The organism is Streptomyces sp. NPDC001851 (genome assembly GCF_040297165.1).
In the GTDB taxonomy this organism is placed as follows: Bacteria; Actinomycetota; Actinomycetes; order Streptomycetales; family Streptomycetaceae; genus Streptomyces.
This window is the reverse complement of sequence record NZ_JBEOYR010000017.1, coordinates 138,369-194,792: the sequence shown is the minus strand read 5'-3', so window position 1 is coordinate 194,792 and position 56,424 is coordinate 138,369. Positions and strand designations below refer to the sequence as shown.

The window sequence follows — 56,424 nt, the reverse complement described above, 5'->3', positions numbered from 1 at the left end:
CGCTGGCCGCGCGGGGCTGGGATCTGGTGCTGGACGCCCGCGGCGCCGAGGCGCTCAAGGAAGCCGCGGAGAGCGCCGCCGCGCACGGCACGCGGGTGGAGACGCTGCCCGGGGATGTGACGGACGCGGGGCACCGGGCGGAGCTGGTGGCGGCGGCCCGTGCGCTCGGCGGTGTCGATCTGGTGGTGAACAACGCGGGGGTCCTGGGCACGAACCCCCTGGTGCCGCTCGGTGCCCAGCCGCTGGACGGCTTCCGGGCCGCACTGGAGGCGAATGCGGTGGCTCCGCTGGGACTGCTGCAGGAGGCGCTGCCGCTGCTGCGCGAGGCACCGGCGGGTGCGGTGATCAATGTGAGCTCCGACGCGGCGGTGGAGGCCTACCGCACATGGGGTGCGTACGGGGCGACGAAGGCGGCGCTGGACCAGCTCTCGGCGGTGCTGGCGGTGGAGGAGCCGGGGCTGCGGGTGTGGTGGGTCGATCCGGGCGGCATGCGGACGGACATGCTGGCCGCCGCCGAGCCCGGTGCGGATCTGTCGGGGACGCCGACGCCGGAGGAGATCGCTCCCGCCTTCCTGCGGCTGCTGGACCGCCGCCTGGCGAGCGGCCGGTACACGGCGGCGGCACTGCTGCAGGCGTGGTGACCGTCGCCATGGGGTGCCCCCGGGGCGGTCCGGTTCGAGCGTGGCGGGGGGTTCCGCCGGAGCTGTCCGCGCGGGTGCCCGCCGAGCAGCGCGGTCCCGGGCTGGACAGGGACGCCGTACGGCTGCTGGTGTCGCGGGGTACGGAGGTGACGCATCACGCGTTCGCCGAGTTGCCGCTGCTCCTGCGGGCCGGGGACCTGCTGGTGGTGAACACCTCTCCCACGCTCGCCGCGGCGGTGGACGGGCGGATCGGGCACGCGCGCGTGGTGGTGCACTTCTCCACGCGCGGGGATGACGGCCGATGGGCGGTCGAGGTGCGGGAGCCGGACGGGCAGGGCACTACCCGCGCGCGTGCGGGCACGCACGCGGGTACGGAGGTGGTGCTGCCGGGGGCGGGGCGGCTGGTACTGGAGGAGCCGCTGAGTCCGCGGGGGGAGCGGCTGTGGTGGGCCCGGCCGGGCGGTGACGTCCTTGAGGTGCTGCGCACCCGCGGGCGGCCCATTCGCTACTCGTATACGGAACGGGACCAGCCGCTGCCGGCGTACCAGACGGTGTTCGCGCTGCCGTCGCCGGACGGGGCGGGCAGTGCGGAGATGCCGAGTGCGGCGCGGCCCTTCACCGCGCGCCTGGTGGCCGAGCTGGTGAGCCGGGGTGTGCTGTTCGCGCCGGTCACGCTGCACACGGGGGTGGCGTCGGCGGAGGCGCACGAGCCGCCGTACCCGGAGCGGTTCACGGTGCCGGGGGCGTCGGCGCGGCTGGTCAACGCCGTGCGGGCGGGCGAGGGGAGGGTGATCGCGGTGGGTACGACGGCCGTGCGGGCCGTGGAGTCGGCGGCCGGGCCGGACGGGGCGGTACGGGCGGCCGGGGGATGGACGGACCTGGTCGTGACGCCGGAGCGCGGGGTGCGGGTGGTGGACGGGCTGCTGACCGGGCTGCACGAGCCGGAGGCCTCGCATCTGCTGATGCTGGAGGCGGTCGCGGGCAGGACGGCCCTCGCCCGTGCTTACCAGGAGGCGCTACGGGGGCTCTACCTGTGGCACGAGTTCGGCGACGTCCATCTCATCCTCCCGGCGGAGAGCCCTCACGCAGCGCGTTGCGGCGGCAACTCCTGGTGAGACCGTTACGTCCCCGATGTGAGCCCGCGCATAGGGCCCACATCACGTACGAACGGGCATAGGAGATAAAACCCCCAGGGTGAACGGGAAAGACCGTCCAATCTGTCCGGTTTTGCCCCTCCCTGATCCACTATCGAGGATCGTACGTCACACCTTTGCCTGGGCATTTTGCGCCCGCTAAGAATTGCTCCCGTCGCTCAGCGCCGCGGCTACCAGCCCGCGGCGTTCGTGCGGGAGGAGCCGATTCCCCCGGCGGACGCAGGAGCGACCTCCGCGCCAACGAAGAGGTCCATCAGCCATGCCCAAGAACATCCTCAGCCGTGCTCATAGTCGCGCCCTGACCAAGCAGCGCAAGATCGCCGTCGCCGGTGTCGCCGCTCTCGGCACCGCCGCCATCGCGCTCTCGGCCGTCCCCGGCAACGCGGACACCGTCACCACCGGCGCCCCGGCCGCCACCGCCCAGGTCGCCTCCGCCACCACGCTGAAGAACGTCAAGGGCACGGTCACCGACCAGCTCGCCACCGAGACGGTCAAGCTCGACACGTTCGCCGCGCAGAAGAAGGCCGCCGACGAGGCCGCCGCCAAGCAGCGCGCCGAGGCCGCGGCGAAGCAGGCCGCCGCCGACGCCGCCGCGAAGAAGGCCGCGCAGGACCGCGCCGCCGGCGCGGCCGCGAGCCGCTCCGCGCAGCGCGTCCCGATGCAGCCGGTCGCCGCGAAGACCTACGCGAACAACCTCGACGGCTGGATCCGGCAGTCGCTGGACATCATGAAGCAGCACAACATCCCGGGCTCCTACAGCGGCCTGCACCGCAACATCATGCGCGAGTCCTCGGGCAACCCGATGGCCATCAACAACTGGGACATCAACGCCGTCAACGGCATCCCGTCCAAGGGCCTGCTGCAGGTGATCCAGCCCACGTTCAACACCTACCACGTGCCCGGCACGTCGTGGAACATCTACGACCCGGTCGCCAACATCACCGCCGCCGCCAACTACGCGGCCCATCGGTACGGCTCCATGGACAACGTCAACAGCGCGTACTGAGGTCGGCGCGGACCTCTCACAGACGCGAAAGGGCGGCACCCCGTGCGGGGTGCCGCCCTTCGGCGTCTGCGCGGTTACTTCCGCATGACCTCCGGCTCGTGCCGGCGCAGGAAGCGGGCCACGAAGAAGCCGCAGATCACGCCGAGCACGATCAGCAGGATCATGTCCCCGGTCCAGGCCGCCGCCGTGTGGTTCCACAGCGGGTCGTTGTCGCCGGCGGTCTCCGGCGGGCTGATCCGGTTGAAGTCCAGCGTGGCGCCGGCCGCGGCGACCGCCCAGCGGGACGGCATCAGATACGAGAACTCGTTGACACCGACCGTGCCGTGCAGGGCGAACAGGCAGCCGGTGAAGACGACCTGGATGATCGCGAACATGACCAGCAGCGGCATGGTCTTCTCGGCCGTCTTCACCAGCGAGGAGATGATCAGGCCGAACATCATCGCGGCGAAGCCGAGCCCCATGATCGGCAGGGACAGCTCCAGCAGTGTGGCGTGCCCGAGGATGAGGCCCTGGTCCGGGATCTCGCGCCTGCCGAAGCCGATGACGCCGACCAGCAGCCCCTGGAGCCCGGTGATCACGCCGAGCACGAACACCTTCGACATCAGGTACGCCGACCGGGACAGACCGGTCGCGCGCTCCCGCTCGTAGATCACCCGTTCCTTGATCAGCTCGCGGACGGAGTTGGCGGCACCGGCGAAGCAGGCGCCGACGGCGAGGATCAGCAGCACGGTGGTGGCCGTGCCGTTGGGCACGATCTGCCCGGTCCGCGGATTGGCGCCGTTGGGCAGCAGGCCGCGGTCGGGGTGGATCAGGAGGCTGACCGAGCCGATGACGGCCGGCAGCAGCACCATCAGGGCCAGGAAGCCGCGGTCGGAGGCGATGACCGACACATAGCGCCGCACCAGGGTGACGAACTGGGAGAACCAGCCCTGCGGCTTGGGCGGCCTGATCGCCTGCATCGGCGGCATCTGGACCGCCTGCGGGGCGACCGAGTCGACGTCCGCGGCGTACAGCTGGTAGTGCTGCGAGCCCTTCCAGCGGCCCGCCCAGTCGTAGTCGCGGTAGCTCTCGAAGGCGGAGAAGACATCGGCCCAGCTGTCGTAGCCGAAGAAGTTCAGCGCCTCCTCCGGCGGGCCGAAGTAGGCGACCGCCCCGCCCGGCGCCATCACCAGCAGCTTGTCGCACAGGGCCAGCTCGGCCACCGAGTGGGTGACCACGAGGACCGTACGGCCGTCGTCGGCGAGGGCGCGCAGCAGCTGCATGACATCGCGGTCCATGCCCGGGTCGAGACCGGAGGTCGGCTCGTCCAGGAAGATCAGCGAGGGCTTGGTGAGCAGCTCCAGGGCGACGGACACGCGCTTGCGCTGGCCGCCGGAGAGCGAGGTGACCTTCTTGTCCTTGTGGATGTCCAGCTTGAGCTCGCGCAGCACCTCGTCGATGCGGGCGTCCCGCTCCTGCGCGGTGGTGTCGGCGGGGAAGCGCAGCTTGGCCGCGTACTTCAGGGCCTTCTTGACGGTCAGCTCCTTGTGCAGGATGTCGTCCTGCGGGACCAGACCGATGCGCTGGCGCAGCTCGGCGAACTGCTTGTACAGGTTCCGGTTGTCGTACAGCACCTCGCCCTGGTTGGCGGGCCGGTAGCCGGTGAGCGCCTTGAGCAGCGTCGACTTGCCGGAGCCGGACGGACCGATGACCGCGACCAGGGACTTCTCCGGGACGCCGAAGGAGACGTCCCGCAGGATCTGCTTGCCCCCGTCGACCGTGACGGTCAGGTGGCGCGCCGAGAAGGAGACCTCGCCGGTGTCGACGAACTCCTCCAGGCGGTCGCCGACGATCCGGAAGGTGGAGTGGCCGACGCCGACGATGTCGGCGGGGCCCAGCTGCACCGAGCCGCCCTTGGGGATCGGCTGGCCGTTGACGTAGGTGCCGTTGTGCGAGCCGAGGTCACGGATCTCCAGACGGCCGTCGGGCGTGGCGTGGAACTCGGCGTGGTGCCGGGAGACCTGCAGGTCGGATACGACCAGGTCGTTCTCCAGGGCACGGCCGATGCGCATCACGCGGTCGAGCGAGAACTGGTGGAACGTGGTCGGGCTGCGGTCGCCGTGGGCCGGCGGCGCCCCCGCGCCACCGCCGGGTGCCTGCTGCGCGTACGAGTCGGCGGAAGCCGCCTGCTGCTGCGGGAAAGCGGGCGCCTGCTGCTGCCAGCCGGGCTGCGGCGCCTGCGGCTGAGCGGACGCCTGGTGCGGTACGGCCTGCTGGGCCGGTGCCTGCGGCTGTGCGGCGGCCTGCGGCGGGGTCGGCTGGGCCCAGCCCGGCGCGCCGGCGCCCTGTGCGGCGTACGGCGCCGACTGCTGCTGGCCGGCCGCGGCGCCGGACAGGTTCAGCCGCGGTCCGTCGGTCGCGTTGCCGAGGTGCAGTGACACACCCGGCCCGATCTCCGTCTGCTGGATCCGCCGGCCCTGCACGAATGTGCCGTTGGTGCTGCCATGGTCCTCGATGACCCAACTGCTGCCGTTGAAGCTGACCGTGGCGTGCCGCCAGGAGACCCTGGCGTCGTCGAAGACTATGTCACCCTGCGGATCGCGGCCGAGGGTGTAGGGCCTGGACGGGTCCAACGTCCAGGTCCGTCCGTTTGATTCCAGTACGAGTTCCGGCACTCCATGCCCCACTGAGTTGTCCCCCGAGTTACCCCCGTCGCAGGGAGTCTAGGGATGTCGAACATCGTGGGGAACTATTTCAGGCTCGGCCCCGTGACCGAAACTCGGGCCTTGTCACGAGTGCCCGCACGCGCTCCGAGCTCGCCGCGGTGTCCGGGTTGACCGGGTGGAAACCGGGCCGGAAAGTGGTAATCCCGGCAACCGGGGCCGAGTTGCCGTGGCCACCGCCGAACTCCTCGCCCGCGCGGGCCTGGTGGCGGTGTGTCCCCGTGTACCGGAGTCCCCGTGTACCAGCGGGCGCGGGCAGGCGTACTGCCGGTCCTGCCGATCGCCCTGCCCGCCGCCCGGCACGGCCGTCGGCCCCGCCGCGACCAGCCACCACCCGTCATGCGTGGCCCCGCGGGCTATGCCACGCTCCGGGTGGGTATGCGGGGCCGGGAAGGGGGAAGTGATGACGCTGAGCAATGGGAGGCAGTGATGGCGAACTTTCTCGACCGGGCCAAAGAGCAGGCGCAGAGCGCTCTGAACCAGGGCAAGCAGAAGGTGGACGAGCTCCAGCAGCAGCGGGCCGGAAACGAGCTGCTGAAGCAGCTCGGGGCGGCGTACTACGCCGAGCGGCGCGGTTCCGGGTCGGCGGAGGCGACTCAGCAGGCCCTGTCCGCTCTGGAAGCCCACATCTCCGCGCACGGGGACGGCTTCCTGCGCGGAACCTGAGCCGGCGGGCCCCGGACCTGCCCGGCCGGGCATCTCGTGGCACAGTCGAGGTGGAGCCGGGGCTGCCGTGTGCGGGGACAAGGTGTCTCCCGGTGGCAAGATCCCTGACACCGGCGCGTCATCCATTGTTCCGTGTCCGTCAGGCGGACCTCGGCGGCGGACGGCACTGGGTGCCGGATACGGTGGTGACACCATGAGCGCTTCGCAGACCTCCGCTTCGCAGACCCCCGAGGTCCCCACTCTCCTTGTCAAGATCTTCGGCAAGGACAGGCCGGGCATCACGGCCGGCCTCTTCGACACCCTGGCCGCCTACCTCGTCGACGTGGTCGACATCGAGCAGGTCGTCACCCGGGGCCGCCTGGTGCTGTGCGCGCTGGTCACCCAGCCGCCGGCCGGCCTGGAGGGCGACCTGAGGGCCACCGTGCACAGCTGGGCCGAGTCGATGAAGATGCAGGCGGAGATCATCTCGGGGCGCGGCGACAACCGGCCGCGCGGCCTCGGACGTTCCCTGGTGACCGTCCTCGGCCATCCGCTGACCGCGGAGTCGACGGCCGCCATCGCCGCCCGGATCGCGAAGTCCGGCGGCAACATCGACCGTATCTTCCGGCTCGCCAAGTACCCGGTGACGGCTGTGGAGTTCGCCGTCTCCGGGGTGGAGACCGAGCCGCTGCGCACGGCCCTGGCCTCCGACGCGGCGGCACTGGGTGTCGACGTCGCGGTCGTCTCGGCGGGTCTGCACCGGCGCGCCCAGCGTCTGGTGGTCATGGACGTGGACTCCACGCTGATCCAGGACGAGGTCATCGAGCTGTTCGCCGCGCACGCCGGCTGCGAGGACAAGGTCGCCGAGGTGACGGCGGCGGCGATGCGCGGGGAGCTGGACTTCGAGCAGTCGCTGCACGCGCGGGTGGCGCTGCTGGAGGGGCTGGACGCCTCCGTGGTGGAGAAGGTGCGCAACGAGGTCCGGCTGACGCCGGGGGCGCGCACCCTGATCCGCACGCTGAAGCGGCTCGGTTACCAGGTCGGTGTGGTCTCCGGGGGCTTCACGCAGGTCACGGACGATCTGCGGGAACGGTTGGGCCTGGACTTCGCGCAGGCCAACACGCTGGAGATCGTCGACGGCAAGCTCACCGGCCGGGTCACCGGCGAGATCGTGGACCGCGCCGGCAAGGCGCGGCTGCTGCGCCGGTTCGCCGCGGAGGCCGGGGTGCCGCTGTCGCAGACGGTGGCGATCGGCGACGGCGCCAACGACCTGGACATGCTGAACGCGGCCGGTCTGGGCGTCGCCTTCAATGCCAAGCCGGTGGTCCGCGAGGCGGCGCACACGGCGGTGAACTTCCCCTTCCTCGACACGGTGCTCTATCTGCTGGGCGTCACCCGTGAAGAGGTCGAGGCGGCCGACACGCACGACGAGGACTGAGCCGGTCCGTCCGGCCCGGACACGGCAGGGCCCGGCAGCGTGCGGCTGCCGGGCCCGCGCGTCCGCGTGAGGTCACTCGGCGGGCGCCCAGTAGTCCATGAGCGTGGCCACGCCCGGCTCCAGGGTCTTCCAGGGGCCGTCGAAGGACAGCACCGCGAAGGCGGCCGCCGGGAAGCCTCGGCGGTTCATCCGCTCGCGGGCGTCGCCCTCGGCCGCGCCGGACAGGATGTCGGCCAGACCGTGGACACCCGGGTTGTGGCCGATCAGGATCACGTTCCGCACGTCATCCGGAGTCTCGTTGAGCACGGCGATCAGTTCGCCGGGCGAGGCCTCGTAGACCCGCTCCTCGTAGACGGTCCTCGGCCGGTGTGCCAGCTCGTGGACGGCGAGCTTCCAGGTCTCGCGGGTCCGGGTCGCGGTGGAGCACAGGGCCAGGTCGAAGGTGATACCCGTGTCGGCCAGCTTGCGTCCGGCGACCGCGGCGTCCTTGCGGCCCCGCTCGGCGAGCGGGCGCTCATGGTCGGACACCTGTGGCCAGTCGGCTTTCGCATGCCGGAGGAGGACGATCCTGCGAGGTTCTGCGGCGCTCATGGAACCCAGCTTCGCATGAAACACGCCAGGGGGCGCAGGGAGTTGACATGCGGATTCACCGCGCGCGGAGGCTCCGGGTCAGCGCGTGAGGAGCTGCTGGGCGCGCTCGAAGAGGTGCGTGATCGCCGGGTCGCCGCTCGCCGCGTGCGCGTCCGACGGGTTGAGTATCAGGGCGAGGAGCGCGATGAAGGCGAGCGCGGGCAGGGCGAGGGCCCACCAGGGCAGCCGGATGTCGACGCCGCCCGTGGTCGCCGGGTGGGGCCGGGAAGAGGTGCGGGCCGGCATGATCGCCTCCGTGGTCTTCGAGCGGGTCCTGACCGTGTCGTGCGGTCACCTCTCGAAGCTACGGAATCCGGGGCCGTCAACCCATCCGGGCTACCACCCAGTTGACCCTGACCCTTGCCCCCTAGGGGATGGGGGGCTACCCCCACCTTCCGTCGTCGGGCGCGGGCCGGGACGCCGCCCGGCCGCGCCGTCAGGGGGAGGCGAGGGTCTCGCCCGTCAGGGGGAGGCGAGGGTCTCGCCCGTCAGGGGGAGGCGAGGGTCTCGCCCGTCAGGGGGAGGCGAGGGTCGCGATGACGGCGATGACGGCGAAGATGGCGAAGAACGCGCCGAAGACGAGCAGCATCTTCTTCTGGCCGTTCTGCGGGTTCGGGTCGAGCACAGGCTGCATGTGCCCAGTCTCGCACCCTCCGCTCCGCGGGGACCGGCCGGGTCGGGTGCCGCCGCGCACGAACAGCCGAACGGCGGACGCGGCCGGCCCGGCCTGCCGACGGCCGGCAGCACCCGGGCCGCTCGGCCCGCGGGGCGGCTCTGCTGCCCCGCTCCCGCCGACCGACGCGGCCCGGGCGTGCCGCGAGCCCACGGGACCGGGAGGCGCCGATGCACCCGCCGCACGCCCGTGCCCCGACGGGCGGCGTCCGCCCCGTCGCGACGCCCGGCGCGCTCCCGGACTTCTGGCCGGCGCTCCCAGCCCTCGGCCGGGGACGCCCGGAGCACGCACCGGACTCCGCTCCTCGACGGGCGTACGTCGCCTGCCGGGGGCCAGGGGGTTTGGTTTGGGTCAGCCCGGGTCCTGATCCGAACGAAACCCCCTAGCGGACCGCCTCGTCCTCGACCGTGCGGTCGCGGCCCGCCAGGAAGCCCACCACCATCTGCGGCACCATCAGGCCCGCCATGAGGGCGATCGGCAGTCCCCAGCCGCCGCTGTGCTGGTAGAGCACGCCGACCAGCAGCGGGCCGGGAATCGAGATCAGATAGCCGGTGCTCTGCGCGAACGCGGACAGCTGGACCACGCCCTGGCCGCTCCTGGCCCGCATGCCGACCATCGTGAGTGCCAGGGGGAAGGCGCAGTTGGAGATGCCGAGCAGCAGCGCCCAGGCCCAGGCCCCGGCGGCCGGCGCGAAGTACAGGCCGGCGTATCCGGCGAGCCCGCACACGCCCAGGACCAGCGCGATCGGTCCCTGGTGGGGCAGCCGGGTGGCGACCCGCGGGATGACGAAGGCCAGCGGCACACCCATCACCATGGTGACGGCGAGCAGCACGCCCGCGGTGCCGGCCGGGACGCCGGCGTCCCGGAAGATCTGCGCCATCCAGCCCATGGTGATGTAGGCGGCGGTGGCCTGCAGGCCGAAGAAGACGGCGAGTGCCCAGGCGGTGCGGCTGCGGGTGATGCGCAGCGGCGCGTGCCGTTCCGCCGCCGCACGCTCCTGCTCCGGCCCCTGCGGCTGGGCGGGCGCGGTGCCGCGGTCCCGTACGAGCGGCAGCCAGGGCAGGACGGCGGCGCCGGCGACGGCGGCCCACACGGCGAGGCCGGACCGCCAGCTGCCGCCCATGGCGTGCGTGAGGGGGACGGTCACCGCGGCGGCCAGGGAGGTGCCGAGCGCGAGGGCCATCGAGTACAGGCCGGTCATGGAGCCGACCCGGTCGGGGAACCAGCGCTTGACGATGACCGGCATGAGCACGTTGCTGACGGCGATGCCCATCAGGGCGAGCGCGCTGGCGGCCAGGAAGCCGGCCGTGCTGCCGAGATACGGCCGTATCAGCAGGCCCGCGGTGATGGCGGCCATCCCGGCGCACACCACCGCGGCCGGTCCGAAGCGGCGGGCCAGGCGGGGGGCGGTGACACCGAAGACCGCGAAGCACAGCGGGGGCACGGAGGTGAGCAGGCCGGCCACGCTGCCGCTCATGCCGAGCCCGTCGCGGACCTCCTCCAGGAGCGCGCCGAGGCTCGTGATGGCCGGGCGGAGGTTCAGCGCGGACAGCACGATGCCGACCACGACCAGGCGGGTCGCCCACGCGCGCGTGCGGCCCGCTGCGGGGGGCGTTTCGGGGGTGCTCAGGGCGGCGGCCGTACCGCGTTCGGTCGGTGACATCGCCGTACGGGTCTCCACTGTCCGGGTTTCCTCACGTGCCATGAGAGTCATCATAGAATCATGGGATGATTGGTTGTCCACTCCCGGGATGTCCGAGCCCGGGACCGTCCTGCGAAGGTGGGCCATGCCCCTGAGCCACCCGCGTCGTTCGGCGCTGTCCGAGCAGGTCATCGCAGCGCTGCGCCACCAGATCACCTCCGGTGAGTGGCCGGTCGGCTCGCGCATCCCGACGGAGCCGGAACTGGTCGAGCAGCTCGGCGTCGCCCGCAACACGGTCCGCGAGGCCGTCCGCGCGCTCGCCCACAACGGCCTGCTGGACATCCGGCAGGGCTCGGGCACCTATGTGGTGGCGACGAGCGAGCTGGCCGGCGTGATGCACCGCCGGTTCGCCGGTGCCGACCCCCGGCACATCGCGGAGCTGCGCGCCGCGCTGGAGTCGGCGGCGGCGCGGCTGGCCGCCGAGCGGCGCACCGAGAAGGACCTCAAGCAGCTGGACACGCTGTTGGAACGGCGCGAGGTGGCCTGGGAGACGGGCGAGACGGAGGCCTTCGTCACCGCCGACGCCACCTTCCACCTGGCCGTGGTGGCCGCCTCGCACAACGACGCGATGACGGCGATGTACGCCGACCTGGGCGAGGTGCTGCGGGACTGGCTGCGCGCGGACGTGGGGGCGGAGCTGACACCGGAGACGCACATGGAGCACACGCGCCTGGTGGACGCGATCCGCGCCGGGGACGCGGATGCGGCGGCGGCCGAGGCCGCGAGCTATCCGTTCCTGTGCCGCCCGGGCCGGTTCAGCGCTCCCTCTGGTGGCTGATCCAGACCGACCGGACTTCCTTCCAGCACCGGCCGGCGAGCCGTACGGTCATGGCGGGCTCGGCGTCCACCGGAGCGCTGTCGGTGTCGATGTCCCACCAGCGGGCGCACTCGATGTGCAGCCGCACGCGATCGGTGTCGACATAGGGGTTGTGGCAGTAGGCCACCACATGGGAGCCGCGGACGGTCGTCCGGCAGGCGGCCCCGAAGAGGTTCGGCGCGGGCGGCTTCGCGTCGTCCACGCGCGCGTAGGGCATCGCCTCGTACGGCAGGGAGAGCACGAGGGCCACGGCCACGGTCACCGGGGCCAGGCTGCGGGACAGGCGCACAAGGGGACCTCCTCGGCCGGGCTGCGGAGGGACGCGTGAGTGAACGCGTAATCCAGGGTGCGCCGCCCGGACCGGTGGGCGCCCGGCCGGTGGGCCGAACGGGTGACGCCCCGCTCCCCGCGCACTGCGGGAAACGGGGCGTCACCACCGAGGATCAGGCGCCGATGGCGTGCAGACCGCCGTCCACGTGGATGATCTCGCCGGTGGTCTTCGGGAACCAGTCGCTCAGCAGGGCGACGATGCCCTTGCCGGCCGGCTCCGGGTCCTTCAGGTCCCACTCCAGCGGGGAACGGGAGTCCCACACGGAGGCCAGCTCGCTGAAGCCCGGGATGGACTTGGCGGCCATGGAACCGATCGGGCCCGCCGAGATGAGGTTGCAGCGGATGTTCTGCTTGCCCAGGTCGCGCGCCATGTAGCGGTTGACGGCCTCCAGGGCGGCCTTGGCCGGGCCCATCCAGTCGTACTGCGGCCAGGCGTACTGGGCGTCGAAGGTGAGGCCGACGACCGAGCCGCCGTTCTGCATCAGCGGCAGGCAGGCCATGGTGAGCGACTTCAGGGAGTACGCCGAGACGTGCATGGCGGTGGCCACCGACTCGAACGGGGTGTTGAGGAAGTTGCCGCCGAGCGCGTCCTGCGGGGCGAAGCCGATGGAGTGCACGACGCCGTCGAGGCCGCCCAGTTCCTCGCCGACGACGTCGGCCAGCCGCCCGAGGTGCTCGTCGTTGGTGACGTCCAGCTCGATGACCTTGGTGGGCTTCGGCAGCTTCTTGGCGATGCGCTCGGTCAGGGTGGGCCGCGGGTACGCGGTCAGGATGATCTCCGCGCCCTGCTCCTGGGCCTGCTTGGCCGCGTGGAAGGCGATGGAGGACTCCATCAGCACGCCGGTGATCAGGACGCGCTTGCCCTCGAGGATTCCGCTCATGGTGATCAGTGACCCATTCCCAGTCCGCCGTCAACGGGGATGACGGCTCCAGTGATGTACGAGGCGTCGTCGGAAGCGAGGAACCGCACCGTCGCGGCGATCTCCTCGGGCTGCGCGTAACGGCCGAGCGGCACCTGCGACACGATGTTCTGGCGCTGCTCGTCGGTGAGCGCCTTGGTCATGTCGGTGTCGACGAAACCGGGCGCGACGACGTTGAAGGTGAGGTTGCGCGAACCCAGCTCACGGGCGAGGGAGCGCGCGAAGCCGACCAGGGCGGCCTTGGAGGCGGCGTAGTTCGCCTGGCCCGCCGAGCCGAGCAGGCCGACCACGGACGAGATCAGGATGACGCGGCCCTTCTTGGCGCGCAGCATGCCGCGGTTGGCGCGCTTGACGACACGGAAGGTGCCGGTGAGGTTGGTGTCGATGACCGAGGTGAAGTCATCCTCGGACATGCGCATCAGGAGCTGGTCCCTGGTCACGCCGGCGTTGGCGATCAGGACCTCGACCGGACCGTGCTGCTCCTCGATCTCCTTGTAGGCCTGCTCCACCTGCTCCGGGTCGGTGATGTCGCACTTGACGGCCAGGAAGCCGGCCGGCGGCTCACCCGAGCGGTACGTGATCGCGACCTTGTCGCCGGCGTCGGCGAATGCGCGGGCGATGGCGAGGCCGATGCCCCGGTTGCCTCCGGTGACGAGAACCGAGCGGCTCAACGGATCACCCTTTCGATAGCGGTCTGCAGATGTCCGACAACCCGCCCGAACACCTGGATGACAGGCGGCTTCATCGAAAACCTATCGGTCGCACCACGCGCGTGGGCAATCGGGCACCGACAGTGGCGCGGGGATGTCACTGTCGGATCCCTACAGAACGCGCCGGGTCCGGGCCCGAAACATGTGGTCCGCCGGGGCGCGGCCACGACATGATCGGACCGACAGGCCACGACAGCAGGGAGACCTCCGTGCCCCATTCCATCGACGAAGCCTTCACAGCGCTTCCCCTACGCGCCCTCGCCGACGCCGCGCTGGCACGCGCGCGTGCGCTCGGGGCCGAGCACGCGGACTTCCGTCTGGAGCGGGTGCGCAGCGCGTCCTGGCGGCTGCGCGACGCCAAGCCCGCCGGATCGTCGGACACCACCGATCTCGGGTACGCGGTGCGGGTCGTGCACGGCGGTACCTGGGGCTTCGCGTCCGGCGTCGACCTGACCCTCGACGCGGCCGCGAAGGTCGCCTCGCAGGCCGTGGCCATGGCCAAGCTGTCCGCGCAGGTGATCAAGGCGGCCGGGTCCGAGGAGCGCGTCGAGCTGGCCGACGAGCCGGTGCACGCCGACAAGACGTGGATCTCGTCGTACGAGATCGACCCGTTCTCGGTGCCCGACGAGGAGAAGGCGGCGCTGCTCGCGGAGTGGAGCACGCGGCTGCTGGCCGCGAACGGCGTCCATCACGTGGACGCCTCGCTGCTCACCGTGCACGAGAACAAGTTCTATGCCGACACCGCGGGGACCGTGACCACCCAGCAGCGGGTGCGGCTGCATCCGGAGCTGACCGCCGTGTCGGTCGACGAGTCGAGCGGGGAGTTCGACTCCATGCGCACCATCGCGCCGCCCGTGGGGCGCGGCTGGGAGTATCTGACCGGCACCGGCTGGGACTGGGACGCCGAACTGGAGCGGATCCCGGAGCTGCTCGCCGAGAAGATGCGGGCGCCGAGCGTGGAGCCGGGCCTGTACGACCTGGTGGTCGACCCGTCCAACCTGTGGCTGACCATCCACGAGTCCATCGGGCACGCCACGGAGCTGGACCGGGCGCTCGGGTACGAGGCCGCGTACGCCGGCACCTCCTTCGCCACCTTCGACCAGCTGGGCAAGCTGAGGTACGGCTCCGAGCTGATGAACGTCACCGGGGACCGCACCGCCGAGCACGGGCTCGCGACCGTCGGGTACGACGACGAGGGCGTCGCGGCGCAGTCCTGGGACCTGGTGAAGGACGGCACGCTGGTCGGCTACCAGCTGGACCGGCGGATCGCGCGGCTCACCGGGTTCGACCGGTCCAACGGGTGCGCGTACGCCGACTCCCCCGCCCATGTGCCGGTGCAGCGCATGGCCAACGTGTCCCTGCAGCCGGATCCGGCCGGACTGTCCACGGAGGACCTGATCGGGGGCGTCGACCGGGGTATCTACGTGGTCGGCGACCGGTCCTGGTCGATCGACATGCAGCGGTACAACTTCCAATTTACGGGTCAGAGGGCATACATGATCCGGAACGGCCGCCTTGAGGGGCAGGTCAGGGACTTTGCATATCAGGGGGTCACCCCCCAGTTCTGGGGCTCCATGGAAGCAGTCGGAGGCGCCCAGACCTACGTGCTAGGAGGGGCCTTCAACTGCGGAAAAGCCCAGCCGGGGCAGGTCGCTTCCGTGTCTCACGGGTGCCCGTCCGCAATGTTTCGGAGTGTGAATATCTTGAACACTGCGAACGAGTCCGGCCGCTCCTGAGAGGGCGACCGATCCGACTCAAAGTCTGCACCGGGTCGACACGCGATCACAGCGAACCACCTACGCCACGTCGTCCCAGTCCTCGATGTCGTCCTCAGAGGGCGTCAGCGAGGGCGGGACGATGAGCCCCTTGAAGGGCTCCAGCTTGAGCCCCAGGCGGTTGTGCATGGTGCGGGCGCCACGGTCCATGGCCCGGCGGACGAGGTGGCCGTACACCAGTTCCGTGGTCCGAGTGGTGCGGTGCCCGACCCACGCCGCCACCTCGAAGAGCGGGATCTGAGCATGGATGGCCTCCGAGACGAAGAAGTGCCGGAAGCTCTTCGGGGTGTACTGCGGAGTGCCAGCCAGCTTGGCCGCCGCCTTGAACTGGTCCAGGAACCAGTCATACGACGGGTGACGATCATTTAGCCGAGGAGACTCGAAGAACCAGCCCCGATCTCCCCACGTCCCGAAGGCGTCGATGTGATCGTTGAAGATCTCGTTGATTGATTGGGGAACGGGAGTCTTCCGCGCCTGTTCGAAGGCGCGATGCTTCGTGCCCCGCTTCACGCCGCGCCGGTATCCAGAGATTTCCTGGCAGCCGTAGGCCGAGACTTGGTGATCCACGGCAAGGATGCTGCGCTCCCAGTCCATGGACTCATCGGACAGCGCCAGGGACTCTCCCGGACGCGTCCCGCAACCCGCCATGGCCCAGAAGCCAGCACGGATCAGCTTCGGAGCCTCTGCGATGATCCCCAGAACCTCTTCCATGGTCGGGATGTCTTCGTCGGTGACCGGAGTTACTTGCTGACCCGAGCGCCTACGGGGGTTCGCTTTCTTACACGGATTGCGGCCAATGATCTCGGCTGCTACCGCATAGTTGAAGACTGATGAGAGGACGTTCTTACGTCCATTGATTCCGGTTTCCTTGTAGCCGCGCTCCTTCTGGTCCGCCTCCCATTCCAGGATGGTTGTCGGCGTGATACTGCCGATTGGTTTGTTCCCGAAGAATGGCCCGTAGTGGTTGTCGTAGACGCTCTGGTAATTCCTTTTCGAGGACTCTTCCAGAGTTCCCGCCTCAACCCACTCGTGCCAGACCTGCTGGAACGTCCGTTGTCCTGCCTTGGGATTGATATAGGTCCCCAAGTCCTTGTCCCGCTCAACCTTGACCGCGAACGCTTCCGCGTCTTCGAGCTTCTTGAAGGACACCTGTCGCGGCTTGCCTGCCCTACCCCCGGGCTCCCGGTACGTCACCCGGTACGGCTTGTGAGGGCACGTGGGTTTCTTGCGCCGGGGGCAGGTGCAGTCTTCCTTCTTGATGGTCGCCACGCTTGTTAACCCTCCCCATGTTGATTGGTTAGTGACTGATCGTCAGCCTAGCCTTGCCGCAAGCGGCCCTCAACCCAGTTGTGCAGATCGCGAGTTCGGAATCGGACATGCTTGCCGACCTTGAGGAACGGGATGCCCCAGCGCCGGTACGAGTCCATGAGGACCCGCTTCGTCACGCCGAGTTCTGCGGCTGCCTCGTCCGGCGTCATGAGCAGGTTGCTGCCACCCCTCACAGCTCCCACCCCCGCCCCTCGTCCTCTATCGCTTCCCGGGCCAGTTGGCGGCTCATGACGTGGTCTTGTGCGATCCCGGCAGCGACCAGGGCAGCGCCGGCGGTGTAGCCGGAGCCGACGTAGCGCCAGTTCGAGTCCGTGACGACGGCAGGACTGGCGGTCGGCTCCGCATCGCCACGCCGGTACTCGGCCCGTTCCTCACGAAGGACCGTGTACGTGGTGGAGTAGCGGCGGGATTTGGTGAGGATGTGGCCCCGGTAGCCGAGCGTGTGAGCCCAGGAGCGCAGCCGGAGGTGTTCCAGTTCCGGCAGGCCGCCAAGGCGCCAGCACGTAGCCATCAAGGCCCCCACGTGCGATGTGACGACGGCTGCGTGGATGTCGTCCAGGCTGGTGACGCGGTAGTCCAGTCCGGCACCGGTTTCGGCCGTTCCCTTGGAGACGTACTTGGCCACGTAGGCAGCGACCGCGTCATCGGTGGGTCCCTCGTCGTCGGCGAAGGACCAGATGGGCCGTACGGCCAACTGTGTGCCGAAAGCGAGGAGTTCGGTCCCGTAGGCGTCCGATCCCGGGACGCGCACGTTCGCCGATTGCGCAGCCGTGTGTACGGCGTCGGTGAGCAGTTCGGCCGTGGCCCAGTCGGGGGAAGGGTCGCCGGGGCCTGCCGGACCATCGAGGCGTACCACCCCGTGGAAGTGGATGGCTGCGCGCTTTTGGTACTCGGCGACCTTGGCGAAGGACACCACCAGGTGGTCACGGAGCTTGGAGCGCGGGATCCCTGCGGCGGAGGCGAGGTGACGCCGTACGGCGGTGGTGAACCGGTCCCACAGGCGCCCGGCGTGCGCGTGCCACAGCACATGGGCCACGTGGTCGTAGCAGTCCGGGCACAGCGGACGGCCCAGCGCCGTGTCATTCTCGGCGTGCACCAGGCCGCAGCCGACCGGACGCCCGTGTTCGCACTCTCCGCCGTCCCGGCGCCGTCGGCATCGCTCACCATCGAGGAAGCGATGGACTGACCCGAATGAGGGCGCCGTCAGCGTGACGAACAAACGGGGCTGATTACGCACCGCACCGGGCACATTCTTGCCACCGGACAGGCCCGCGCGGATCAGCTGATAGGTGTCGCCCGCATGCAGGTAGGAGCACGGCTCACAGACCGACGCGCGGCGGTTACGGCAGCGCACGGCCAGCTGCTCACCCGGCTCCCCGGCAGTCGAGTAGGAAGAGATCAGCTCACCCGTCATCGCATCGCGGGTGACCGTGGAGCCGGACAGATAGATCGGATGGGCACAACCCCCAATGTCCCTGATCTGCTCCAGCCAGCGCGGAAACAGGGGGTCGTTGGCCAGACGGATGATGTCCCGATCGGCATCGGAGAGCATCCGCAGACGCTTTTCGCGCTCCAGCTCAGCGGAGCGGCTATTTGAAGTGGTCACCTCGTGTGAGGTGTTGAACACAGGGCACCTCCAAAACGGACGGACAGGGAGGAGCGCGAGCAGAGACGCAGGCGTGAGTCATGTCTGAAATCTCCTTGGCTTTGACTTGGCTTGAATTGATGCAGTGTCTGAAATGAGAGCGGGTGTCGAGGCAGCGTGAGAGAGAACGAAGACAGAGAAGGCAGAAGAAGGCTGAAGGCGTGATATCTGCTGAAGAAATTCTGTGTCTATGTCTGTGTCTGAGATTCGCTGAAAGAAGGCTCGTCGCTCGAACACCCATGATCCCAGAGGTACCCCGGGAACGCCAACGAATTACCGCCGCAGGCAGAGCACTTGAGGCGCGGCCGGAGAGAACCCCATGGGGACCGTACCGGGTTGTCTGAGGAGCCTGGTCAGCCGGATGCGCCCCGGACCATGCGCACACCGGGAAGCGGGAGCGGGCAGCGGTGCAGGACAGGTGTCGGAAGCTGTCTTCACTTCCTCCAGGCGCGCCACGGCGCGCCGCCGGGGCGGCTTGCCGCACCCCGGCCCGGCATGCGGCCTTCGGCCGGTCCGGTCCGGGGCGCCACCGCCCCGGCGCATACCAGGCGACCAGAGAGCGCGAGCCAGCTCCTCACAGCCCACCTTGCCCGACCCGCCCCGTGTACTCATTCACCGTGGCTCACGCCCTCCAGACGCCCACAGCGCCGATCCGGCCCACCGTGTTCACCGGCCCGCTACGTCCGGCGCGCTCACCCTCGTTCCCCCAGAACAGGCCACCGCGCAAACCCTCTGTGGCTGGGGCCGACGGCCGTAGAGGATTTTAGGCAGCCACCATGGGGCGAGCCTCGAAGAACAGGGGGCCGATCGGGCTATTGCGGGCAGGTCCCAAAGACTGCCCGATCCGCTGGCGAGCGTAAGGCCCCCTGTTCACTCGCCCCATGGCAGCTCCAGCCCAAAATCCTCTACGGCCGGCGGCGTGCCCCCAGCGCGCCATCACCGCACCAATCGCCCATACACCAGAGGGCCCCGCCCATGCGCCGGGGGGAGGCGCACAGACGGGGCAGCCGACTCGCTGAGCCTTGATTCGCCGTCCTCAGCGAGCTGGGGTCATTCGTCCTGTGTCACACGGGCGTGATCGGCCACGACACAGCCGTCTGGCGCGGTCTCGACACGCGCAGGTGACGCCATCAGATGCGCCGCTACCTTCTGCACCACATCAGCGTTCCACGTCCCCATAGCCACCATCGGACGCCCGTCCGGCGCCACGCGCGGAGCCAGCCAGCCAAGATCCCGCCTCGGAATCCCAATCGCCAGCAATGCCTGGACCAGCGCCTCATGCGCGTCAGCAGCGGCCCGCTTGCTGCTCCTGTAGATCTCCATAGGGATCACTGTCCCGCCCCCTTCGGTGCGCAAGCCGTGTGCCAGTAGGCCACGATCGGAGACGAGTCCCGACGAGCCAGCAACCCCCGGCGGCAGCTCTCAAGGGTCTTGATCGGCACACCGCATGCCGGGCACGTTTCACCGGCCGGGGCGTAGGTCGTGTACTCCCACTGACGCGCGTCGGCGTCGGCCGTGGTCATGCACTCACGGACAGCTGTCTCTGCTGCTCTACCTTGGGTCGCCATGCATATGACGCTATGTAACGGCAGGAACACACCTCAATGGCACTTCGATGGGGGGCCACCCCGAAGTGCCACACCGAGTCACACCGGTACGCCGATCGCGTCCGCCAGGTCCCGCATCTCCTGCGTGAGGGTGCGCCGACGCGCGATCACTCGGCCGAAGATGTCCCGCGCGTAGCGTTGGTTAGGCAGCCACTGTGGTGCGTCCGCACGGATGCCCTGCAAGACCTCAACCGTCTTCGCGTAGTCACGGGAGCGGACATACGCCTCCGCCACGTCCAGGAGGTGACGGTTGCGGTTGTTGGAGGTGGGCCGCATGCCACTGGTCGGGATGCGCTGCGAGAGCTTGAGCACCAAGTCCGGCTTGTCGACGATCATGGCATTCTCGGCCCGCTTCAGAGCCACCGTGACCGGCCCGAACGCCTGCAAGAAGTCGTCACGCGGAGCAAACTCCCGCCCCATCGCGACCGCCGCCGAGTTGGCGTAGCGCAACGCGTCTTCGGCCTCCCCAGACCGGTTGTCCCGGATCGCGGCAGCGGAGGCCCGCAACAGCAGCCAGCCCCAGGCGCTCAGCTCCGCCGGGGTCGCCCGCGAAATACGAGGCTCGACCTCATCCGCCCACCGCGTTGCCAGCTCCCGCGCCTCAGACAGCCGACCGCGCCGCAGCAAGAGCCAGCACTGTGTGCTCACCGTCGCCGCCGCCTGAAGCCGATCCGACGACTCCTCCAGCGACCGGGACAGCGCGATGTCAGCCGCCTCGAACTGCCGAGTCTGGGTGAGCAGCCAGCCTGTGAGCTGTGAGAGCCGGACGCGTACGGCCCGCCCCTCCGGGCCACTCTCGGCGATCAGATCAGCTTCCCGCAGCAGGGGCGGAAGGATCACACTCAGCTCTGCGAAACGATCACCGGAGAAGAGCGGCAGCGCTGATTCCAGCGCGTCCCGCACACCGCCCACGGTCGGCTCTTCCGTCGCACCGTCCACCCGTACCGGAGCCACGAGCGCACGCCGGACAGCCTCCCAACGATCATCAGCGCCAGGCGCCGTCTCGGGATCGTCCTCGTGATCAGCAATGAGGTTCGTCGTAGGCACCCGCAGCGCCTGTGCCAGCCGACGCGCAGTCTCCAGGCGTGTGTCAGCCCGTTCCCCTTGCTCCAGCTTCCGGATCAAGGACAGGGACACGCCTGACTCGCTCGCTAGCTGACGCTGCGTCATGCCGCGTCGCTTGCGTACGTCCTGAAGCCGCTTGCCAATGTCGGCACTCATGATTCGAGCGTACGGCCACCGCTGCATGTGCATGCGGGCGAGCGATGGAATCCGATGCGGAAGCATTGCCAACGCGGGGCGGGAGAACGCGTCGTCACCCTCGTCAACTGTTCCTGGCTGTGCTGCACAACCGGCACCAGCGCCTCACGCGCGCATGCGCGTGCGCGCAAGGCCACCGAATACGGGCCCCCTCCAACCTCAAGAAAAGCTCAGACCAATGGTTTAGTTCCAGTGCCGGGCGGCGGGGTACCCATGGCATCCTCGTGGCCTCGCCGAGAGGAACGAGGAGGAATAGTGCTTGATCGACACCCGGCCAAGCCCCGTACGCGCAGTTGGTCGGACGCCGAACGTTGGCAGGTCTACCTGGCGGCAGCGGGGTTGATCGTGGCGATCATCGCCACCGTGGGGCAGTTCATGCAGTAACGGCCTCACCAAAACACGGGACGGTCGCTCGGGAGCTGCACATGCAGCGAGCCCGGCCGACTGCTACGCGACCGGGCTCGGGAACTGCGCTGGAGGGTCTGATTCGGGGTGCTGCCCGACTCGGGCCCTCCAGTGTCGTACGGGTGCTAGAAAGCTCCCGCTGCGGCGACACAAGGTACCGCACCTAGATGACTCCGGAGCCGCTTCCAGCGGACGTTTTCCATGACGCCCAGAGCTTGATCATCACCCCGAACCAGCTGGTCAGACCAGAGATGGCTTCCCCTCCGAGGCAAGAATTGCACCCCCGGCCCCCGCGTCTGCTGGGTAGTCTCTGCCCTGATCCACAACGCGGCCTTCAAAGCCAACCTCGGATACCCCGAGGCGCCCTTCGGAAGTCGACACCAAGTCATCACCAGACCCCGTACAGTCCGGTTTCAACGGGTATGAACAGGGATTGAGGGCAGACCGTGAATAACCGCCTGACCTGCACAAACGCCGATCAGGGAGGTATGCCCCCTGACCCTGCGGTGAACTTCCAATTCACCGGGCAGCGCTTCTTCAAGATCGAGAACGGGCGGATCACCGGGCAGCTGAAGGACGTGGCCTACCAGGCGACCACCACCGACTTCTGGGGCTCGATGGCGGCTGTGGGGGGTCCGCAGACCTATGTCCTCGGCGGCGCCTTCAACTGCGGCAAGGCCCAGCCCGGGCAGGTGGCCGCCGTGTCGCACGGGTGCCCCTCCGCCGTCTTCAGGTCCGTCAACATCCTCAACACGACCCAGGAGGCCGGTCGATGAGCGCCCGTACCCACAAGCCGCACGAGATCGTCGAGCAGGCGCTCGCGCTGTCCCGGGCCGACGGCTGCGTCGTCATCGCCGACGAGCACTCCACCGCCAACCTGCGCTGGGCGGGCAACGCACTCACCACGAACGGTGTGACGCGCGGTCGTACGCTCACCGTGATCGCGACCGTGGACGGCAAGGAGGGCACCGCCTCCGGTGTGGTGTCGCGTTCGGCGGTCACCGCTCAGGAGCTGGAGCCGCTGGTGCGGGCCGCCGAGGCCGCCGCGCGGGGTGCGGGGCCCGCCGAGGACGCGCAGCCGCTGGTCGGTGATGTGCCGCGGTCGCCGGACTTCACGGACGCGCCGGCCGAGACATCGTCCGCCGTGTTCGCTGACTTCGCGCCGGCCCTCGGTGAGGCGTTCGCACGCGCGCGTGCGGGCGGCCGTGAGCTGTACGGCTTCGCCAACCACGAGCTGGTGTCGACGTACCTGGGCACGTCCACGGGACTGCGTCTGCGGCACGACCAGCCCACCGGCACGCTGGAGCTGAACGCCAAGTCTCCCGACCGTACGCGCTCGGCCTGGGCGGGCCGCGCCACGCGGGACTTCAAGGACATCGACCCCGGCGCGCTCGACGCCGAGCTGGCCGTACGGCTGGGCTGGGCGGAGCGGCGCGTGGAGCTGCCCGCCGGCCGGTACGAGACGCTGCTGCCGCCGAGCGCGGTCGCGGACCTGCTGATCTACCAGCTGTGGTCGGCGTCGGGCCGGGACGCCGCCGAGGGCCGGACCGTGTTCTCCAAGCCGGGCGGTGGCACACGTGTCGGCGAGAGGCTGAGCGAGCTGCCGCTGACCCTGCGCAGCGACCCCCACGAGCCCGGTCTGGAGTGCCCGCCCTTCGTGGTCGCCCACTCCTCCGGCGGTGACCAGTCCGTGTTCGACAACGGTCTGCCGACCCGTTCCACCGAGTGGATCAGCGAGGGGGTGCTGCGGCATCTCACCACCACCCGGCACAGCGCGGGCCTGACCGGGCTGCCGGTCGCCCCGGTGCTCGGGAACCTGATCCTGGACGGCGGGAACGACCGCTCGCTGGAGGAGATGGTCGCGGGCACCGAGCGCGGGCTGCTGCTGACCTGCCTGTGGTACATCCGGGAGGTCGACCCGGCTACGCTGCTGCTCACCGGCCTGACCCGGGACGGCGTCTACCTCGTCGAGAACGGGGAGGTGACCGGGCAGGTGAACAACTTCCGGTTCAACGAGTCGCCGGTGAGCCTGCTGCGACGGGCCACGGAGGCGGGCCGTACGGAGAAGACGCTGCCGCGCGAGTGGAGCGACTGGTTCACCCGGGCCGCGATGCCCGCGCTGCGGGTCCCGGATTTCAACATGAGCTCTGTCAGTCAGGGCGTATAACCTCGTAGGCGTTCGTGGTCGGGTGTCACCCGGCCACCCGGAGATCATCGAGGAGACACGAGAACCGTGACGGACATCGTCGACGAGCTGAAGTGGCGGGGGCTCATCGCCCTCTCCACGGACGAAGACGCGCTGCGCAAGGCGTTCGCGGACGGTCCCGTCACGTTCTATTGCGGCTTCGACCCGACCGCGCCCAGTCTGCATCTCGGCAACCTCGTGCAGATCCTGACCATGCGCCGCATCCAGGAGGCGGGCAACCGTCCGCTGGCGCTGGTCGGGGGCGCGACGGGTCTCATCGGTGACCCGAAGCCCACGGCCGAGCGCACGCTGAACGCGCCGGAGGTCGTGGCGGGCTGGGTGGAGCGGCTGCGCGCCCAGATCGAGCCGCTGCTCCACTTCGACGGCCCGAACGCCGCGGTGATGGTCAACAACCTGGACTGGACCCAGGGTTTGTCGGCCATCGAGTTCCTGCGGGACATCGGCAAGCACTTCCGGGTCAACAAGATGATCGCCAAGGAGGCCGTCTCCCGGCGGCTCAACTCCGACGCGGGCATCAGCTACACCGAGTTCAGCTACCAGATCCTGCAGGGCATGGACTTCCTGGAGCTGTACCGGCGGCACGGCTGCACGCTGCAGACCGGCGGCAGCGACCAGTGGGGCAACCTGACCTCGGGCACCGACCTGATCCACCGGGTCGAGCCGGACGCCGTGGTGCACGCACTGGGCACGCCGCTGATCACCAAGGCGGACGGCACCAAGTTCGGCAAGACCGAGTCCGGCACGGTGTGGCTCGACCCCGAGATGACGACGCCGTACGCGTTCTACCAGTTCTGGGTCAACGCGGACGACCGTGACGTCTCCAAGTTCCTGCGCATCTTCAGCTTCAGGACGCGCGAGGAGATCGAGGAGCTGGAGCGGCAGACCGAGGAGCGTCCGCAGGCCCGGGCGGCGCAGCGTGCGCTCGCCGAGGAGCTGACGACGCTGGTGCACGGGGCCGAGCAGACGGCCGCGGTGATCGCCGCGTCCCGGGCCCTGTTCGGGCAGGGCGAGCTGGCGGATCTGGACGGCCGGACTCTGGCGGCGGCGCTGTCGGAGGTGCCGCACATCCAGGTCGCCGAGCTGGGTCCGGTGGTCGACCTGTTCGCCGAGGTCGGTCTCGTCGCCAGCAAGTCCGCCGCGCGGCGGACGGTGAAGGAGGGCGGGGCCTACGTGAACAACGTCAAGGTCGCCTCCGAGGACGCCGTCCCGGTCAGGGAGGATCTGCTGGACGGGCGGTGGCTGGTGCTGCGGCGGGGGAAGAAGAACCTTGCGGCGGTGGAGGTTGTCGCCGGGTAGCACCGTTGGGGCGTGGGTGGTCCGCGGAGTGCGGCTTTCGCCGTGGTTCTCGCGCAGTTCCCGCGCCCCTCACGGGGCTCTTCTCCTGAGGGGTGTTTCTCAGCCCCCCACCCGCTCCTGTTTCCTTCTGCCCAGCGTCGCCATGTAGAGGGCGTCGACCGCCGCGACAATGATGATCGCCGCGACCAGCTGGAAGATGTGCCGGCTCCAGTCGATGCCGCGGGTCGCCGCCACACCGACGGCGCGGGCGACCGCGTTGCCCACGATGGCGCCCAGCATGCCGCAGATGGTGGTCAGCCACAGCGGGCTGTGCTGCTTTCCCGGGATGACCGCCTTGGCGATGATGCCCAGCACGAATCCCACGATGATCGCCCACAACCAGCCCATGGCTGCCTCCTCGTACGGCTCGACGCGCGCATTACGGCAAGTGTGGGCCGGTGGGCCGTACGGCGCATGTCGGGTTCCCCCGTGCGCGGCAGGGCCGGCGAGGTCATCGCGGGCGGCGGGCCCCCCGGTCTCGTAGGCGGCGTGACCGCGGCGTAACGTGGGAGGTCGGGCAGGGTCCGATGCGGGCGGATGGTGGATTGTGATGCGGAAACAGCACGGCGGCGGCAGCGTCCAGGTGTTCCGGATCACCGGAGCCCGGACGGGGCTCGCCGAGGACGTACGGGGCCGGCAGCGGCGGTACGTCATCTCGATGACGATCCGCACCGCGTCGGTGATTCTCGCCGTCTCGCTGTGGAACGTCGAGCGGTATGTCGCGCTCGTGGCGCTCGTGCTCGGCGCGGTACTCCCCTATATCGCCGTGGTGATCGCGAACGCGGGCCGGGAGCGGCCGCCGTCCCTTCCCTCGACGTTCATCACCACGCCGACGCGGCCGATGCTCACACCGCCGCGGGAGGATGAGGCGCAGGAGGGGTCCGTTCCGCAGGACTCGGCGGCTCGTCCGGCGGGGGCGCGCGGTGAGCACGCCGACCCCGTGTGACCACGGCGGACCCACGGCGGGCAGGGCGGAAGCGGAATGGCACCGCCCGTCAAGCTCAAGAAAAGCTCAGATCAATCATGCAGTTCCAGTGCCGGTCGGTGGGGTAGCCGTGACATACTGCGTACGCGCTCCGCATCCCCCGTCGGAGCGACGGACCGACGCCGGGCAGCTCCCCCCGTGGCTGCTCGGCGTCGCCTTGTCTGCGCCCCTTCTGTGAGACGAACCCGAGACGAACCTGTGAGTGACGAGACCCCGGTCTGCTCCGCCAAGGGCTGCCGCGCCGACGCGGTGTGGGTGCTGGCGTGGAACAACCCGAAGATCCATAAGCCGGAGCGGCGCAAGACGTGGCTCGCCTGCGAGGAGCACCGCGAGCATCTGTCGCAGTTCCTCGGGGTGCGGGGCTTCTTGAAGGACGTGGTGAGGTTCGCGGACTGGCAGGAGCCCGAGGGGGCCTGAGCCAGAGGTCGGCTAGCCGCCGATCGCGGACATCGGTCGGTCCGGCTGCACGAACGACGGGTCGTCCAGGCCCGCTCCCGCCTTCTTGCCCCACATCGCCAGTTTCCAGATGCGGGCGATCTCCTCGTCCGGGGCGCCGGAGCGCAGGGCTGTGCGGAGGTCGGTCTCCTCGGTGGCGAACAGGCAGGTGCGTATCTGGCCGTCGGCCGTGAGGCGGGTGCGGTCGCAGGCGGCGCAGAAGGGGCGGGTGACCGAGGCGATGACACCGACCCGGTGCGGGCCGCCGTTCACCAGCCAGCGCTCCGCCGGGGCCGAGCCGCGCGTCTCGGCGCCCTCGGGGGTGAGGTCGAAGCGGGTGCGCAGGGAGGCGAGGATGTCCCCGGCGGTGACCATGCTGTCCCGCTTCCAGCCGTGCTGGGCGTCCAGGGGCATCTGCTCGATGAACCGGAGTTCGTAGTCGTGTTCCACGGCCCAGGCCAGCAGGTCGGGGGCCTCGTCCTCGTTCAGGCCCGGCATGAGGACCGTGTTGACCTTGACCGGGGTGAGGCCGGCCTCGCGAGCGGCCCGGAGGCCTTCGAGGACGTCCTTGTGGCGGTCGCGCCGGGTCAGCGCCTTGAAGACGTCCGGGCGGAGGGTGTCCAGGGAGACGTTGACCCGGTCCAGGCCCGCGGCCTTCAGGGCGGCCGCGGTGCGTCCGAGGCCGATGCCGTTGGTGGTGAGGGACATCTGGGGGCGCGGGGCGAGGGCCGCGACCCGCTCGACGATGCCGACCAGGCCCGGGCGCAGGAGGGGCTCGCCGCCGGTGAAGCGGACCTCCTCGATGCCGAGCATCCGCACGGAGATGTCGATGAGGCGGACGATCTCGTCGTCCGTGAGCAGGTCGGGCTTGGCCAGCCACTGCAGGCCCTCTTCGGGCATGCAGTACGTGCAGCGCAGGTTGCAGCGGTCGGTCAGCGAGACCCTCAGGTCGGTGGCCACTCGGCCGTAGGTGTCGATGAGCACGTGGGCCCCCTCCCTCGAATCCCTGAGTCATTGTCTTACGTCACTTGCGAGCCTACGTGACCGCACTGACAACGACAGCGGCCCGATCCGACGAGGTACGACGAGACCGCGTCGTAGGACCGTACAGTCCCGTCACGACGCGGCCGTCGTACGAACGTCGGGTGCACTCTCTCAGTGCGCTCCGGTGCCGGTCAGTGACCGCACCTCCAGTTCGGCGTACTTGCCGGCGTCCGGGACCTCCTTCGACAGCAGGGTGCCCACGGCGCCGAGCAGGAATCCGACGGGGATGGAGATGATGCCGGGGTTCTCCAGCGGGAACCAGTGGAAGTCGACGTGGGGGAACATCGAGGCCGGCTTGCCGGAGACCACGGGCGAGAACAGCACCAGGCCGACCGCGGTGACCAGGCCGCCGTAGATCGACCACAGGGCTCCGGAGGTGGTGAACCGCTTCCAGAACAGGCTGTAGAGGATGGTCGGCAGGTTGGCCGAGGCGGCGACCGCGAAGGCGAGGGCGACCAGGCCGGCCACGTTCAGGTCGCGGGCGAGGGCGCCGAGGACGATCGAGACCGCGCCGATGCCGACGGTCGCCCAGCGGGCGGCGCCGATCTCCTGCTTCTCGGTGGCCTGCCCCTTCTTGATGACGTTGGCGTAGATGTCGTGCGCGAAGGAGGACGACGAGGCCAGGGTCAGGCCCGCGACGACCGCGAGGATGGTGGCGAAGGCGACGGCGGAGATGCTGGCGAGCAGGACGGCGCCCCCGTTGGAGTCGGTGCCGCCCAGGTGCAGTGCCAGGAGTGGTGCGGCGGTGTTGCCCGCCTTGTTGGAGGCGATGATCTCGTCCGGCTTGATCAGGGCCGCGGCGCCGAAGCCAAGGGCGAGGGTCATCAGGTAGAAGGCGCCGATCAGGCCGATCGCCCAGATGACGGACTTACGGGCGGCCTTCGCGGTCGGCACGGTGTAGAAGCGGATCAGGATGTGCGGCAGGCCCGCGGTGCCGAGCACCAGGGCGAGGCCGAGCGAGATGAAGTCCAGCTTGGTGGTGCCGGTGGCGCCGTACTTCAGGCCCGGTTCGAGGAAGGCCGCGCCCTTGCCGCTGTTGCCGGCGGCCCTGCCGAGCAGATCGGAGATGTTGAAGTGGAACTTCAGCAGGACCAGGAAGGTCAGCAGCAGGGCGCCGGCGATCAGGAGCACCGCCTTGACCATCTGGACCCAGGTGGTGCCCTTCATGCCGCCGATGGTGACGTACACGATCATCAGGACGCCGACCAGGGCGACGATGCCGATCTTGCCGCCGTCGCTGGTGATGCCCAGCAGCAGCGAGACGAGGACGCCGGCGCCCGCCATCTGGGCCAGCAGGTAGAAGATCGACACGACGATGGTGGAGGTGCCGGCGGCCGTGCGGACGGGGCGCTGGCGCATCCGGTAGGCCAGCACGTCGCCCATGGTGTAGCGGCCGGAGTTGCGCAGCGGCTCGGCGACCAGGAGCAGGGCGACGAGCCAGGCGACGAGGAAGCCGATGGAGTACAGGAAGCCGTCGTAGCCGAACAGGGCGATGGCGCCCGCGATGCCGAGGAAGGACGCGGCGGACATGTAGTCGCCGGAGACGGCGAGGCCGTTCTGGAAGCCGGTGAACTGGCGTCCGCCCGCGTAGAAGTCGGCGGCGTCCTTGGTCTGGCGGCCGGCCCAGACGGTGATGACGAGGGTCGCGGCGACGAACACCGCGAACAGGGTGATGATCAGCGTCCGGTGCTCGCTCGCCTCGCCGGCGGCCAGCAGCGTGTGCGACGCCCGGCCCGTGGCCGGCAGGATGTGCTGCGCGGGGCTCATGCGCCGCCCTCCATCCGGGACTTGATGGCCTCCGCCTTGGGGTCGAGCTTGCCGGCGGCGTGCCGGGCGTACCACCAGGCGATGAGGAAGGTGGTGAGGAACTGGGCCAGGCCCAGGACGAGGGCCACGTTGATGTTGCCGGCCACCTTGGTGCCCATGAAGCCGCCCGCGTAGTTGGACAGCAGGACGTAGAGCAGGTACCAGGTGATGAAGGCGATGGTCAGCGGGAAGGCGAAGGAGCGGTGGGCGCGGCGCAGTTCCCCGAACTCCGCGCTCTGCTGCACATCGGCGAACTCCTCGGTGGAGGGAAGTGGCGCCCCCGGTTTCGCGGGGGGCGGTGTCTCGGTGGCCACGGAGTCTCCTCGCGTTGCGGATGCTGTGAGTGGACGGGGGCTCGATGGTGCTCGCGCTCCCTGCCCGAGGTCCACGGCGCCACGCGAGGACCGGTTCAAGTCCTATGAGTTCTTTCGCAGGCGCTCTTGGTGAGTCATTGCCGGGTCATTGCTGAGGGGTGAGGCGGGGGGATAGCTTCTGCCTGCACCACTCGTCATGTACCTGCCCGAGCACCGATCTGTGTCTCGGGCGGTTCTGTATCCGGATGATGTGGAGATCCCATGGCTCATCTGCGCTCCAGACGCCGGCTCGCGCTCGCCGTGCCGGTCGTGCTGTCGCTGACCGCCTCGCTCGGTTTCCTGCCGGCGGCGGCCTCGGCGGCACCCGCCGCGGCTCCGGCGGCGCGGGCGGCGGACGACGGACCGCTTCTCGCGTACGTGGTCAACACCCGTACGGATCACCGCACGATCGAGTCGGTGCAACGGGAGATCCTCCGCAACGGCGGCACCGTCGTGGCCCGTTACGACCGGATCGGCGTGTTCGTCGTCCACTCCGCCGACCCCGGCTTCGCCCGGCAGATCCGTACGGTGCGCGGGGTCGACTCGGCCGGTGCCACGCGCAACGCGCCGCTGCCCGCGCAGTCCACCACCGACGTGGGCGCGCCGCAGGTGCTGAGCGCCGAGCAGGTGGCCGAGGCCGAGGCCAGGGCCGTTGACGGCCAGGACCCGCTGGAGCCGTTGCAGTGGGACCTGCCGGCCATCAAGGCGGACAAGGCGCACGAGAAGACGCTGGGCAGCCCGGACGTCACGGTCGCGGTCATCGACACCGGCGTGGACGACACCCACCCGGACATCGCGCCGAACTTCGACCGTTCGGCCTCCGTCAACTGCGTCTCCGGCGAGCCCGACACGACGGACGGGGCCTGGCGGCCGAGCGCGTCGGAGAGCCCGCACGGCACGCACGTGGCGGGTGAGATCGCGGGCGCGAAGAACGGCGTCGGCATCACGGGGGTGGCACCCGGGGTCAAGGTGGCCGGGATCAAGGTGGGCAACCCTAAGGGGTACTTCTACACCGAGGCCGTGGTCTGCGGTTTCATGTGGGCGGCCGAGCACCACGTCGACGTGACCAACAACAGCTACTACACCGACCCGTGGTACTTCAACTGCACCGGTGACCCGGACCAGAAGGCGCTCGTCGACGCCGTCACCCGGGCCTCGCGGTACGCGGAGGGGAAGGGCACGGTCAATGTCGCGGCGGCCGGCAACGAGAACTACGACCTCGCGTCCGACTCGATCACGGATCCGTCCTCCCCGAACGACGGCACCCCGTCGGACCGGGTGATCGACCCGCACACGTGCTACGACATACCGACCCAGCTGCCGGGTGTCGTGACGGTCGCGGCGACGGGCGCGAAGGGCCTGAAGTCCTCCTACTCCAACTACGGCCTCGGCGTGATCGACATCGCCGCGCCGGGCGGCGACTCGACCGCCTACCAGAAGCCGGAGCCCCCGGCGACCAGCGGGCAGATCCTCGGACCGCTGCCGGGCGGCAAGTGGGGATACATGTCCGGTACGTCGATGGCGACGCCGCATGTCGCGGGAGTTGCCGCATTGATCAAGTCGACCCATCCGCACGCTCCGGCCTCCCTGGTCAAGGCGCTGCTGTACGCGGAGGCCACCGCCACGCCGTGCGCGGACCCGTACGACGTCAACGGTGACGGCAAGGTCGACGCGGTGTGCGAGGGGCCGGAGAACCACAACGGCTTCTACGGCTTCGGCAGGGCGGACGCCCTGGCCGCGGTGACCAGGTAGCCACGGACCGCGGACGCGGACCTCGCCATATATTGATTCAGTCAATAATGCATAGTACAGTCATGACTGAAATCAAGTTCGCGTGGTCCGCTCTGGGCGGCGATCCCGCCCATCTCGCACGGCTCACCACCGTGCCGCGGGAAGGCGCGCTCCAGGCGCGCCTTCCCGTACGGGAACTCGCCCGCGCCTGTGTCGGCGCCTGTGCGCTGGCCGCCGCGGAGCTGGCGGCCCGCCGGGCCGGCCTCGCCGAGGTGCCCGGCGTCCGGGTCGACGACGGCGCCGTCGCCGCCGCCTTCCACAGCGAACGGCATCTGCTGGTCGACGGGCGGGCCCCGGCCCCCTTCGCGCCGCTGTCGCGGTTCTGGCGGACGGCGGACGGCTGGGTGCGCACCCACGCGAACTACCCGCACCACCAGGCCCGGCTGCTCGGCGCGCTCGGCCTGCCCGCGGACGCCTCGGTGGAGGAGGCGGCCGCCCGGCTCGCCGAACGCTCCGCGCTGGAGACCGAGGAGGCGGTCTACGGCGCCGGCGGCCTCGCCGTGGCCCTGCGCACCCCGAAGGAGTGGCGGGCGCACCAGCAGGCCGCCGAGGTGGCCGCACGGCCGCTGGTGGAGCGCGAGCGGCCCACCACGGCACCCGCGCGCGTGCTCGCACCCCTGGACCCGGCAGCCGCTCCCCTGCTGCCCGCCGCCGGGCTGCGCGTCCTGGACCTCACCCGGGTCCTCGCCGGCCCGGTCGCCACCCGCACCCTCGCCCTGCTGGGCGCGGACGTGCTCCGCCTGGACGCCCCCTGGCTGCCCGAACTCCCCGACCAGCACGCCGACACCGGCTTCGGGAAGCGGTCCGCCACGCTCGACCTGGGCACCGACCGGGACACCTTCGAGGAACTGCTGAAATCGGCCGACGTCGTCGTCACCGGCTACCGGCCGGGCGCCCTCGACCGCTTCGGGCTCTCCCCCGAGGCGCTGTTCGCGCGCCGGCCCGGGCTGGTCGTCGCGCAGGTCTCGGCGTGGGGCGCCTACGGGCCGTGGGGCGGGCGGCGCGGTTTCGACAGCCTCGTACAGGTGGCGACCGGTGTCGCGGCGACCGAGGGTTCGGCCGCGGAGCCCGGCGCGCTGCCCGCGCAGGCGCTGGACCACGGCTCCGGCTATCTGCTGGCGGCGGCCGTCCTGCAGGCGCTGACCGAGCAGTCGTACGACGGCGGCGGCCGCTGGGTGCGGCTGTCCCTGGCCCGGACCGCGCTCTGGCTGACGGACGGAATCCGGCCGACCGCGTCCACGGGTGGCGCGCCGTACGAGGGACCGGAGGCCTGGCTGGCCGAGACCGGCAGCCCGCTCGGCCGGTTGCGGCACGCGCTGCCGCCGGTGTCCTTCACGGGCGGCCCCGCCGACTGGGCACGGCCTCCGGTGCCCTGGGGCTCGGACAGCGCCCGCTGGCGGTGAGCGGCCGGGTGGCCGGAAACGTACGTTTGCGTGGGATGGCGTACCGCCAGTTGTTTTCCGGGACTTGCCCGGTTCTGCGGCGACTGGCGAAGATCCCGGGGTGCGCTTGACACGACCGTCCGCCGAGGTGAACGACGAAGACGGCACCGGCCGGGCCGCCGCCCTGCTGGTCCTGGTGGCGCTGGGCGCCCTGATCCCGCTGCTCGGCCCGTCGGCGGCGCTGCACGGCACCGGCGAGGCCGCCGCGCCGGGGGTCGGCGGCCTCGGGCTGCTGCGCACGGTGCTGTTCGCCGCGCTCAGCGTTCCGCTCGGCGAGCTGTTCGTGCACCGGCTCGCCCGGCACCTGCCCGGTGTCCCGCCCCAACGGCCGCGCAGCTGGGCGCCGTTCGCCTGTGCCGCCGGTTTCGCCGCCGCGCTGGCGCTCGCCTCGGTGGTGGCCGCCGGCGATCTGATCCCGCACCGCCTCGGCCAGATCGACGTCGGCGGCCTGTACGGCTCCCGCGACGGCGAACTGGCCCTGCTGGAGGTCAACGCCTTCCTGGTGGCGGCGGTGTGCGCGTCGTCCCGGCGCCCGGCGGCACAGGTGTGGCCCCTGACGTTGGTGGTGGTCGCGGAGGCACTGCGCGCCCACCCCACGACCGAGCAGAGCCCCCTGGCCGGCTCGGGTCTGACGCTGGTGCATCTGACGTGCGCGGCCCTGTGGGCCGGCGGTCTGCTGTACGCCGTGCGGCTGCTCGGGCTGTGGCGCGGCGGCCCGGCCGGGGCCGCGCTGCTCGGCCGCTACGCGCGCGTGGCGGCCGTTCTGCTCGCGGCGGTCACCGCGACGGGGGTGTGCGGTGCGCTGCGCCGTATGCCGCCGGCCACGGTCCTGGACCAGCTGACGACGACGGCGTACGGACGCACCCTGCTGGGCAAGGCGGTCCTGGTCGCCGCCGTCGCGCTGCTCGCCCTGTGGGCGCGGATCCGGCTGCGCCGCGCCGCCTCCCCGCTGACCGCGTACGTGCCCGCGCGGGCCGAGCTGATCGCCCTGGGCGCGGTCGTCGCGGTCTCGGGGCTGCTCACCGCTCTGCCGCTGCCGATCCGCTGGACCTAGGGGGTTCCGTTCGGACCTGATCCGAACGGAACCCCCCGGCGGGTCACCGGTCGCCCGTGACCAGGACCTTGAGGGCGGTGCGCTCGTCCATCGCCTTGTAGCCCTCGGGCACACTCTCGATGTCCACGGTCATGTCGAACACCGGCGAGGGGTCGATCGTGCCGTCGAGGACGTCGGGGAGCAGGTCCGGGATGTAGGCGCGGACCGGGGCGACGCCGCCGCGCAGGGCGATGTTCCGGTCGAACATGACGCCGAGGTCGAGGCCGGTGCCGCTGCCGTGCGGGACGCCCACGAAGCCGATCGCGCCGCCGTCACGCGTGATGTTGACGGCCGTCCGCATGGACTGCTCGGTGCCGACGGCCTCCACGACGGCGTGCGCGCCCTGGCCGCGGGTGAGTTCACGGACCGCCTCGACGGCCGCGTCCCCGCGCTCGGCGACGACGTCGGTGGCCCCGAAGCGGCGCGCGATGTCGGTGCGGGCCTCGTGCCGGCCGAGCGCGATGATCCGCTCGGCGCCGAGCCGCTTGGCGGCCAGCACCGCGCACAGGCCGACGGCGCCGTCCCCGACGACGGCGACCGTGGCGCCGGGGCGGGCGCCCGCGCCGAGGGCGGCGTGGTGGCCGGTACCGAGGACGTCGGAGAGGGTCAGCAGGGCGGACAGCAGGTGGTCGTCGGAGGCCGCGTCCTTGGGGAGCCGGACGAGGGTGCCGTCGGCGAAGGGTACGCGCACGGCCTCGCCCTGACCGCCGTCGTAGCCGACGGAGCCCCAGAAGCCGCCGTGCTCGCAGGACGTCGTCAGGCCCTCGCGGCAGTAGTCGCAGACGCCGTCGGACCACATGAAGGGCGCCACCACGAGATCGCCGCGCCTGACCGTGCCGACCTCGCCGCCGGTCTCCTCGACGACGCCGAGGAACTCGTGCCCGATGCGCTGGCCCGGCTGCCGGGCCGCCTCGCCGCGGTAGGCCCACAGGTCGCTGCCGCAGATACAGGCGCGCAGCACCCGCACCACGGCGTCGGTGGGCAGCTGCACCACGGGCTCGGGGACGTCCTCCACGCGCATGTCGTACGGGGCGTGGATGGTGGTGGCGCGCATGGCGAGGGTCCTTCTCGTGCGGGATCGTGCGGTGCGCTCAGGGGGTGGCAGAGCGCACCTCACGGTACTCGGTCGCCACCGCGGGCGGCGCGGCCAGGATGCCGGCCGTCATACCCCCGCCGCCCCCAGCAGGCTCCCCGCCGCGTACGTCACCCCCATCGCGAGCACCCCGCCCAGCACGTTCCGCAGCACCGCGCGCCCGGGGTCGGCCGCTCCCAGCCGCGCGCTGCTCCAGCCGGTGAGGACGAGCGCGGCCAGTACGGACGCCACGGTGACCGGGAGCCGCCAGGCGGCCGGCGGCAGCACGATGGCCAGCAGGGGCAGCAGCGCGCCCACGGTGAAGGCCAGGAAACTCGCCCAGGCCGCGTGCCACGGGTTGGTCAGCTCGTCCGGGTCGATCCCGAGCTCCACGCGCGCGTGGGCCCGCAGCGCGTCCCGCGCGGTGAGCTGCTCGGCGGCTTCCCGGGCGACCGCCAGGGACAGCCCGCGCTGCCGAAGCAGCTCGGTCAGCTCCCGCAGCTCCAGCTCCGGCTGCTCGCGCAGCTCCCTCCGTTCCACGGCCAGCGCGGCCATCTCCGAGTCCCGCTGGGTCGACACGGACACGTACTCGCCCGCCGCCATCGACATGGACCCGGCGAGCAGGCCGGCCAGACCGGCCGTGAGCAGGGCGGCGCGGGAGTCCGTCGCACCGGCCACGCCGACGACGAGTCCGGCGGTGGACACGATGCCGTCGTTCGCCCCGAGGACGGCCGCCCGCAGCCAGTTCAGGCGGGAGCCCAGCGCACCGCCGTGTGCCTCGTCATGGGTTGGTTCCGTCACAGCAGGGAGGATCGCACCCCTGCCCTCACCGCACCCGCACCGACGCCCTCCGCGCTCCTTCCGGCGGGCTCTGCTGACGATCCGTCACCTACGGGTTCGCGGGAAAGGCGTACGCACACACGTGCGGCGGCCGAGCGGCCGGGCGGGGAACCGGCGGCGCCACCGGCACCTGCGGGACCCCGCTGTCAGTCGTGGCCCGTATCCTCAATGACCATGCTCGAAGACCGTGCGACCGCAGTGTCCTCCCCCACCCAGTGGCCGGCCGCGTATCCGAAGGGATACGCGGTCGTTGACGTGGAGACCACCGGCCTGGCCCGGGACGACCGGATCATCTCGGCGGCCGTCTACCGGCTGGACCAGCACGGCGAGGTCGAGGACCACTGGTACACGCTGGTCAACCCGGAGCGCGATCCGGGACCCGTGTGGATACACGGTCTGACGAGCGAGGTGCTCGAAGGGGCGCCGCTCTTCGCGGACATCGCCGAGGAGTTCGCGGCCCGCCTGGACGGCCGGGTGCTGGTCGCGCACAACGCCGTCTTCGACTGGCAGATGATCGCGCGGGAGTACGCGCGCGCGCAGCGCGAGGCGCCGGTGCGTCAGCGGCTGTGCACCATCGCGCTGTCGAAGGAGCTGGGGCTGCCGCTGCCCAACTTCAAGCTGGAGTCACTGGCGGCGCACTACGGCGTCGTACAGCAGCGGGCGCACCACGCGCTGGACGACGCGCGCGTGCTGGCGGAGGCCTTCCGGCCCAGTCTGCGGGCCGCGGCGGCGGGTGGCGTACGGCTGCCGCTGCTGGAGTGCCGCCCGCTGACGGAGTGGTCGGACCGGGCCGTGCCCCGGCAGTCGTCCGGCGGATACGGGGGCTACGGCGGCTACCGGTCCGGCAGTTGGCGCCCCTCCCGCAAAAGACCCGCATGCCCCTATCCCAACCCAGGGCGTTACGAAGACGGCAAACGCCTCAAACAGGGCATGCGGGTGGCGTTCTCCGGAGACACGTCCGTCGAGCGCGAGCTGCTGGAGGACCGGGCCACCGAGGCCGGTCTGCATGTGGCGTCCAGCATCTCCCGGCTGACCAGCCTGCTGGTGACCAACGACCCCGACTCGGGCACGTCCAAGGTGGTCAAGGCACGCCAGTTCGGCACGCCGATCGTCGACGAGGCCGCGTTCGGGCAGCTGCTCCGGGACGTCGAGCCCGCCGACGAGTGATCGTACGGATGAGTGATTGGCACACGACTCACCCGGAAGCCGCTCGCCCTGGCCGCGACGACGACCCACTCTGTGGCGCATGGCGAAATGTGAAGTCTGCGGCAATGACTACGGCATGACCTTCGAGGTCCACGCACAGGGCGCGGTGCATGTCTTCGACTGCTTCTCCTGCGCGATCCACCGTATGGCCCCCATCTGCGAGCACTGCCGGGTGCAGATCATCGGCCAGGGCGTGGAGGCCGACGAGAAGTGGTACTGCGGCGCCCACTGCGCCCGGGCCGACGGCAGGACGGGCATCGTCGACCGGGTGTGACCCGGTACCCGCCCGAATGCACCCCACGGCTCGGAGGTACCGTCGTGGGGTGCACCGCTACCGCTTCCTGTTGTCCCGCCAGTGGGTCATCCTCACGCTCGTCGCGATCGCGCTGATCCCGACGATGATCAGGCTGGGATTCTGGCAGCAGCACCGGTACGAGGAGCGCACCGCCCGCAACAACCTGGTGTCCTCGGCGCTGCACGCCAAACCGGTCCCGGTCGAGCGGCTGACCTCCCCCGGGCACACCGTGACCCGCACCGAGAGGTACCGCACGGTCACCGCGACCGGCGCCTTCGACACCGCCAGGGAGGTCGTGGTCCGGCGCCGGACCAGCTCCGACGGCGAGGTCGGCTTCCATGTGCTCACTCCGTTCGTCCTGACCGACGGCAAGGTGCTGCTCGTCAACCGCGGCTGGATCCCCGCCAACGGAGCGCAGACCGCCTTCCCGAAGATCCCCGCCCCGCCGTCCGGCCGTACCACCGTCACCGGACGGCTGATGGCCGACGAGACGACCGCGGCCAGCGGCATCAAGAACGTCAAGGGCCTCCCCGACCGGCAGATCATGCTGATCAACAGCGCGGAGGAGGCGCACCGGCTCGGCGCGCAGGTGCTCGGCGGCTATGCCGAGCAGACGGCGCCCCTGGCCAGGGGCGGCTCCCCGGAACAGATCTCCGACCCCGGCAGCGAGGACGCCCCGCTGAACTACGCGTACATGCTCCAGTGGTGGCTGTTCGCCGCGGCCGTCCCGGTCGGCTGGTGGTTCCTGGTCCGGCGGGAGATCCGCGACCAGGAGGAGGCCACGGCGGAGGCCAAGCCGGAGGAGACGGAACCGGCCGCGGTGTGACTCCGGCTTCCCCCGCGGCGGCCTCACTCCCCCGGCGCACCCCCTGATTGGCCCCCTGGCCCGCCGGGAAGCCGCATCCCGTGGACGCGCGCATCGAGGACTACGCCCTCATCGGCGACGAGCAGACCGCCGCGCTGGTCGGCAGGAACGGCTCGATCGACTGGCTGTGCCTGCCCCGCTTCGACTCCGGCGCCTGCTTCGCGAAACTGCTGGGCGACGAGAGCCACGGCTACTGGCGGATCGCTCCCGTGGGGGCGGACAGCTGCACGCGCCGCGCCTACCGCTCCGACACCCTCGTCCTCGACACCGAGTGGGAGACCGCCGACGGCACGGTCCGCGTCACCGACCTGATGCCCCAGCGCGACCGCGCCCCGGATGTCGTACGCATCGTCGAGGGGGTCAGCGGCCGGGTCACCGTCCGCAGCACCCTCCGCCTCCGCTTCGACTACGGCTCGATCATGCCGTGGGTGCGCCGTGCGGACGGGCACCGGGTGGCCGTCGCGGGGCCGGACTCGGCCTGGCTGCGCTCCGAGCCGGCCGTGCGCACCTGGGGCGAGGACTACGGCACCCATTCCGAGTGCGCCGTCGGCAAGGGCGAGCGGGTCGCGTTCGTCCTGACCTGGCACCCCTCGCACGAGCGCCGGCCGCCGCTCGTCGACCCCTACGAGGCCCTGGAGAGCAGCGTCTCCGACTGGCGGCACTGGAGCCGGCAGTGCCGTTATGACGGCCCCTGCCGGGACGAGGTCGTACGGTCCCTGATCACGCTGAAGGCCCTCACCTACGCGCCGACCGGCGGGATCGTCGCCGCGGCCACCACCTCGCTGCCCGAGCAGCCCGGCGGCGTGCGCAACTGGGACTACCGGTACTGCTGGCTGCGCGACTCCACCCTCACCCTCGGCGCGCTGCTCACCGCCGGCTACCAGAAGGAGGCCGAGGCCTGGCGCAACTGGCTGCTGCGCGCGGTCGCGGGCGACCCGGCCGACCTGCAGATCATGTACGGCGTCGCGGGCGAGCGGCGGCTGCCGGAGACGGACCTGCCCTGGCTGCCCGGTTTCGCCGGCTCCTCGCCCGTGCGCATCGGCAACGGCGCCGTCGACCAGCTCCAGCTCGACGTGTACGGCGAGGTGATGGACTCGCTGTCGCTGGCCCGCGCGTCGGGCCTGCCGACCCGCCCGCACATGTGGGCCATACAGCGCTCGCTGATGCAGTTCCTGGAGTCGGCGTGGCGGCAGCCGGACGAGGGACTGTGGGAGGTGCGCGGCGGCCGGCGCCAGTTCGTGCACTCCAAGGTGATGGTGTGGGTGGCCGCCGACCGGGCCGTGAAGACGCTGGAGCGGCACAAGGAGCTGGACGGCGACCTGGACGGCTGGCGCGGACTCCGCGACGAGGTCCACCGGGAGGTGTGCGAGAAGGGCTTCGACCCCGAGCGCACCACCTTCACGCAGTACTACGGCTCCCGCGAACTCGACGCGGCGCTGCTGCTCATCCCGCGCGTCGGCTTCCTGCCGCCCGACGACCCACGGGTGGTCGGCACGGTCGACGCGATCCGCGACGACCTCGGGCACGGCGGCTTCCTGCGCCGCTACGACACCGGGGACTCGACGGTCGACGGGCTGCCGGGCGGCGAGGGCGCCTTCCTGGCCTGCTCGTTCTGGCTGGCCGACGCGCTGCACATGACCGGCCGGACGAAGGAGGCGCGGGAGCTGTTCGACCGGCTGGTGGGCCTGGTCAACGACGTGGGGCTGCTGGCCGAGGAGTACGACCCGGTCCGCGGCCGCCAGCTGGGCAACTTCCCGCAGGCCTTCAGCCATGTCGGGCTGGTGAACACCGCGCTCACGCTGTTCGGCGAGGACCGGGCAGGATAGGGGCCATGGATCTTGGACTGAAGGACCGGGTGTACGTCGTCACCGGGGCGAGCCGAGGGCTGGGCAACGCCGTCGCGCGGGAACTCGTCGCCGACGGGGCGAAGGTCGTGATCAGCGGCCGGGACGAGGAGCGGGTGGCGGACGCCGCCGCCGAACTGGGCGCGAACGCGGTCGGCGTCGCCGTGGACAACGCCGACGCGCGGGCTCCGGAGCGGCTGATCTCGGCCGCCCGCGAGCACTTCGGCGCGTTCCACGGCGTGCTGGTGAGCGTGGGCGGGCCGGCGCCGGGGTTCGTCTCGGACAACACCGACGAGCAGTGGCGGGACGCGTTCGAGTCGGTGTTCCTCGGTGCGGTGCGGCTCGCGCGCGCGGCGTCAGCCGAACTGGAGCCGGGCGGGGTCATCGGGTTCGTGCTGTCGGCGTCGGTGCACGAGCCCATTCCGGGGCTGACCATCTCCAACGGGCTGCGGCCGGGGCTCGCCGGGTTCGCCAAGTCGCTCGCCGACGAGCTGGGGCCGCGGGGGATCCGGGTGCTGGGGCTGCTGCCGTCGCGCATCGACACGGACCGCGTACGGGAGCTCGACGCACTGTCCGCCGACCCCGAGGCCACTCGGGCCGCGAACGAGTCCCGGATTCCGTTGCGGAGGTACGGGGCGCCGGAGGAGTTCGGGCGGGTGGCGGCGTTCCTGCTGTCTCCGGCCGCGTCCTACCTGAGCGGGATCATGGTGCCGGTGGACGGGGGCATGCGGCACGGGTTCTGAGGAGCCGGGGTCGGTGCCCGGGCCGGGCCGCCGCCGCATCAGCCCCCGGCTCCAGCCGGAGCCGGACCCCGACGGTGGCGGTGCCGATCACAGCGGCGGGCGTCCCTCAGGGGCGCGGGGCACCGCGCGACCGGCCCCCACCGGCCCGCCCCGTCCGCACGCCCGCTCGTACCTCTACTCGCCCATGCCGGCGAGGTCCCGCAGTCGGCGTGCCTGAGCGGCACGCTCGGCCGCACGCTGCTCGTCGTACGTACGGTCGACGGCACCGCGGAGCAACGCCTTGGTCTCCACCACCGCGTCCCGCGGCGCGGCCAGCAACGCGGCCGCCAGATCCCGCGCGGCGTCGTCCAGTTGGCCCACGGGCACGGCGACATTGGCCAGCCCCGACGCCACCGCCTCCTCCGCCCCGACGAACCGCCCGGTCGCGCAGATCTCCAGCGCGCGGGCATACCCGACGAGACCGACCAGCGGGTGCGTGCCGGTCAGGTCGGGTACGAGGCCCAGGCTGGTCTCGCGCATGGCGAACTGCACGTCGTCCGCGACGACCCGCAGATCGCAGGCGAGCGCGAGCTGGAAGCCGGCCCCGATGGCATGTCCCTGGACGGCGGCGATGGACACGATGTCGTTCCGTCGCCACCAGGTGAACGCCTCCTGGAAGCCGGCGATGCTCGCGTCGAGCCCGGCGTCGTCGCGGCGCGCGAGTTCGATGAAGGTCGGCTCGCCCGGGATCCCCTCCGGGGTGAACATCTGCCGGTCGAGACCGGCGGAGAAGGACCTGCCCTCGCCGCGCAGCACGACGACACGGACGGAGCCCGGCAGCAGCCGCCCGGCCTCGGTGAGCGCCCGCCACAGGGCGGGGCTCTGCGCGTTGCGCTTGGCCGGGTTGGTCAGCGTCACCGTGGCGAGCGCGTCGTCGACGGTGAGCCGTACGCCGTCCTTGTCGAGTACAGGAGCGAGGTCCTGGTCGGGCGAAGCCATGGGGCGCCTCCGATGGGTGCGGTCATCACGCAGTGCCGTTACGGCATGCTAAGTGACTGCACAGTAACCACCCGGCCGATCAGAATGCCGACCGGGTGGCCACCATCGAAGCCGGTGGGCCGCCCGGAGTCAGGACGAAGCGGCCTTCTTGCCCCGGGTCGCTCCGCCACGCCCACGGAGCGTGACGCCCGACTCGCTGAGCATCCGGTGCACGAAGCCATACGAGCGGCCGGTCTCCTCGGCCAGCGCCCGGATGCTCGCACCGGAGTCGTACTTCTTCTTCAGGTCTGCCGCGAGCTTGTCGCGCGCGGCGCCGGTCACCCGGCTGCCCTTCTTCAGAGTCTCGGCCACCCGTGCCTCCTCATGGGAAGTGCGCTCTGGTCTCCTCATGATCACCCCTCTTGGGCGTGATGGCCACCCATTCGGCAAGGTCCGTGGGACATCGTTGTGACGACAGGAGCCGACCCCCACAAGCGGAACACGCAATTCCATGGGGTGGTGTCCACGGAGCCGAACGGGTGGATTCGCGAAGTACCAGGTCAGCGGCGCGAGGCGGCCGATCCCTTGGCGCGCGGGGGATCGGCCGGGAAATCCGTGTACGACACACCCCGATACGAGGAGATCTCACACAGATGATGGATCACGGATCGGCCGAATGATCCATACGCAGTGGATCACGCCAGGGCGACGAGGTCCGCGTAGTCGGAGCCCCACAGGTCCTCGACGCCGTCCGGCAGCAGGATGATCCGCTCGGGCTGGAGCGCCTCGACGGCGCCCTCGTCGTGGGTGACGAGGACGACCGCTCCCTTGTAGGTGCGCAGGGCGCCGAGGATCTCCTCGCGGCTGGCGGGGTCGAGGTTGTTGGTGGGCTCGTCGAGGAGGAGCACGTTCGCCGAGGAGACGACCAGGGTCGCCAGGGCGAGCCGGGTCTTCTCACCACCGGAGAGGACACCGGCGGGCTTGTCGACGTCGTCGCCGGAGAACAGGAACGAGCCCAGCACCTTGCGGACCTCGACCAGGTCCATGTCGGGAGCGGCCGAGCGCATGTTCTCCAGCACCGTGCGGTCGGCGTCGAGGGTCTCGTGCTCCTGGGCGTAGTAACCGAGCTTGAGGCCGTGCCCGGGGACGACCTCGCCGGTGTCCGGCTTCTCGACGCCGGCGAGGAGGCGCAGGAGCGTGGTCTTGCCGGCGCCGTTGAGGCCGAGGATGACCACCCGGGAGCCCTTGTCGATGGCGAGGTCGACGTCGGTGAAGATCTCCAGCGAGCCGTACGACTTCGACAGGCCCTCGGCCGTCAGCGGGGTCTTGCCGCAGGGCGCGGGCTCCGGGAAGCGCAGCTTGGCGACCTTGTCGGACATCCGGACGTCTTCGAGGCCGGAGAGCAGCTTCTCGGCCCGGCGGGCCATGTTCTGCGCGGCGACCGTCTTGGTGGCCTTGGCGCGCATCTTGTCGGCCTGGGCGTTGAGGGCGGCGGCCTTCTTCTCGGCGTTGGCGCGCTCCCGCTTGCGGCGCTTCTCGTCGGCCTCGCGCTGCTGCTGGTAGAGCTTCCAGCCCATGTTGTAGATGTCGATCACGGAGCGGTTGGCGTCCAGGTAGAACACCTTGTTGACGACCGTCTCGACCAGGTCGACGTCGTGGGAGATCACGATGAAGCCGCCGCGGTAGGTCTTCAGGTAGTCCCGCAGCCAGATGATCGAGTCGGCGTCGAGGTGGTTGGTCGGCTCGTCGAGGAGCAGGGTGTCCGCGTCGGAGAACAGGATGCGGGCCAGCTCGATACGGCGGCGCTGACCGCCGGAGAGGGTGTGCAGCGGCTGGCCGAGGACCCGGTCGGGCAGGTTCAGCGCGGCGGCGATGGTGGCGGCCTCGGCCTCGGCGGCGTACCCGCCCTTGGTGAGGAACTCCGTCTCCTGGCGCTCGTACTGCTTGAGGGCCTTCTCGCGGGTGGCGCCCTTGCCGTTGGCGATGCGCTCCTCGTTCTCGCGCATCTTGCGGATGAGCACGTCGAGCCCGCGCGCGGACAGCACCCGGTCCCGGGCGAGGACGTCCAGGTCGCCCGTGCGGGGGTCCTGCGGGAGGTAGCCGACCTCGCCGGAGCGGGTGATCTGGCCGGCGGCCGGGATGCCCTCGCCGGCGAGGCACTTGGTGAGGGTGGTCTTGCCGGCGCCGTTGCGGCCGACGAGGCCGATGCGGTCGCCCTTGGCGACACGGAAAGAGGCGTTCTCGATGAGGACGCGCGCACCGGCGCGCAGCTCGATACCGGAGGCGGAGATCAAGGACAGACTCCAGGGCGTACAGGGATTGGCGGGTGGGCGGCTGAGGACGTTCCCGCCGTCTAATGCGCGAGGAGAATGGCCATGGGCCAAGTCTAACGGGGCCGTGCAAGCGGTTTTTCTACGTCCGCGCGTTCGGCCCGGGCCGCGGGTGAGCGTCGCCGGGGGGCGTGCGGTCCGGGGTGATCCGTCCGAGGTCGTCCAGGGCCACGAGCTGGGGCCACGAGCTGCCCGGTCCAGGCGCCCCGTACGCAGGGCTGGGCGATCAGCGGGGCGGCGCCGCGGCGTACGGGGCCCGCGGGCATGGAACGCGCACTCCGTGCGGGCGGGCGGCACCCAGCGCGGAGCGCCGTCGGCGAGGCGGTACGCGGCGACGCGGTGCGGGGTGACGACCGCGAGGATGCCGTGGTCCAGGGGGCGCAGGACGCCGGTGCCGCCCTGGGCGGGGAGCCACTCGGCGGCGCCGGCCAGCGCGCGGTGCCGGCGCACCGCGCGCCCGTCGGTTCCGGTGAGCAGCCCGTCCTCGCACAGCGCGATCGCCTCCTGGCCCGCGGTCAGTACAGCGACCGGCCGATGCCCCACGCGCGCGTACCGCCGGCGCGCCTGGCCGGTGCGGGGTCGTAGGCGACCACGGCGGCACCCCGCGCTCGGGACGTCCACGCTCCGGCCGCCGGCTGCCGCCGCCCGTGCCCGGCCGGCACGAAGCGGTCTCCGTACGGGACGGGCCGCACGTGATGAGCGACACCGAGCAGGGCGACGGGCGGGGGCCGGTGCCGGGGCGGAGGCGGCCGGTGCCGGGGCGGGCGGGGGCGGGGAATCGCCCGTTCGGGTGAGGGTCCGGCACGGTCCGTCCGGATCTGGTCCCGGCAGCGGCGGCGGCGTTGTCAGTGGCGGCTGCGAGACTGAACGAGGTGCCACGGAACCGACGCACGAAGGAGTGATCGGCATGGCAGGTATGGGCGGCGGACGGCCGAGTCTCTACCCCACGGTGCTGTACGCGGACGCCAAGGCTGCGATACGACAGCTCACGGAGGCCCTCGGCTTCACCGAGCTCTCGGTGTACGAGACGCAGGACGGCAAGGTGATGCACGCCGAGCTGGTCCAGGGCAACGGCGCGGTGATGATCGGCTCCAAGGGGCGCGGCGGCCTGTTCGACACGGCGATGAAGGACGCGGGCCCCGCCGGGGTGTACGTCGTCGTGGACGACGTGGACGCCCACCACCGGAGGGCCCTTGAGCACGGCGTGGAGATCCTGATGCCCCCGACCGACCAGGACTACGGCTCACGTGACTACATGGCCCGCGACGCCGAGGGCAACATCTGGAGCTTCGGGACGTACGCCCCGGAACTCGACGCCTGACCTCCGGGCGGCTCACTCTCCGGGCCGGCTCAGCCTCCGGTGTGCACCTGGAACGCGGCCCGGCGCACGGCCTTGGCGAGGGCCGGGTCGGGGTGTGCGGCGGCGAGCGCGACCAGGACCTGCACGGTGCGGGGGTGACCGACGGCGCGGACCTCGTCGAGCAGCTGGGGGACGGTCGGCTGCACCGCGGACTCCAGATGCCGGACCAGCATCGGCGCCTCGCCGTGGTCGGCGACGGCCGCGGCGGTGTCCACCCACAGCCAGGTCGCCTCCTCACGGGTCAGGACCTCATGGGCGTCCTCCGGGTCGGCCCCGTCGTGCTCGGCGAGCCACAGCAGGGCGTACGGCCGGACGGCGGGCTCGTCCACGACGGCGCGTACGTCGGGCTCGGCGGGGGCGCCGACGACGCGCAGCGCCTCGAAGGCCAGGCCGCGCAGCAGCGCGTCCTCGCCGCGCGCCGCCTGGATCAGCTCGGTGACGGCGCTGCCGACGGGGCGGGCGGCGAGCCAGGCGCGGTATTCGGCGCGGGCGGCGTTCGGGCGCAGCTGGGCGCAGCCGCGGAGCATGTCCTCGGCGGACTGCTCGATGTTGCCGGCCGGGCTCTGCGCGGCCACGCAGATCTGCTCCAGCTTGACCCAGACCGCCCAGCTGCCCAGCGGGGTGAGGGTGGCCTGGCCGTCGCCGTAGGTCAGCGCGCCCACAACGGCGAGGGCCCGCAGCGCCCAGTCGAGGAGCGGGGCGAGCGGGGTGTCGGCGGCGGGTGCGGGGGCGGCCGGCTGCCGCGGCACGGTCGGGCGCGCCGGGCCGGAGCCGGTGGGGTGGTCGGTGCCGGGCTCGTAGGGGACCTCGCAGCGCTCGGTGCGCAGTTCGGTGACCCGTTGCTGGAGCAGGTCGAGCAGCTGCTCGACCGGGACGGGACCGGCGGACAGCTGCAGGAAGGAGAGCACCTGCGGCATGGCCGAGACGACCTCGGCGACGGCGGCCGGCTCGTACTCCTCGGGTTCCGGGGAGGCGAGCGACCAGGCGTCGAAGAGGGCGACCCAGCCGCGCAGTACGGCGCTGTCGTCGCGGTCCCACGCGCGCAGCCGCCAGCCGGGGCGCGCGCTGTCGCCGTGCACCTCGACGAGTCCGGCGAGGCGTGCGGTGTCCCAGTCGGCGCGGACCTGAGCGGCGCTCAGGCCCAGCTCGGCGGCGGCGCGCTCGGCGGTGACGGCGGAGAGGGTGGCCTTGCCGTCGGCGGTGGCGCCGTCGCTGCCGGGGCCGAGTGCGGCGTCGGCCCAGCGGGCCACGCGGACCGGGCCGGCCAGCCCGGTGCGTGCCATTCTCGCCAGCTCTGCGGGGGCGGGCGTGCCCTCCGGCGGCCGGGGTGCGGGGCGGCGCGGGCGCCGCTGGTTCACAGCTCTGGGGGCGGCGGCCAGGGGTCGCGGTCGGACGAGTCGGAGCCTGGAGTCGCGCGGGATACGGGACGTCACGGGTGCAGTCTTCCGGTTGACGGTCCGAAAACCCAAACGGAATGTCACGGGGGGCGACGGGGCTGGCCAACGCACGGGGTCCGGTGCGGGGCGAGGAGGGGTGTTCAAGCCAGTCGTACGGCATTAAACGGAATGCCCCGCACCGGACGGGCCCTGGGTCGGAGGCGTGGTCGGGAGCGTGGTCGGGGAGCCTCACATCAAAGGGGTCAGGAAACGGCGCAGCCGCTCCTCGTACTCCTTCGGGTCGGCGTTCCACATCGCCGCGTGCGGGGCCCTGGCCACGGTGTGCAGGGCGACCAGATCGGCGCGGCGGTCGGCGAGCCGGCGGGAGAGCTCCCAGGGCGCCACCCGGTCGTCGGGTCCGTGGAAGATCAGGGCCGGGACGGTGAGCCGGCCGGGATCGGTGATCTCGGCGACCCGGTCGGTGTGCAGACCGGCCCGGCCCTGTGCGGCCCGCACGGCGAGCGGCAGCAGCGGCTGCGGGGTGCGGCGGGCCTGGGCCAGGGCGCGCAGCGTGGCCTCCCAGCTGAGCACCGGTGAGTCGAGGACCAGTCCGGCGATGTGCTCGCGCACGGCGGAGTGCTCGGCGGCACGCAGGGCCATGGTGGCGCCGGTGGACCAGCCGAGCAGGACGACCCGGCGGGCGCCGCGGCGGACGGCGTAGCGGATGGCCGCGTCCAGGTCCCGCCACTCGGTCTCGCCGAGGTGGTTGAGGCCGTCCGGCGGACGCGGGGCGCCGAGATCGCCCCGGTAGGCGAGGGCGAGGACCGGGAGCCGGCGGCCGTGCAGGAAACCCATGAGGTTCATGGCCTGTTCCCGGGTGGCGCCCAGGCCGTGCACGGCGATCACCCAGGTGTCCCGCCGGCCGGGTACGAACCAGGCGGGCAGCTCGCCGAGTTCGCCGGGCACGTCGACGTCGGTGTGGTCGAGGCCGAGGGCGGCGGACGGGTTGCCGACGTACAGATTGGGGGTGAGCCACACCGCGTCGCCGGGGGCGAACGTGCCGTGTGTGACGCGTTCCAGGCGGCGTACGACGGTGTCGGCCGCGTGCCCGGCCGACTCCAGTACGGGGCCGACGACCGCGTGGGAGCCGTCGCCGGCCAGGCCGTAGGTGCCGGGGCGCAGCGCGGCCAGGTCGCGGGTGAGCGTGATCCGGCCGGCGGCCGTGCCGTGCACGGTGAGGCGGGGCTCGGTGGGCAGCGGACGGCCCGCGGGCGCCTTCAGCGCGGCGTCGCTGGCGATGCGGCCGGCGGCCACGGAGGCCATGCCGGCGGCCAGTGCCGCGGTGAGTGCGGTGGCGGTCGCTTTGACGGGGCGCACGCGTCCAGTGTCCTGGGGGTTGCCGTCACCGGCCAGCGGGGACGGGGCCGGGTGGGAAGCGTCGGGGGATCGGTGGGGCAGGCACCTCCCCCGCTGCCTTGAGGGCGTGCGCGAGACGATCGACGAGGCGCGGGAGCAGAGGACTGTGCGGCAAGGGGTCACCTCCGTTGGCCATACCCCTTCAAGCGTTCCCCGGCCTCGCCCAGTTGTGCCTCGGTCAGCAGGGACGGTGTCAGGCCCGGCACGGAGGACGCCGTCAGCCACAGGCGGCACATCCACTCCAGCTGGGCGGTGCGGTCGTAGGCCTGGTCGAGGCCGGCGCCGTAGGTGATCGTGCCGTGGTTCTGCAGCAGGCAGCCGGAGCGGCCCGCCAGGGCGCGGAGCATGTGGGCGGCCAGTTCGTCGGTGCCGTAGGTGGCGTACGGGGCGACGCGGACCGGCCCGCCGAGGGCGGCGGCCATGTAGTGGACCAGCGGCAGCTCGGCCACGAGCGTGGAGACCGCCGTCGCGTGCACGGCGTGGGTGTGGACGATCGCGCGGGCGTCGGTGGTGCGGTAGACGGCGAGGTGCAGGGGCAGCTCGCTGGTCGGCACCAGGGTGCCGAGCACCCGGCGTCCGGTGAGGTCGACGCCGGTGATGTCGTCCGGGGTGAGCCGGTCGTAGGGCACGCCCGACGGGGTGACGAGCACGAGGTCGCCGACGCGTGCCGAGACGTTCCCCGAGGTGCCGACCACCAGTCCGTCGGTTACGGTCCGCCGCGCCGTCGCGACCAGTTCCGCCCAGATACGTTCCCGTTCCGCGTCCCGCCGCTGTTCAGCCATGCCGCGATCCTGCCAGCCGCGCCCGCGGACAGGGGTGTGGCAGTCGCTCCCGGCCGGAGGCGCGGGCCCCCGAAAGGGTGGAAATCAGAGGGAATCGCCGCGTATGAGGCGCTGATTCGATGATCGCCGGGCCTTCAATGGTCTGCCTTGCCCGCCGGACGATCCCTCGTCCGCCGACCCGGGGAGACACATGGCCCGTGAACGCACTCGCCTCCGTCGCCGCGCCGGGGTCCTCGTGGCGGCCACGGCGGTGCTCGCTCTGGCGGGCACCGCGCCCGCGGTGGCCGGACCCGGCGCACTGGCCGCGGCCAAGCCGCGCGGACACGACGTCTCGTCGCACCAGAAGCGCGTCGACTGGCCGGCCGCCCGGTCCAAGGGCGCGCGGTTCGTCTACGTCAAGGCGACCGAGTCGACGGACTACCGCAACCCCTACTTCTCCCAGCAGTACAACGGCGCACGCAAGGCGGGCCTGGTCCGGGGCGCCTACCACTTCGCCCGGCCGGACAAGTCCTCGGGCGCCAAGCAGGCCGCGTTCTTCGTGCGGCACGGCGGCGGCTGGCGGGCGGACGGCTGGACGCTGCCACCCGCGCTCGACATCGAGTACAACCCGTACAACAAGAAGCACAAGTGCTACGGGATGGGCAAGAAGCGGATGGTCCGCTGGATCCGGTCCTTCAGCAACGAGGTGAAGCGGCGGACCGGGCGCCGCCCGGTGATCTACACGACGACCCAGTGGTGGAAGCTGTGCACCGGCAACAGCCGCGCGTTCACCGGCAACCCCCTGTGGATCGCCCGTCACGGCACCTCGCGGCCGGGGAAGCTGCCGGGCGGATGGCAGTACTGGACGATCTGGCAGTACGGCACCAAGGGCCGGCTGCCGGGTGACCAGAATCTCTTCAACGGGTCCACGAGCCGGCTGCGGACCCTCGCGCGGGGCCGGTAGCCATGGGGCGCCTGGGCTACGGGCGCCGAACGCAACGCGAATCCCTCCCCGTGGACACCGCTGCGCCCGCCCCAGTTCATCTTCCGTTCACCCAGGTTGCCTACGTTCATCCAGCCAATGACCTCGAACGATTGCCTGGGTAAATGGAAAGCTTCTCGCTGATCCTCGCGATTGTGGTGGTAACCGCACTCGCGTTTGATTTCACGAACGGTTTCCACGACACCGCGAACGCGATGGCCACCACCATCTCCACAGGCGCCCTGAAGCCGAAGATCGCGGTAACCATGTCCGCCGCCCTGAACCTGGTCGGCGCCTTCCTCTCCGTGGAGGTCGCGAACACGATCTCCAAGGGTCTCGTCGACGAGACCGGCATCCGTCCCGAGGTCATCTTCGCCGCCCTGGTCGGCGCGATCCTCTGGAACCTGCTCACCTGGCTGGTGGGCCTGCCGTCCAGTTCCTCGCACGCCCTGATGGGCGGTCTGATCGGCGCCACCGTCGCCTCCGCCGGCTTCGGTGCCGTGCACGGCGACGTGCTGGTCACCAAGGTGCTGCTCCCGGCCGTCGCCGCGCCGCTCGTGGCGGGCCTCGCGTCGATGCTGGCCACCCGCTTCTCCTACGGCATCGGCGGCAAGGCCGAGGGCGAGGCCACCCGCAAGGGCTACCGCGCCGGCCAGATCGCCTCCGCCGGCCTGGTCTCCCTCGCGCACGGCACCAACGACGCCCAGAAGACGATGGGCATCATCACCCTCGCGCTGATCGCGGGCGGTGCCATCGCCCCCGGCTCCAACCCTCCCACCTGGGTCATCCTCTCCGCCGGTCTGGCCATCGCGCTCGGCACCTACATCGGCGGCTGGCGCATCATCCGCACCATGGGCACGGGCCTGACCGAGCTGGAGCCGCGCCAGGGCTTCGCCGCCCAGACCAGCGCCGCGACCGCCATCCTGGCCTCGTCCCACCTGGGCTTCTCCCTGTCCACCACGCACGTCGTCTCCGGTTCCGTGATGGGCGCGGGCCTCGGCCGCAAGGGCGGGGTGGTCCGCTGGTCCACCGCGACCCGGATGGCCGTCGCCTGGGTGCTCACCCTGCCGGCCGCCGCGCTGGTCGGCGCGGGCGCCGAGTCCGTCACGGACCTCGGTGACTGGGGCACCGCCGTCGTCGCCGTCTTCCTGGTCGCCGCGAGCGCCGCGATCTGGAAGATCTCCCGCCGCGAGGTCGTCGACCACACCAACGTCGTCGCCGACACCGAGGAGCCGGCCGGCGTGGTGACCACCGCCATCGCCGCCGTGACCCCGCCCCCGGTGGGCACGATCACCGAGGACCTGACGGCCACGATCGCCTCCCCGGCGGCCACCGAGCCCGCAACCCCGGCCGTCGCCCCGCCGGCCGCCACCGTCTGACCCCGGCCCCCCGGTTACGAAGGAAGCATCATGAAGATCGACTGGGCCGCCATCGGGTCCGTCTTCGGCGTCAGCCTCGCCTTCGCGGTGGGCCTGGTGGCCCTGTTCACCCTCGGCATCAACGGCCTGGCCCGGCGCGAGAAGGCCGCGGCCCAGGGCGGCTCCGCCGGCCTCGCGGTCACCGGCGCCTACGTCTGCTTCGCCGCGTGCGCGGCGGCGGTGGCGTACGGCATCTATCTGATCGTGGCCAAGCCCTGACCGCACCCTCCGAAGGCTCCCCTCCCCGTTCCGCGGAAGGGGAGCCTTTCCCATGTCCCGCACGCCCCGCGGTGTGGGGATCGGCACACTCTCCCCATGCAGGTCAACGGCAAGTTGACGGCCGTTCCGGGTGCGTGGTGGACTGCCCAGGCCATGAACGGCGACACGAGAGGAAGCCGGTGCGAATCCGGCGCGGTCCCGCCACTGTCACCGGGGAAGGAACCCCGGGAGCCAGGAACTCTCACCGCCGAATCTCGTCGAACCAGGGCGCGGACACCCTGAGTGAGGACACGGATCGCCATGCTCGGCTGCCCAAGGACCAGGACCCGCACCAGGCCCGCCCCTGTACCCACGGCCGGCTGAGCCGATGGGTGCCGATCGCACGTACGCGTACGGCGCCGCCGCCGGCCTTCTCGGTGACCTGCTCCTCGGCGACCCGCGCCACGGGCATCCGGTCGCCGCGTTCGGGCGGGCGGCCGCTGCCGTGGACCGCGCGTTGTGGCACGACCACCGCGGCTGGGGCGCCGTGCACACCGCCGTGTGCGCCGGAGGCGCCGTCGCGCTGGGCGCGGTGGCCGCACGCGCCGTACGCCCCTCCCCCACCGCCTCCCTCGCGCTGACCGCCGCCGCCACCTGGGCGGTCGTCGGCGGCACGTCACTGGCCCGCGAGGCCCGCGCGATCGGGCACGCCCTGGAGCGCGGAGACGTCGAGGCGGCGCGGGCGCGGCTGCCGCATCTGTGCGGCCGGGACCCGCAGGCGCTGGACGCCGACGGGATCGCGCGAGCCGTGGTCGAGTCGGTCGCCGAGAACACCTCCGACGCCGTCGTGGGCGCCCTGGTGTGGGGCGCCGTCGCCGGGGTGCCGGGGCTGCTCGGGTTCCGGGCGGTCAACACCCTGGACGCCATGGTGGGTCACAAGTCCCCCCGGTACCGGCGCTACGGCTGGGCCTCCGCCCGGCTCGACGACCTGGCCGGCTGGCCGGGAGCGCGGCTGACCGCCGTACTCGCCGCCGCGGCCGGACCCGACCCCCGCGGTGCCCTGCGCGCCTGGCAGGCGGACGCCCGCAGGCACCCGAGCCCCAACGCCGGGCCCGTCGAGGCCTCCTTCGCCGGCGCGCTCGGCGTACGCCTGGGCGGCACCCTCTCCTACGGCGGCCGGGTCGAGCGGCGGCCCGTGCTGAACGGGGACACCGGACGGGCGGTCCGGGTCACCGACATCGACCGGGCCGTACGGCTCTCCCGCCGCGTCGGCCTGCTCGCGCTCGGCACCACGGCCGCCGCGCGCCTCCTCGTCAAGGGTGTCGTCAAGGGTCTGAAGGGACGTGGGAAGTGAACGGGGGACTCCTCGTCGCCGGCACCACCTCCGACGCCGGCAAGAGCGTCGTGACGGCCGGGATCTGCCGGTGGCTGGTGCGTCAGGGCGTGAAGGTCGCGCCGTTCAAGGCGCAGAACATGTCGCTCAACTCCTTCGTGACCCGCGAGGGCGCGGAGATCGGGCGGGCCCAGGCCATGCAGGCCCAGGCGTGCCGGGTGGAGCCGACCGCGCTGATGAACCCGGTGCTGCTCAAGCCGGGCGGCGAGCAGAGCAGCCAGGTGGTGCTGCTGGGCAAGCCGGTGGGCGAGCTGAGCGCGCGCGGGTACCACGGGGGGCGCCAGCGGAAGCTCCTCGGCACCGTGCTGGACTGCCTGGCCGAGTTGCGGGGCACGTATGACGCGGTGATCTGTGAGGGTGCGGGCAGCCCGGCCGAGATCAATCTGCGCCGGACCGACATCGTCAACATGGGGATCGCGCGGGGTGCGCGGCTTCCTGTGCTGGTGGTGGGCGACATCGACCGCGGCGGCGTCTTCGCGTCCTTCTTCGGGACCGTCGCGCTGCTGTCGCCCGAGGACCAGGAGCTGGTCGCCGGGTTCCTGGTGAACAAGTTCCGGGGGGATGTCAGCCTGCTGGAGCCCGGGGTGCACATGCTCCAGGACCTGACCGGACGGCGCACCTACGGCGTGCTCCCGTTCCGGCACGGGCTCGGCATCGACGAGGAGGACGGCCTGCGGGTGTCGCTGCGCGGCACGGTCCGCGAGTCCGCCGTGACGCCGCCCGTGGGCGAGGACGTGCTGCGGGTCGCCGTGTGCGCGATCCCGCTGATGTCCAACTTCACCGACGTGGACGCGCTGGCCGCCGAACCGGGCGTCGTGGTGCGGTTCGTGGACCGCCCGGAGGAACTGGCGGACGCCGACCTCGTGGTGATCCCCGGCACGCGCGGGACCGTACGGGCGCTCCAGTGGCTGCGGGAGCGGGGACTCGCGGACGCGCTGGTCCGGCGGGCCGCCGAAGGACGCCCGGTCCTCGGCATCTGCGGCGGCTTCCAGGTCCTCGGCGAGCACATCGAGGACGAGGTCGAGTCGCGGGCCGGAGCGGTCGACGGGCTCGGCGTGCTGCCCGTGCGGGTGCGGTTCGCCCGCGAGAAGACCCTGACCCGGCCGGCCGGGGAGGCCCTCGGCGAGCGGGTCGAGGGGTACGAGATCCACCACGGCGTCGCCGAGGTCACCGGCGGGGAAGCCTTCCTCGACGGCTGCCGGGTCGGACAGACCTGGGGCACGCACTGGCACGGTTCGCTGGAGTCGGACGGCTTCCGGCGGGCCTTCCTGCGCGAGGTGGCCGCCGCCGCGGGCCGCCGCTTCGTGCCGGCGCCCGACACCTCTTTCGCCGCGCTGCGCGAGGAGCAGCTCGACCGGCTCGGCGACCTGATCGAACAGCACGCGGACACGGACGCGCTGTGGCGGCTCATCGAGTCGGGCGCGCCGCAAGGACTGCCTTTCATTCCACCGGGAGCGCCCGCATGAGCACAGTGTTGTTGTTGTCGACCGCCGACACGGATCTGCTGGCGGCCCGGGCCTCCGGCGCGGACTACCGCATCGGCAACCCGACCCGGGTGGACGTCCGCGAGGAGCTGCCGCGCCTGCTCGACGGGGCCGACCTGGCCGTCGTGCGGCTGCTGGGCGGCAAGCGCGCCTGGGAGGAGGGGCTCGCCGCGCTGAAGGCGGCCGGGATCCCGACGGTGCTGCTGGGCGGCGAGGCCGTGCCCGACGCCGAGCTGATGGCCGAGTCGTCGGTGCCGGCCGGTGTGGTGGCGGAGGCGCTGAAGTACCTGGTCGAGGGCGGCCCCGCGAACCTGCTGGAGCTGTCCCGGTTCCTGTCGGACACCGTGCTGCTGACCGGTGAGGGCTTCGAGGAGCCGCGGAAGATGCCGGAGTACGGCGTCCACGGCTCCTACGAGGTCCGGAACGGCCGTCCGACCGTGGGGGTGCTCTTCTACCGGGCGCACGAGCTGAGCGGCAACACCGCCTTCGTGGACACCCTGTGCGAGGCGATCGAGGCGCAGGGCGCCAACGCCCTGCCCGTGTACTGCGGTTCGCTGCGCGGCGCGGACGCCGGGCTGTACGAACTGCTGGCGAAGGCCGACGTGCTGGTCGCCACGGTGCTCGCGGCCGGGGGCACCCACGCCTCGCAGGCGTCGGCGGGCGGCGACGAGGAGTCCTGGGACATCGGCGCGCTCGCGGATCTGGACATCCCGGTGCTGCAGGGCCTGTGCCTCACCTCCTCGCGGGCCGCCTGGGAGGAGTCCGACGCCGCCCTGTCCCCCATGGACGCGGCGATGCAGGTCGCGATCCCGGAGTTCGACGGGCGGCTGATCACCGTGCCGTTCTCCTTCAAGGAGCAGGGACCCGACGAGGTCCCGGTGTACCTCGCCGACCCGGAGCGGGCCGCGCGGGTGGCCGGGATCGCCCTGCGCCACGCCCGGCTGAAGCACAAGCCGAACGCCGAGAAGAAGGTCGCGCTGGTCTTCACGGCGTACCCGACCAAGCACTCCCGGGTCGGCAACGCGGTCGGACTGGACACCCCGGCGTCGGCGGTGCGGGTGCTGGACGCGCTCAGGGACGCCGGGTACGGGCTCACCGAGTACCCCTCCGGTGGCGACGAGCTGATCCACCGGCTGATCGCGGCCGGCGGCCATGACGTGGAGTGGCTCACGGAGGAGCAGCTGGCGGCGGCCTCCGCGCGCGTGCCGCTGGCCGACTACCGGGCGTGGTTCGAGAAGCTGGACCCGGAGCTGCGGGACGCGATGACCGAGGCGTGGGGCGAACCGCCGGGCAGCCTCTACGTGGACGGCGACGACATCGTGCTGGCCTCGCTCCGGTTCGGGAACGTCGTCGTGATGATCCAGCCGCCGCGCGGCTTCGGCGAGAACCCGATCGCCATCTACCACGACCCCGACATGCCGCCGTCGCACCACTACATGGCGGCGTACAGGTGGCTGGAGAACTCGTTCGGCGCGGACGCCATCGTGCACATGGGCAAGCACGGCACCATGGAGTGGCTGCCGGGCAAGGGTCTCGGTCTGAGCGCGGGGTGCGCTCCGGACGCGGTGCTCGGCGACCTGCCGCTGATCTACCCGTTCATCGTCAACGACCCCGGCGAGGGCACCCAGGCCAAGCGGCGCGGGCACGCCACGGTGGTCGACCACCTGGTGCCGCCGATGGCCCGCGCCGACACCTACGGCGACCTCGCCAAGCTGGAGCAGCTGCTGGACGAGTACGCGCTCGTCTCCGACCTGGACCCGGCGAAGGCACCGGCCGTCCGCGCCCAGATCTGGACCCTGGTCAAGGCGGCCGAGCTGCACCACGACCTGCATGTGGACGAGCAGCCGGACGACGACGAGTTCGACGAGTTCGTCATGCACATCGACGGCTATCTGTGCGAGATCAAGGACGTGCAGATCCGCGACGGCCTGCACATCCTGGGCGGCGGCCCGGTCGGCGAGCCGCGGGTGAACCTGGTGCTCGCCGTGCTGCGCGCCTCGCAGGT

General features: G+C 71.4%; 53 protein-coding genes, 1 pseudogene and 1 riboswitch (2 of these 55 running past the window's edge). Of the genes and pseudogenes, 29 read left to right on the top strand and 25 right to left on the bottom strand.

From position 1 onward, the window contains the following. From ABT171_RS25490 to ABT171_RS25480, 3 genes are all read left to right on the top strand, one after another. A protein-coding gene (locus ABT171_RS25490) for an SDR family NAD(P)-dependent oxidoreductase (RefSeq protein ID WP_351247552.1) crosses the window boundary here: on the top strand, positions 1-641 show its 3' portion. 58 nt of this gene lie to the left of the window's left edge; only the last 641 of its 699 coding nucleotides appear in the window; the start codon falls outside the window, past its left edge; it ends in the stop codon at positions 639-641. Between the two features lie 8 nt (positions 642-649). Next, positions 650-1,756 (top strand): S-adenosylmethionine:tRNA ribosyltransferase-isomerase, encoded by a 1,107-nt coding sequence (locus tag ABT171_RS25485; protein WP_351247588.1) that lies wholly within the window; start codon positions 650-652, stop codon positions 1,754-1,756. A 298-nt stretch (positions 1,757-2,054) separates the two neighbouring features. Further along, positions 2,055-2,801 carry a transglycosylase SLT domain-containing protein gene (locus ABT171_RS25480; protein WP_351247550.1) on the top strand — a complete coding sequence of 249 codons (747 nt, stop codon included), beginning with the start codon at positions 2,055-2,057 and terminating at the stop codon, positions 2,799-2,801. A gap of 74 nt (positions 2,802-2,875) precedes the next feature. Here the strand turns inward: ABT171_RS25480 and ABT171_RS25475 are convergent, their stop codons facing one another. After that, positions 2,876-5,467 (bottom strand): ABC transporter ATP-binding protein/permease, encoded by a 2,592-nt coding sequence (locus tag ABT171_RS25475; RefSeq protein WP_351247548.1) that lies wholly within the window; start codon positions 5,465-5,467, stop codon positions 2,876-2,878. 465 nt (positions 5,468-5,932) lie between these two features. On the opposite strand from ABT171_RS25475, the gene ABT171_RS25470 reads away from it, so the two are divergent. Continuing rightward, entirely contained in the window at positions 5,933-6,169 is a 237-nt protein-coding gene (locus ABT171_RS25470) for a hypothetical protein (RefSeq protein ID WP_351247546.1), read from the top strand. A gap of 193 nt (positions 6,170-6,362) precedes the next feature. Next, positions 6,363-7,586, top strand: a complete 1,224-nt coding sequence (serB, locus tag ABT171_RS25465) for a phosphoserine phosphatase SerB (protein WP_351247544.1) — start codon at positions 6,363-6,365, stop codon at positions 7,584-7,586. Between the two features lie 72 nt (positions 7,587-7,658). Here the strand turns inward: serB and ABT171_RS25460 are convergent, their stop codons facing one another. From ABT171_RS25460 to ABT171_RS25445, 4 genes are all read right to left on the bottom strand, one after another. Continuing rightward, entirely contained in the window at positions 7,659-8,177 is a 519-nt protein-coding gene (locus ABT171_RS25460) for a SixA phosphatase family protein (protein ID WP_351247542.1), read from the bottom strand. A gap of 78 nt (positions 8,178-8,255) precedes the next feature. Next, positions 8,256-8,462: a hypothetical protein gene (locus ABT171_RS25455; protein ID WP_351247540.1), complete on the bottom strand. Its 207-nt coding sequence runs from the start codon at positions 8,460-8,462 to the stop codon at positions 8,256-8,258. Positions 8,463-8,730: 268 nt separating this feature from the next. After that, on the bottom strand, positions 8,731-8,850 hold the full coding sequence (locus ABT171_RS25450; protein ID WP_330340862.1) for an SGM_5486 family transporter-associated protein: 120 nt from the start codon (positions 8,848-8,850) through the stop codon (positions 8,731-8,733). A gap of 421 nt (positions 8,851-9,271) precedes the next feature. After that, entirely contained in the window at positions 9,272-10,606 is a 1,335-nt protein-coding gene (locus ABT171_RS25445) for a CynX/NimT family MFS transporter (protein WP_351247538.1), read from the bottom strand. A gap of 70 nt (positions 10,607-10,676) precedes the next feature. On the opposite strand from ABT171_RS25445, the gene ABT171_RS25440 reads away from it, so the two are divergent. Continuing rightward, the gene (locus ABT171_RS25440) at positions 10,677-11,369 is read left to right on the top strand and encodes a FadR/GntR family transcriptional regulator (protein ID WP_351247536.1); all 693 of its coding nucleotides are present in this window, start codon (positions 10,677-10,679) and stop codon (positions 11,367-11,369) included. On the opposite strand, the gene ABT171_RS25435 is transcribed toward ABT171_RS25440, so the two are convergent. The 3 genes from ABT171_RS25435 to fabG form a co-directional block, all read right to left on the bottom strand. Continuing rightward, on the bottom strand, positions 11,347-11,697 hold the full coding sequence (locus ABT171_RS25435; protein ID WP_351247534.1) for a hypothetical protein: 351 nt from the start codon (positions 11,695-11,697) through the stop codon (positions 11,347-11,349). The genes ABT171_RS25440 and ABT171_RS25435 overlap by 23 nt on opposite strands. Positions 11,698-11,851: 154 nt before the next feature. After that, positions 11,852-12,619 (bottom strand): enoyl-ACP reductase FabI, encoded by a 768-nt coding sequence (gene fabI, locus ABT171_RS25430; RefSeq protein WP_351247532.1) that lies wholly within the window; start codon positions 12,617-12,619, stop codon positions 11,852-11,854. A 5-nt stretch (positions 12,620-12,624) separates the two neighbouring features. Next, positions 12,625-13,329, bottom strand: coding sequence for a 3-oxoacyl-[acyl-carrier-protein] reductase (gene fabG / locus ABT171_RS25425; RefSeq protein WP_351247530.1), 705 nt, complete (start codon positions 13,327-13,329; stop codon positions 12,625-12,627). Positions 13,330-13,577: 248 nt separating this feature from the next. On the opposite strand from fabG, the gene ABT171_RS25420 reads away from it, so the two are divergent. Beyond that, positions 13,578-15,104: a TldD/PmbA family protein gene (locus ABT171_RS25420; RefSeq protein WP_351247528.1), complete on the top strand. Its 1,527-nt coding sequence runs from the start codon at positions 13,578-13,580 to the stop codon at positions 15,102-15,104. A 60-nt stretch (positions 15,105-15,164) separates the two neighbouring features. Here the strand turns inward: ABT171_RS25420 and ABT171_RS25415 are convergent, their stop codons facing one another. The 5 genes from ABT171_RS25415 to ABT171_RS25395 form a co-directional block, all read right to left on the bottom strand. Further along, on the bottom strand, positions 15,165-16,412 hold the full coding sequence (locus tag ABT171_RS25415; RefSeq protein WP_351247526.1) for a tyrosine-type recombinase/integrase: 1,248 nt from the start codon (positions 16,410-16,412) through the stop codon (positions 15,165-15,167). Positions 16,413-16,459: 47 nt separating this feature from the next. Beyond that, positions 16,460-16,621 carry an excisionase family DNA-binding protein gene (locus ABT171_RS25410; RefSeq protein ID WP_351247524.1) on the bottom strand — a complete coding sequence of 54 codons (162 nt, stop codon included), beginning with the start codon at positions 16,619-16,621 and terminating at the stop codon, positions 16,460-16,462. Between the two features lie 20 nt (positions 16,622-16,641). Beyond that, entirely contained in the window at positions 16,642-18,099 is a 1,458-nt protein-coding gene (locus ABT171_RS25405) for a replication initiator (RefSeq protein WP_351247522.1), read from the bottom strand. A 1,068-nt stretch (positions 18,100-19,167) separates the two neighbouring features. Then, a complete protein-coding gene (locus ABT171_RS25400) occupies positions 19,168-19,440 on the bottom strand; it encodes a hypothetical protein (protein WP_069781660.1) in 273 nt (90 codons plus the stop codon). A 323-nt stretch (positions 19,441-19,763) separates the two neighbouring features. Then, positions 19,764-20,945: a helix-turn-helix domain-containing protein gene (locus tag ABT171_RS25395; RefSeq protein WP_351247520.1), complete on the bottom strand. Its 1,182-nt coding sequence runs from the start codon at positions 20,943-20,945 to the stop codon at positions 19,764-19,766. A 294-nt stretch (positions 20,946-21,239) separates the two neighbouring features. On the opposite strand from ABT171_RS25395, the gene ABT171_RS25390 reads away from it, so the two are divergent. From ABT171_RS25390 to tyrS, 4 genes and pseudogenes are all read left to right on the top strand, one after another. After that, the gene (locus tag ABT171_RS25390) at positions 21,240-21,368 is read left to right on the top strand and encodes a hypothetical protein (protein WP_257786884.1); all 129 of its coding nucleotides are present in this window, start codon (positions 21,240-21,242) and stop codon (positions 21,366-21,368) included. A 530-nt stretch (positions 21,369-21,898) separates the two neighbouring features. Then, positions 21,899-22,165, top strand: a pseudogene (locus tag ABT171_RS25385) (metallopeptidase TldD-related protein); the annotation flags it as partial. Then, positions 22,162-23,556, top strand: a complete 1,395-nt coding sequence (locus ABT171_RS25380) for a metallopeptidase TldD-related protein (protein ID WP_351247518.1) — start codon at positions 22,162-22,164, stop codon at positions 23,554-23,556. The pseudogene ABT171_RS25385 and the gene ABT171_RS25380, both read left to right, overlap by 4 nt. Before the next feature lie 66 nt (positions 23,557-23,622). Then, positions 23,623-24,891 carry a tyrosine--tRNA ligase gene (gene tyrS, locus ABT171_RS25375; protein WP_351247516.1) on the top strand — a complete coding sequence of 423 codons (1,269 nt, stop codon included), beginning with the start codon at positions 23,623-23,625 and terminating at the stop codon, positions 24,889-24,891. Positions 24,892-24,990: 99 nt separating this feature from the next. Here tyrS and ABT171_RS25370 read toward each other — a convergent pair whose 3' ends face one another. After that, positions 24,991-25,278, bottom strand: coding sequence for a GlsB/YeaQ/YmgE family stress response membrane protein (locus ABT171_RS25370; RefSeq protein WP_351247514.1), 288 nt, complete (start codon positions 25,276-25,278; stop codon positions 24,991-24,993). A gap of 202 nt (positions 25,279-25,480) precedes the next feature. Between ABT171_RS25370 and ABT171_RS25365 the strand changes: the two genes are divergently transcribed. Beyond that, positions 25,481-25,876, top strand: a complete 396-nt coding sequence (locus tag ABT171_RS25365) for a DUF3099 domain-containing protein (protein ID WP_351247512.1) — start codon at positions 25,481-25,483, stop codon at positions 25,874-25,876. Between the two features lie 237 nt (positions 25,877-26,113). After that, entirely contained in the window at positions 26,114-26,332 is a 219-nt protein-coding gene (locus ABT171_RS25360; RefSeq protein ID WP_351247510.1) for a hypothetical protein, read from the top strand. Positions 26,333-26,344: 12 nt separating this feature from the next. Here the strand turns inward: ABT171_RS25360 and moaA are convergent, their stop codons facing one another. The 3 genes from moaA to ABT171_RS25345 form a co-directional block, all read right to left on the bottom strand. Beyond that, on the bottom strand, positions 26,345-27,334 hold the full coding sequence (gene moaA, locus ABT171_RS25355) for a GTP 3',8-cyclase MoaA (RefSeq protein WP_351247508.1): 990 nt from the start codon (positions 27,332-27,334) through the stop codon (positions 26,345-26,347). A 171-nt stretch (positions 27,335-27,505) separates the two neighbouring features. After that, positions 27,506-29,161, bottom strand: a complete 1,656-nt coding sequence (locus tag ABT171_RS25350) for a monocarboxylic acid transporter (protein WP_351247506.1) — start codon at positions 29,159-29,161, stop codon at positions 27,506-27,508. After that, positions 29,158-29,514, bottom strand: coding sequence for a DUF485 domain-containing protein (locus tag ABT171_RS25345; protein WP_351247504.1), 357 nt, complete (start codon positions 29,512-29,514; stop codon positions 29,158-29,160). Before ABT171_RS25345 ends, ABT171_RS25350 begins: the two co-directional genes overlap by 4 nt. Positions 29,515-29,775: 261 nt before the next feature. Between ABT171_RS25345 and ABT171_RS25340 the strand changes: the two genes are divergently transcribed. The 3 genes from ABT171_RS25340 (at position 29,776) to ABT171_RS25330 (ending at position 33,840) form a co-directional block, all read left to right on the top strand. After that, the gene (locus ABT171_RS25340; protein ID WP_351247502.1) at positions 29,776-31,305 is read left to right on the top strand and encodes a S8 family peptidase; all 1,530 of its coding nucleotides are present in this window, start codon (positions 29,776-29,778) and stop codon (positions 31,303-31,305) included. Between the two features lie 62 nt (positions 31,306-31,367). Further along, positions 31,368-32,747, top strand: a complete 1,380-nt coding sequence (locus ABT171_RS25335) for a CoA transferase (RefSeq protein ID WP_351247500.1) — start codon at positions 31,368-31,370, stop codon at positions 32,745-32,747. Between the two features lie 100 nt (positions 32,748-32,847). Beyond that, on the top strand, positions 32,848-33,840 hold the full coding sequence (locus tag ABT171_RS25330) for a CopD family protein (protein ID WP_503076513.1): 993 nt from the start codon (positions 32,848-32,850) through the stop codon (positions 33,838-33,840). A gap of 43 nt (positions 33,841-33,883) precedes the next feature. On the opposite strand, the gene ABT171_RS25325 is transcribed toward ABT171_RS25330, so the two are convergent. Next, on the bottom strand, positions 33,884-34,933 hold the full coding sequence (locus ABT171_RS25325; protein ID WP_351247496.1) for a zinc-dependent alcohol dehydrogenase family protein: 1,050 nt from the start codon (positions 34,931-34,933) through the stop codon (positions 33,884-33,886). A gap of 108 nt (positions 34,934-35,041) precedes the next feature. Continuing rightward, positions 35,042-35,752, bottom strand: a complete 711-nt coding sequence (locus ABT171_RS25320) for a VIT1/CCC1 transporter family protein (RefSeq protein ID WP_351247494.1) — start codon at positions 35,750-35,752, stop codon at positions 35,042-35,044. 213 nt (positions 35,753-35,965) lie between these two features. Here ABT171_RS25320 and ABT171_RS25315 point away from each other — a divergent pair, with 213 nt between their 5' ends. The 5 genes from ABT171_RS25315 to ABT171_RS25295 all read left to right on the top strand — a co-directional run bounded on the left by ABT171_RS25315 (position 35,966) and on the right by ABT171_RS25295 (position 40,744). Continuing rightward, positions 35,966-36,958 (top strand): DEDDh family exonuclease, encoded by a 993-nt coding sequence (locus tag ABT171_RS25315; protein WP_351247492.1) that lies wholly within the window; start codon positions 35,966-35,968, stop codon positions 36,956-36,958. Between the two features lie 79 nt (positions 36,959-37,037). Then, positions 37,038-37,271: a metallothionein gene (locus ABT171_RS25310; protein WP_351247490.1), complete on the top strand. Its 234-nt coding sequence runs from the start codon at positions 37,038-37,040 to the stop codon at positions 37,269-37,271. A gap of 49 nt (positions 37,272-37,320) precedes the next feature. Beyond that, positions 37,321-38,118 (top strand): SURF1 family cytochrome oxidase biogenesis protein, encoded by a 798-nt coding sequence (locus tag ABT171_RS25305; protein WP_503076506.1) that lies wholly within the window; start codon positions 37,321-37,323, stop codon positions 38,116-38,118. A gap of 80 nt (positions 38,119-38,198) precedes the next feature. Then, positions 38,199-39,983 (top strand): glycoside hydrolase family 15 protein, encoded by a 1,785-nt coding sequence (locus tag ABT171_RS25300; protein WP_351247487.1) that lies wholly within the window; start codon positions 38,199-38,201, stop codon positions 39,981-39,983. 5 nt (positions 39,984-39,988) lie between these two features. Then, positions 39,989-40,744, top strand: coding sequence for an SDR family oxidoreductase (locus tag ABT171_RS25295; RefSeq protein ID WP_351247485.1), 756 nt, complete (start codon positions 39,989-39,991; stop codon positions 40,742-40,744). Between the two features lie 174 nt (positions 40,745-40,918). Here the strand turns inward: ABT171_RS25295 and ABT171_RS25290 are convergent, their stop codons facing one another. The 3 genes from ABT171_RS25290 to ABT171_RS25280 form a co-directional block, all read right to left on the bottom strand. Beyond that, positions 40,919-41,722 carry an enoyl-CoA hydratase/isomerase family protein gene (locus ABT171_RS25290; protein WP_351247483.1) on the bottom strand — a complete coding sequence of 268 codons (804 nt, stop codon included), beginning with the start codon at positions 41,720-41,722 and terminating at the stop codon, positions 40,919-40,921. Between the two features lie 129 nt (positions 41,723-41,851). Then, positions 41,852-42,073, bottom strand: a complete 222-nt coding sequence (locus ABT171_RS25285) for a helix-turn-helix domain-containing protein (RefSeq protein ID WP_004002281.1) — start codon at positions 42,071-42,073, stop codon at positions 41,852-41,854. Positions 42,074-42,396: 323 nt separating this feature from the next. After that, the gene (locus ABT171_RS25280; RefSeq protein ID WP_351247481.1) at positions 42,397-43,995 is read right to left on the bottom strand and encodes an ABC-F family ATP-binding cassette domain-containing protein; all 1,599 of its coding nucleotides are present in this window, start codon (positions 43,993-43,995) and stop codon (positions 42,397-42,399) included. A gap of 300 nt (positions 43,996-44,295) precedes the next feature. Between ABT171_RS25280 and ABT171_RS25275 the strand changes: the two genes are divergently transcribed. Next, positions 44,296-44,616 carry a hypothetical protein gene (locus ABT171_RS25275; protein ID WP_351247479.1) on the top strand — a complete coding sequence of 107 codons (321 nt, stop codon included), beginning with the start codon at positions 44,296-44,298 and terminating at the stop codon, positions 44,614-44,616. Positions 44,617-44,938: 322 nt separating this feature from the next. Continuing rightward, positions 44,939-45,352: a VOC family protein gene (locus ABT171_RS25270; protein ID WP_351247477.1), complete on the top strand. Its 414-nt coding sequence runs from the start codon at positions 44,939-44,941 to the stop codon at positions 45,350-45,352. Positions 45,353-45,381: 29 nt separating this feature from the next. Here the strand turns inward: ABT171_RS25270 and ABT171_RS25265 are convergent, their stop codons facing one another. From ABT171_RS25265 to ABT171_RS25255, 3 genes are all read right to left on the bottom strand, one after another. Beyond that, positions 45,382-46,824 (bottom strand): hypothetical protein, encoded by a 1,443-nt coding sequence (locus ABT171_RS25265; RefSeq protein ID WP_351247475.1) that lies wholly within the window; start codon positions 46,822-46,824, stop codon positions 45,382-45,384. 192 nt (positions 46,825-47,016) lie between these two features. Further along, positions 47,017-48,144 carry an alpha/beta hydrolase gene (locus tag ABT171_RS25260; protein ID WP_351247473.1) on the bottom strand — a complete coding sequence of 376 codons (1,128 nt, stop codon included), beginning with the start codon at positions 48,142-48,144 and terminating at the stop codon, positions 47,017-47,019. A gap of 158 nt (positions 48,145-48,302) precedes the next feature. Further along, positions 48,303-48,965 carry a class II aldolase/adducin family protein gene (locus ABT171_RS25255; RefSeq protein ID WP_351247471.1) on the bottom strand — a complete coding sequence of 221 codons (663 nt, stop codon included), beginning with the start codon at positions 48,963-48,965 and terminating at the stop codon, positions 48,303-48,305. 190 nt (positions 48,966-49,155) lie between these two features. On the opposite strand from ABT171_RS25255, the gene ABT171_RS25250 reads away from it, so the two are divergent. The 6 genes from ABT171_RS25250 to cobN all read left to right on the top strand — a co-directional run. Next, positions 49,156-49,908: a lysozyme gene (locus ABT171_RS25250; protein WP_351247469.1), complete on the top strand. Its 753-nt coding sequence runs from the start codon at positions 49,156-49,158 to the stop codon at positions 49,906-49,908. 143 nt (positions 49,909-50,051) lie between these two features. Beyond that, positions 50,052-51,305: an inorganic phosphate transporter gene (locus tag ABT171_RS25245; RefSeq protein ID WP_351247467.1), complete on the top strand. Its 1,254-nt coding sequence runs from the start codon at positions 50,052-50,054 to the stop codon at positions 51,303-51,305. 30 nt (positions 51,306-51,335) lie between these two features. After that, positions 51,336-51,563, top strand: coding sequence for a hypothetical protein (locus ABT171_RS25240; protein WP_351247465.1), 228 nt, complete (start codon positions 51,336-51,338; stop codon positions 51,561-51,563). A 169-nt stretch (positions 51,564-51,732) separates the two neighbouring features. Next, positions 51,733-51,804: riboswitch (cobalamin riboswitch) on the top strand. 126 nt (positions 51,805-51,930) lie between these two features. After that, the gene (locus ABT171_RS25235) at positions 51,931-52,896 is read left to right on the top strand and encodes a cobalamin biosynthesis protein (RefSeq protein WP_351247463.1); all 966 of its coding nucleotides are present in this window, start codon (positions 51,931-51,933) and stop codon (positions 52,894-52,896) included. Further along, a complete protein-coding gene (locus ABT171_RS25230; protein ID WP_351247461.1) occupies positions 52,893-54,401 on the top strand; it encodes a cobyric acid synthase in 1,509 nt (502 codons plus the stop codon). The genes ABT171_RS25235 and ABT171_RS25230 overlap by 4 nt, the downstream gene beginning before the upstream one ends. Continuing rightward, positions 54,398-56,424 carry the 5' portion of a cobaltochelatase subunit CobN gene (gene cobN, locus ABT171_RS25225; RefSeq protein WP_351247459.1) on the top strand. The gene runs 1,627 nt beyond the window's last position, so the window shows 2,027 of its 3,654 coding nt (coding positions 1-2,027); its start codon is at positions 54,398-54,400; the stop codon falls past the right edge of the window. The genes ABT171_RS25230 and cobN overlap by 4 nt, the downstream gene beginning before the upstream one ends.

Bases quoted from the DNA above. Each gene is read 5' to 3' on its own strand.
- ABT171_RS25275 (WP_351247479.1), top strand. From the start codon at position 44,296: ATGGAACGCGCACTCCGTGCGGGCGGGCGGCACCCAGCGCGGAGCGCC.
- ABT171_RS25450 (WP_330340862.1), bottom strand. From the start codon at position 8,850: ATGCAGCCTGTGCTCGACCCGAACCCGCAGAACGGCCAGAAGAAGATG.
- ABT171_RS25250 (WP_351247469.1), top strand. From the start codon at position 49,156: ATGGCCCGTGAACGCACTCGCCTCCGTCGCCGCGCCGGGGTCCTCGTG.
- ABT171_RS25235 (WP_351247463.1), top strand. From the start codon at position 51,931: ATGGGTGCCGATCGCACGTACGCGTACGGCGCCGCCGCCGGCCTTCTC.
- fabI (WP_351247532.1), bottom strand. From the start codon at position 12,619: ATGAGCGGAATCCTCGAGGGCAAGCGCGTCCTGATCACCGGCGTGCTG.
- ABT171_RS25440 (WP_351247536.1), top strand. From the start codon at position 10,677: ATGCCCCTGAGCCACCCGCGTCGTTCGGCGCTGTCCGAGCAGGTCATC.
- ABT171_RS25310 (WP_351247490.1), top strand. From the start codon at position 37,038: ATGGCGAAATGTGAAGTCTGCGGCAATGACTACGGCATGACCTTCGAG.
- ABT171_RS25445 (WP_351247538.1), bottom strand. From the start codon at position 10,606: ATGATGACTCTCATGGCACGTGAGGAAACCCGGACAGTGGAGACCCGT.
- ABT171_RS25380 (WP_351247518.1), top strand. From the start codon at position 22,162: ATGAGCGCCCGTACCCACAAGCCGCACGAGATCGTCGAGCAGGCGCTC.
- ABT171_RS25460 (WP_351247542.1), bottom strand. From the start codon at position 8,177: ATGAGCGCCGCAGAACCTCGCAGGATCGTCCTCCTCCGGCATGCGAAA.
- ABT171_RS25350 (WP_351247506.1), bottom strand. From the start codon at position 29,161: ATGAGCCCCGCGCAGCACATCCTGCCGGCCACGGGCCGGGCGTCGCAC.
- ABT171_RS25335 (WP_351247500.1), top strand. From the start codon at position 31,368: ATGACTGAAATCAAGTTCGCGTGGTCCGCTCTGGGCGGCGATCCCGCC.
- ABT171_RS25325 (WP_351247496.1), bottom strand. From the start codon at position 34,933: ATGCGCGCCACCACCATCCACGCCCCGTACGACATGCGCGTGGAGGAC.
- ABT171_RS25240 (WP_351247465.1), top strand. From the start codon at position 51,336: ATGAAGATCGACTGGGCCGCCATCGGGTCCGTCTTCGGCGTCAGCCTC.
- ABT171_RS25295 (WP_351247485.1), top strand. From the start codon at position 39,989: ATGGATCTTGGACTGAAGGACCGGGTGTACGTCGTCACCGGGGCGAGC.
- ABT171_RS25480 (WP_351247550.1), top strand. From the start codon at position 2,055: ATGCCCAAGAACATCCTCAGCCGTGCTCATAGTCGCGCCCTGACCAAG.
- ABT171_RS25455 (WP_351247540.1), bottom strand. From the start codon at position 8,462: ATGCCGGCCCGCACCTCTTCCCGGCCCCACCCGGCGACCACGGGCGGC.
- ABT171_RS25485 (WP_351247588.1), top strand. From the start codon at position 650: ATGGGGTGCCCCCGGGGCGGTCCGGTTCGAGCGTGGCGGGGGGTTCCG.
- ABT171_RS25370 (WP_351247514.1), bottom strand. From the start codon at position 25,278: ATGGGCTGGTTGTGGGCGATCATCGTGGGATTCGTGCTGGGCATCATC.
- ABT171_RS25290 (WP_351247483.1), bottom strand. From the start codon at position 41,722: ATGGCTTCGCCCGACCAGGACCTCGCTCCTGTACTCGACAAGGACGGC.
- ABT171_RS25410 (WP_351247524.1), bottom strand. From the start codon at position 16,621: ATGACGCCGGACGAGGCAGCCGCAGAACTCGGCGTGACGAAGCGGGTC.
- ABT171_RS25245 (WP_351247467.1), top strand. From the start codon at position 50,052: ATGGAAAGCTTCTCGCTGATCCTCGCGATTGTGGTGGTAACCGCACTC.
- ABT171_RS25270 (WP_351247477.1), top strand. From the start codon at position 44,939: ATGGCAGGTATGGGCGGCGGACGGCCGAGTCTCTACCCCACGGTGCTG.
- ABT171_RS25395 (WP_351247520.1), bottom strand. From the start codon at position 20,945: ATGAGTGCCGACATTGGCAAGCGGCTTCAGGACGTACGCAAGCGACGC.
- ABT171_RS25340 (WP_351247502.1), top strand. From the start codon at position 29,776: ATGGCTCATCTGCGCTCCAGACGCCGGCTCGCGCTCGCCGTGCCGGTC.
- ABT171_RS25315 (WP_351247492.1), top strand. From the start codon at position 35,966: ATGCTCGAAGACCGTGCGACCGCAGTGTCCTCCCCCACCCAGTGGCCG.
- ABT171_RS25400 (WP_069781660.1), bottom strand. From the start codon at position 19,440: ATGGAGATCTACAGGAGCAGCAAGCGGGCCGCTGCTGACGCGCATGAG.
- ABT171_RS25470 (WP_351247546.1), top strand. From the start codon at position 5,933: ATGGCGAACTTTCTCGACCGGGCCAAAGAGCAGGCGCAGAGCGCTCTG.
- serB (WP_351247544.1), top strand. From the start codon at position 6,363: ATGAGCGCTTCGCAGACCTCCGCTTCGCAGACCCCCGAGGTCCCCACT.
- ABT171_RS25255 (WP_351247471.1), bottom strand. From the start codon at position 48,965: ATGGCTGAACAGCGGCGGGACGCGGAACGGGAACGTATCTGGGCGGAA.
- ABT171_RS25365 (WP_351247512.1), top strand. From the start codon at position 25,481: ATGCGGAAACAGCACGGCGGCGGCAGCGTCCAGGTGTTCCGGATCACC.